The 57,671-nt window shown below is 48.7% G+C and carries 44 protein-coding genes and 2 tRNA genes (1 of these 46 running past the window's edge); 33 read left to right on the top strand and 13 right to left on the bottom strand.

What is annotated here, in order from left to right; translation table 11 throughout:
* Positions 1-1,508 carry the 3' portion of a SurA N-terminal domain-containing protein gene (locus HXZ99_RS10915; RefSeq protein ID WP_194757320.1) on the top strand. It extends 361 nt beyond the left edge of the window, so the window shows 1,508 of its 1,869 coding nt (coding positions 362-1,869); the start codon falls outside the window, past its left edge; its stop codon occupies positions 1,506-1,508.
* 81 nt (positions 1,509-1,589) lie between these two features.
* Here HXZ99_RS10915 and HXZ99_RS10910 read toward each other — a convergent pair whose 3' ends face one another.
* From HXZ99_RS10910 to HXZ99_RS10880, 7 genes are all read right to left on the bottom strand, one after another.
* Positions 1,590-3,770, bottom strand: a complete 2,181-nt coding sequence (locus HXZ99_RS10910) for an OsmC domain/YcaO domain-containing protein (RefSeq protein WP_194757319.1) — start codon at positions 3,768-3,770, stop codon at positions 1,590-1,592.
* Positions 3,771-3,845: 75 nt separating this feature from the next.
* On the bottom strand, positions 3,846-5,588 hold the full coding sequence (locus HXZ99_RS10905) for a BatD family protein (protein WP_194757318.1): 1,743 nt from the start codon (positions 5,586-5,588) through the stop codon (positions 3,846-3,848).
* Positions 5,589-7,418, bottom strand: a complete 1,830-nt coding sequence (locus HXZ99_RS10900; RefSeq protein ID WP_194757317.1) for a VWA domain-containing protein — start codon at positions 7,416-7,418, stop codon at positions 5,589-5,591. It abuts the gene before it with no gap.
* Positions 7,406-8,401: a VWA domain-containing protein gene (locus HXZ99_RS10895; protein ID WP_194757316.1), complete on the bottom strand. Its 996-nt coding sequence runs from the start codon at positions 8,399-8,401 to the stop codon at positions 7,406-7,408. The genes HXZ99_RS10900 and HXZ99_RS10895 overlap by 13 nt, the downstream gene beginning before the upstream one ends.
* Complete coding sequence (locus tag HXZ99_RS10890) at positions 8,394-8,861, bottom strand: DUF4381 domain-containing protein (protein ID WP_194757315.1); 468 nt, start codon at positions 8,859-8,861, stop codon at positions 8,394-8,396. The genes HXZ99_RS10895 and HXZ99_RS10890 overlap by 8 nt, the downstream gene beginning before the upstream one ends.
* Complete coding sequence (locus HXZ99_RS10885) at positions 8,858-9,826, bottom strand: DUF58 domain-containing protein (protein ID WP_194757314.1); 969 nt, start codon at positions 9,824-9,826, stop codon at positions 8,858-8,860. Before HXZ99_RS10885 ends, HXZ99_RS10890 begins: the two co-directional genes overlap by 4 nt.
* 25 nt (positions 9,827-9,851) lie before the next feature.
* Positions 9,852-10,811, bottom strand: coding sequence for an AAA family ATPase (locus HXZ99_RS10880; protein WP_194757313.1), 960 nt, complete (start codon positions 10,809-10,811; stop codon positions 9,852-9,854).
* A 332-nt stretch (positions 10,812-11,143) separates the two neighbouring features.
* Between HXZ99_RS10880 and fadI the strand changes: the two genes are divergently transcribed.
* Together fadI and fadJ are read left to right on the top strand one after the other, a co-directional pair.
* Positions 11,144-12,457, top strand: coding sequence for an acetyl-CoA C-acyltransferase FadI (gene fadI, locus HXZ99_RS10875; protein WP_194757312.1), 1,314 nt, complete (start codon positions 11,144-11,146; stop codon positions 12,455-12,457).
* Positions 12,457-14,583, top strand: coding sequence for a fatty acid oxidation complex subunit alpha FadJ (fadJ, locus tag HXZ99_RS10870; protein ID WP_194757311.1), 2,127 nt, complete (start codon positions 12,457-12,459; stop codon positions 14,581-14,583). Before fadI ends, fadJ begins: the two co-directional genes overlap by 1 nt.
* A 151-nt stretch (positions 14,584-14,734) precedes the next feature.
* Here the strand turns inward: fadJ and HXZ99_RS10865 are convergent, their stop codons facing one another.
* The 4 genes from HXZ99_RS10865 to nadK all read right to left on the bottom strand — a co-directional run bounded on the left by HXZ99_RS10865 (position 14,735) and on the right by nadK (position 20,734).
* Positions 14,735-17,476: an insulinase family protein gene (locus tag HXZ99_RS10865; protein WP_194757310.1), complete on the bottom strand. Its 2,742-nt coding sequence runs from the start codon at positions 17,474-17,476 to the stop codon at positions 14,735-14,737.
* 97 nt (positions 17,477-17,573) lie between these two features.
* Entirely contained in the window at positions 17,574-17,921 is a 348-nt protein-coding gene (locus HXZ99_RS10860) for an outer membrane protein assembly factor BamE (protein WP_194757309.1), read from the bottom strand.
* A 109-nt stretch (positions 17,922-18,030) separates the two neighbouring features.
* Positions 18,031-19,713 carry a DNA repair protein RecN gene (recN, locus tag HXZ99_RS10855; protein WP_194757308.1) on the bottom strand — a complete coding sequence of 561 codons (1,683 nt, stop codon included), beginning with the start codon at positions 19,711-19,713 and terminating at the stop codon, positions 18,031-18,033.
* A gap of 100 nt (positions 19,714-19,813) precedes the next feature.
* On the bottom strand, positions 19,814-20,734 hold the full coding sequence (gene nadK, locus HXZ99_RS10850; RefSeq protein WP_228517951.1) for an NAD(+) kinase: 921 nt from the start codon (positions 20,732-20,734) through the stop codon (positions 19,814-19,816).
* Positions 20,735-20,910: 176 nt separating this feature from the next.
* Here nadK and grpE point away from each other — a divergent pair, with 176 nt between their 5' ends.
* From grpE to greA, 9 genes are all read left to right on the top strand, one after another.
* Positions 20,911-21,543, top strand: coding sequence for a nucleotide exchange factor GrpE (gene grpE / locus HXZ99_RS10845; protein WP_407928523.1), 633 nt, complete (start codon positions 20,911-20,913; stop codon positions 21,541-21,543).
* 94 nt (positions 21,544-21,637) lie between these two features.
* Complete coding sequence (gene dnaK, locus HXZ99_RS10840) at positions 21,638-23,560, top strand: molecular chaperone DnaK (RefSeq protein WP_194757307.1); 1,923 nt, start codon at positions 21,638-21,640, stop codon at positions 23,558-23,560.
* Positions 23,561-23,651: 91 nt separating this feature from the next.
* Complete coding sequence (dnaJ, locus tag HXZ99_RS10835) at positions 23,652-24,806, top strand: molecular chaperone DnaJ (protein ID WP_194757306.1); 1,155 nt, start codon at positions 23,652-23,654, stop codon at positions 24,804-24,806.
* 216 nt (positions 24,807-25,022) lie between these two features.
* Positions 25,023-25,850 carry a M48 family metallopeptidase gene (locus HXZ99_RS10830; protein WP_228517949.1) on the top strand — a complete coding sequence of 276 codons (828 nt, stop codon included), beginning with the start codon at positions 25,023-25,025 and terminating at the stop codon, positions 25,848-25,850.
* A gap of 163 nt (positions 25,851-26,013) precedes the next feature.
* Entirely contained in the window at positions 26,014-27,288 is a 1,275-nt protein-coding gene (locus HXZ99_RS10825; RefSeq protein ID WP_194757361.1) for a dicarboxylate/amino acid:cation symporter, read from the top strand.
* 21 nt (positions 27,289-27,309) lie between these two features.
* A complete protein-coding gene (dapB, locus tag HXZ99_RS10820; protein ID WP_194757305.1) occupies positions 27,310-28,131 on the top strand; it encodes a 4-hydroxy-tetrahydrodipicolinate reductase in 822 nt (273 codons plus the stop codon).
* 135 nt (positions 28,132-28,266) lie between these two features.
* Positions 28,267-29,430, top strand: a complete 1,164-nt coding sequence (carA, locus tag HXZ99_RS10815; RefSeq protein ID WP_194757304.1) for a glutamine-hydrolyzing carbamoyl-phosphate synthase small subunit — start codon at positions 28,267-28,269, stop codon at positions 29,428-29,430.
* Between the two features lie 19 nt (positions 29,431-29,449).
* Positions 29,450-32,677, top strand: a complete 3,228-nt coding sequence (gene carB, locus HXZ99_RS10810; protein WP_194757303.1) for a carbamoyl-phosphate synthase large subunit — start codon at positions 29,450-29,452, stop codon at positions 32,675-32,677.
* Positions 32,674-33,150, top strand: coding sequence for a transcription elongation factor GreA (greA, locus tag HXZ99_RS10805; protein ID WP_194757302.1), 477 nt, complete (start codon positions 32,674-32,676; stop codon positions 33,148-33,150). Before carB ends, greA begins: the two co-directional genes overlap by 4 nt.
* Before the next feature lie 70 nt (positions 33,151-33,220).
* Here greA and HXZ99_RS10800 read toward each other — a convergent pair whose 3' ends face one another.
* The gene (locus HXZ99_RS10800; protein WP_194757301.1) at positions 33,221-33,493 is read right to left on the bottom strand and encodes a hypothetical protein; all 273 of its coding nucleotides are present in this window, start codon (positions 33,491-33,493) and stop codon (positions 33,221-33,223) included.
* A 153-nt stretch (positions 33,494-33,646) separates the two neighbouring features.
* Here HXZ99_RS10800 and HXZ99_RS10795 point away from each other — a divergent pair, with 153 nt between their 5' ends.
* Positions 33,647-34,072, top strand: coding sequence for a helix-turn-helix domain-containing protein (locus HXZ99_RS10795; protein ID WP_194757300.1), 426 nt, complete (start codon positions 33,647-33,649; stop codon positions 34,070-34,072).
* Between the two features lie 247 nt (positions 34,073-34,319).
* On the opposite strand, the gene yhbY is transcribed toward HXZ99_RS10795, so the two are convergent.
* On the bottom strand, positions 34,320-34,613 hold the full coding sequence (gene yhbY, locus HXZ99_RS10790; protein ID WP_194757360.1) for a ribosome assembly RNA-binding protein YhbY: 294 nt from the start codon (positions 34,611-34,613) through the stop codon (positions 34,320-34,322).
* Between the two features lie 149 nt (positions 34,614-34,762).
* Here yhbY and rlmE point away from each other — a divergent pair, with 149 nt between their 5' ends.
* The 20 genes from rlmE to HXZ99_RS10690 all read left to right on the top strand — a co-directional run bounded on the left by rlmE (position 34,763) and on the right by HXZ99_RS10690 (position 57,442).
* Positions 34,763-35,392 carry a 23S rRNA (uridine(2552)-2'-O)-methyltransferase RlmE gene (rlmE, locus tag HXZ99_RS10785; RefSeq protein ID WP_194757299.1) on the top strand — a complete coding sequence of 210 codons (630 nt, stop codon included), beginning with the start codon at positions 34,763-34,765 and terminating at the stop codon, positions 35,390-35,392.
* A 58-nt stretch (positions 35,393-35,450) separates the two neighbouring features.
* Positions 35,451-37,406: an ATP-dependent zinc metalloprotease FtsH gene (gene ftsH, locus HXZ99_RS10780; protein ID WP_194757298.1), complete on the top strand. Its 1,956-nt coding sequence runs from the start codon at positions 35,451-35,453 to the stop codon at positions 37,404-37,406.
* Positions 37,407-37,522: 116 nt separating this feature from the next.
* Positions 37,523-38,347 carry a dihydropteroate synthase gene (gene folP / locus HXZ99_RS10775; protein WP_194757297.1) on the top strand — a complete coding sequence of 275 codons (825 nt, stop codon included), beginning with the start codon at positions 37,523-37,525 and terminating at the stop codon, positions 38,345-38,347.
* Between the two features lie 5 nt (positions 38,348-38,352).
* Positions 38,353-39,684: a phosphoglucosamine mutase gene (gene glmM / locus HXZ99_RS10770; protein WP_194757296.1), complete on the top strand. Its 1,332-nt coding sequence runs from the start codon at positions 38,353-38,355 to the stop codon at positions 39,682-39,684.
* 151 nt (positions 39,685-39,835) lie between these two features.
* Entirely contained in the window at positions 39,836-40,582 is a 747-nt protein-coding gene (tpiA, locus tag HXZ99_RS10765; protein ID WP_194757295.1) for a triose-phosphate isomerase, read from the top strand.
* A 3-nt stretch (positions 40,583-40,585) separates the two neighbouring features.
* Positions 40,586-40,900: a preprotein translocase subunit SecG gene (gene secG / locus HXZ99_RS10760; RefSeq protein WP_194757294.1), complete on the top strand. Its 315-nt coding sequence runs from the start codon at positions 40,586-40,588 to the stop codon at positions 40,898-40,900.
* 25 nt (positions 40,901-40,925) lie between these two features.
* A tRNA-Leu gene (locus tag HXZ99_RS10755) sits at positions 40,926-41,012 on the top strand.
* A gap of 126 nt (positions 41,013-41,138) precedes the next feature.
* A tRNA-Met gene (locus HXZ99_RS10750) sits at positions 41,139-41,215 on the top strand.
* A 186-nt stretch (positions 41,216-41,401) separates the two neighbouring features.
* Complete coding sequence (gene rimP / locus HXZ99_RS10745) at positions 41,402-41,857, top strand: ribosome maturation factor RimP (RefSeq protein WP_194757293.1); 456 nt, start codon at positions 41,402-41,404, stop codon at positions 41,855-41,857.
* 23 nt (positions 41,858-41,880) lie between these two features.
* A complete protein-coding gene (nusA, locus tag HXZ99_RS10740; protein WP_194757292.1) occupies positions 41,881-43,380 on the top strand; it encodes a transcription termination factor NusA in 1,500 nt (499 codons plus the stop codon).
* 23 nt (positions 43,381-43,403) lie between these two features.
* Positions 43,404-46,073 (top strand): translation initiation factor IF-2, encoded by a 2,670-nt coding sequence (infB, locus tag HXZ99_RS10735; RefSeq protein ID WP_194757291.1) that lies wholly within the window; start codon positions 43,404-43,406, stop codon positions 46,071-46,073.
* Positions 46,074-46,144: 71 nt separating this feature from the next.
* Entirely contained in the window at positions 46,145-46,519 is a 375-nt protein-coding gene (gene rbfA / locus HXZ99_RS10730) for a 30S ribosome-binding factor RbfA (protein WP_194757290.1), read from the top strand.
* A gap of 59 nt (positions 46,520-46,578) precedes the next feature.
* Positions 46,579-47,508 carry a tRNA pseudouridine(55) synthase TruB gene (gene truB / locus HXZ99_RS10725; protein WP_194757289.1) on the top strand — a complete coding sequence of 310 codons (930 nt, stop codon included), beginning with the start codon at positions 46,579-46,581 and terminating at the stop codon, positions 47,506-47,508.
* A gap of 95 nt (positions 47,509-47,603) precedes the next feature.
* On the top strand, positions 47,604-47,873 hold the full coding sequence (rpsO, locus tag HXZ99_RS10720) for a 30S ribosomal protein S15 (protein ID WP_143233823.1): 270 nt from the start codon (positions 47,604-47,606) through the stop codon (positions 47,871-47,873).
* A gap of 245 nt (positions 47,874-48,118) precedes the next feature.
* Positions 48,119-50,227, top strand: coding sequence for a polyribonucleotide nucleotidyltransferase (gene pnp, locus HXZ99_RS10715; RefSeq protein WP_194757288.1), 2,109 nt, complete (start codon positions 48,119-48,121; stop codon positions 50,225-50,227).
* 119 nt (positions 50,228-50,346) lie between these two features.
* A complete protein-coding gene (gene nlpI, locus HXZ99_RS10710; protein WP_194757287.1) occupies positions 50,347-51,270 on the top strand; it encodes a lipoprotein NlpI in 924 nt (307 codons plus the stop codon).
* A complete protein-coding gene (locus HXZ99_RS10705) occupies positions 51,248-52,135 on the top strand; it encodes a hypothetical protein (RefSeq protein ID WP_194757286.1) in 888 nt (295 codons plus the stop codon). Before nlpI ends, HXZ99_RS10705 begins: the two co-directional genes overlap by 23 nt.
* 204 nt (positions 52,136-52,339) lie before the next feature.
* The gene (locus HXZ99_RS10700; RefSeq protein ID WP_194757285.1) at positions 52,340-56,491 is read left to right on the top strand and encodes an RHS repeat-associated core domain-containing protein; all 4,152 of its coding nucleotides are present in this window, start codon (positions 52,340-52,342) and stop codon (positions 56,489-56,491) included.
* 31 nt (positions 56,492-56,522) lie between these two features.
* On the top strand, positions 56,523-57,137 hold the full coding sequence (locus HXZ99_RS10695; RefSeq protein WP_194757284.1) for a hypothetical protein: 615 nt from the start codon (positions 56,523-56,525) through the stop codon (positions 57,135-57,137).
* An 8-nt stretch (positions 57,138-57,145) separates the two neighbouring features.
* Positions 57,146-57,442 carry a hypothetical protein gene (locus tag HXZ99_RS10690; protein WP_194757283.1) on the top strand — a complete coding sequence of 99 codons (297 nt, stop codon included), beginning with the start codon at positions 57,146-57,148 and terminating at the stop codon, positions 57,440-57,442.
* Positions 57,443-57,671 lie beyond the last annotated feature (229 nt).

The following is a 57,671-nucleotide window of genomic DNA, read 5'->3' as shown; positions in this document are numbered from 1 at the left end:
TCAGACAAATGCCTGAATTTCAGGACGGCGGACAATTCGATAACAATCGTTATTTACGCATTTTAAATAACGCGGGCTTCACGCCAGAAATGTTCCGGGATTATCTGCAAGCGGAAATGAGCCGCATTATGATGCTGCAAGGCACCTTAGGCTCAGAATTCGCACTGCCTCATGAAATTGAGCGTTTGCAACGATTACAAAACGAACGCCGTTCTGGTCGCTTTGCGACAATTTCGGTGGAGCGTTTTGCTGATCAAGTTGATGTCACAGACGAGGCCGTCGAGAACTTCTATTTTGATAATCAAGAACAGTTTCGCCAAGAAGAGCGTATACGCTTGGCTTATGTGGTTCTAGATTACAATGATGTCGTTGCCTCAATTGAGGTGAGCGAAGACGAAGTTCGCGCTTACTACGAGCAAAATCCAGCGGCATTCTCTTCTGAAGAAATCCGTTCGATTGCGCACATTCTTGTTGAATTCGGTGAGAATGAAGATGCCGCCTACGAGCGCATTCAAGAGATTCAAGCACGGCTCGAGGCAGGTGAAGATTTCGCCGATCTCGCAGCAGCTGAATCAGACGACATCTTTAGTGGTGAGGATGGCGGTGAACTCGGTCGGTTAGAGCGTGACAGCTTTGATCCTGATCTTGAAGATGCCGGCTTTGCGCTTACCGAAGTAGGTGAAGTGTCGGATATCGTGCGTTCTGAGTTTGGTTTTCACTTGGTTAAACTCACGGAACTTGTTCCGGCTGAGACATCGTCATTTGCCGATGTGGCTGACGATATCCGCCGTAATATTGCCCAAGTTGAAGCAGAGCGTCGTTACTTTGAAATGCAGCAGCAACTTGCGCGCGTTACTTTCGAAGTTCCCGATACACTCGATGTGGCCGCTGAGGAACTTGGCTTAACAGTACAAACATCACCTTGGATTCGTCGCAACGATGCGCCGGAAGGATATGATGATCCACGTTTGCTTGCCGAGGCGTTCTCAGACGACGTTCGGGAAATGGATATGAACAGCGAACTCATCGAACTGGACCGTCGCTCACTTGTAGTGCGGGCAGATGACTATGAGCCAGCACGTATTCGCGACTTAGCAGAAGTGCGTCAAGATATTGAGGCCTACCTTGCAGAGCAACAAGCAGAGCGATTGGCGGCAGAATACGCCGCGACATTGCTCGCACAGTTGCAAGCGGGTGAACGCTTAGATTCAGAAACCATTGAGTTTCGTGTAATCGACGCCGCCCCTCGTTTTGGTGGTGAATTGCCAGGCGCTGTGCGTCAGCAGTTGTTCCGCATGCCTCACTCGGATGAGGCGTCATTTGCAACGGTCACCTTGGCAAATGGCGATGCTGCTATTATCGAGCTAACCGATATTATGCCTGGCGTTCCTGATGCAGCAGAGCAGCAACGTTTTGGTCGTCAGATTGAAGGCCAACGTTCAGAGCTTGCCTATCAAGCGCTGATGGATGGTTTAAAATCGAAAGCGAAGATAGAGCGTCGCTTGTAATTTAAGCGAGAGCGCATAAAAAACCGAGCATGGGTTCATCCTATGCTCGGTTTTTTTTATTATGAAGCGGGGTAATTCGGGTTAACTTCTTGCTGCACGGACTGCATGGAGCTTCTTATAGCTCTCAATAAGACGCAGGTGCTTGTCTAAGCCCTCTAGCTGCATGTTGGTAGGTGTCAGGCCATGGAATCGAATACTGCCGTCTACAGAGCCCACAGCGGCATCCGTGACTGAGGTACCGTACATGCGTTGGAAGCTAAGCAAATAGTCTTCAAGGTGCAGATCATCGTCTAAGGCGATTTCAAGCACACCATGCACGGCCCGATAGAACAGAACGCGCTCTACCGTATTGTCGTTGTATTGCAAGAATGTTTCCACATACTCGTATGCCGCTTCATGGTCTTGCAATGCTAAACAGATTAAAAGTTTTAACTCTAGAATGGTGAGCTGACCCCACACCGTATTTTCATCAAACTCCACACCAATGAAGGTAATAATATCGGTGTAGTTGTCTAACTGACTCTCTTCTAAACGATTCACCAAATCAGTGAGCTCGTCGTCACTTAAACGATGAAGATTCAAAATGTCGGCACGATAATCTAAGGCGACGTTGGTATTATCCCAGATAAGATCCTCAACGGGATACACCTCGGAATAATTGGGAACCAATATACGGCATACAGGAGCGCCTAAATCGGTGTGCACTGCCATATACACTTCTTTGTTCATGGCGCTCAAGATAGCAAATAGGGTATCTGCTTCTTCTTGGTTGCTGCCAGAAAAATCCCACTCGTGAAATGGGTAATCCGCTTTAGCGCTAAAGAAACGCCAAGAAATCACGCCGGTGGAGTCGATAAAGTGTTCAACGAAATTATTCGGCTCAGTCACTGCCATGGAATTGAAGGTTGGCAATGGAATATCGTTCAACCCTTCGAAACTCCGCCCCTGCAGTAGCTCGGTTAAACTACGTTCAAGTGCGATATAGAAACTTGGATGGGCGCCGAACGATGCGAATACGCCACCGGTACGAGGATTCATAATGGTGACGCAGGCGACCGGAAATTGCCCACCTAAAGACGCATCTTTGACATAGACAGGAAAGCCTTGTGCTTCTAAAGCTTGGATTGCTTCAACAAGATCAGGGTACTTTGCAAGTACATCCGCAGGCACGTCTGGCAGACAAATCTCTTCTTCAATAATTCGTTTTTTAACGGCGCGTTCAAATATTTCGGATAAGCACTGCACTTGCGCTTCTGCGAGCGTATTGCCAGCGCTCATGCCATTACTTAAGAATAAATTTTCGACTAAATTTGACGGGAAATAAACGGTTTTACCGTCCGACTGACGTACGTAAGGAAGGGCGCAGATCCCGCGGTCTTTATTGCCTGAATTTGTATCAATAAGGTGGGAGCCGCGCAGTTCCCCCTCCGGATCATAAATGGCGGTGCAATAATCGTCTAAAATGCCTTCCGGCACGCGATCGTCATCTTCTAAAGGGAACCATTTCTCATTCGGATAATGAACGAAATCACGACTCGCAATTTCCTCACCGAAGAATTGATCATTGTAAAAGAAGTTACAGCTCAGGCGTTCGATAAACTCCCCAAGCGCAGAGCAAAGGGCGCTCTCTTTAGTTGCGCCTTTGCCATTGGTAAAGCACATAGGGGAGGCAGCATCACGAATATGCAGTGACCAGACATGAGGCACGATATTTCGCCATGAGGCGATCTCAATCTTCATGCCTAAATCTGCGAGAATGCCCGTCATGTTTGCAATCGTTTGCTCGAGGGGCAGATCTTTGCCAGGAATATAAGTTGCGGCGTTCTCAGGAGGGTTTGCCAGAAGGAGCGCTTGGGCATCCTCATCGAGGTTGGCCACGGTTTCAATTTGAAAATCAGGCCCCGTTTGCACCACTTTTTTTACGGTACAGCGATCAATGGAGCGTAAAATCCCTTCCCGATCACGATCTGAAATATGCTCAGGCAGCTCGACTTGAATTTTGAATATCTGATTGTAGCGATTTTCAGGATCAACAATATTGTTTTGTGATAAACGAATATTGTCGGTCGGAATATCCCGAGATAGACAGTAGACCTTCACAAAATAGGCAGCACACAGGGCAGACGACGCGAGAAAATAGTCGAATGGACTAGGTGCTGAGCCATCACCTTTGTAGCGAATAGGCTGGTCAGTGATCACGGTGAAATCGTCAAACTTAGCTTCTAAGCGAAGATTGTCGAGAAAATTTACTTTAATTTCCATGCACAGGGTACCGAGGTTAGGCAATCGGATGATATGGCCTATTGTACCCTGTTTTCGTGGATTAATCTGCCGCTTCTAATGGGATGGATACAGAGGCGGCAAGGTCTGGTTACCTGTGTTGCTTTGATGTCGGCGATGAATGGCCGAGAGCTCAGCCCATAACACTTTTCCGCCTGTCCACTCAGGTTTTTGAGCGCTGTAGAGACTCGCTTCTAAGGCTTCAAATGCAGTGACGAGGGCGCTTGACCCGAGGCTGTTGGCGATCTCGCTCAAGTCACTCGCAGGACGCCCAGTACGCGCATGATGCCAAGCATAGAGCGCGGTTCTGCACGCCGGTGCGTCATTTTTCTGACAGGCGTTTTTAATGTCCTGCAGCGCATGTCGAGCACTACTTGGAACCGTCGTTGAGGCGCGTTGTTGAGGTTTCTGTTTACGTGCCCACAGCAGCGCCCACACTAAGGTGATAATCCACAATATAAAAAATAGTCCTGTGAGTAACCACCATAGGGCGGAGACGGTACGCTGATCTGAGGATTCAGCGGAAACATAGGTTTGAACTCTATCTGTAGGTTCCGGCGGTCTTTCAGGTTGCTCCGAAAGATCAAGGTTTCCAGGTGGCAAAATCCCGCCGGGAGGGCTGATAACTCGGATAGTTCGTTCTGGCAATTCGGCGTATTCCAATTGGTCGGTTTGCGTGTTCCACCAAGGCACACGCACGGCTGGCAGTGTGAACTCGCCAGCTTGTGCTGGGATGATAGCCGTGTTGTATTGCGCGCGAGCAACAGGAGTGCCTCGCAGCACGCGCATTTCACTTTGACCCCGATCAGGATAGACGCGCATGGCTTGAGGGTAATCCTGCTCTAGTTCCGGTAATTGTTCTGGGCGCACGCCTGCTGCAGTAAACGTAATAGTTCGCGTAATGGGTTCGCCCAGCGTCCATAGGCTTTCGCTTGGGTCCCATTGTTCTTCCAGCATCACGTGCTCACTGGGCAGCCAGTGGCCGTTAAAGTCACGTGGGCGTGGACGCACTTCGAGGGTTAATGCATCAGAACGCGCAGAAATTGATTCAAGTCGACCAAAGGCACTAAATCCGCCACTGGGTGTCGTGCGGACTTGACCGTCGAAGCGAATCGGGCGAATAGAAAAGTCGCCACTGCGGCGGGGGGTTAAGATGTAGGTGCGTGTGAGAACTTGGTAACGGCGACCTTCAATAATGTCTTGGGATTGCCGATCTTGACCCAGTTGCTCCACGTGAAAGTGCTCTAAGTCGGGCAACTGAATGCTGCCGCTCTCCAGCTGCATGGCTAGATATAAACGCACCGTGAGCCGCACCTGTTGCTGCACATAAGGTTGATGGGTATCGAGCTCTGCCTGCAAGAAGTAATCGTCATCTTGGGCGTCACTACTACGGCTTTCCACCACTTGAAATGGAATTGCGGGCGCTTGCACGCCTTCAATGGTGATCGCTGGAATTTCATAATCACCGGCACGCGGAGCGATCAAGGTTACCCGCCATTCTGTGGTGCGTACGGTTTGATTATTAATTGTGGAGGACGCAGAACTAACTGCGGTGCCGCGAACATCGAACCCGCGCAATACCTGTTCAGGTTGAAATGCGTTACGAGGAAGCGCCCTATTTGCCGTAACGGTTAGGGTAAAAGCCTCAAACTCCAACACAGGATTTTTATTTAAACTGGCAGATATCTGAAGGTCTTGGGCTTGCGCTGGAACAGCCAAGCAGGTCGCCAGCAAAAGGATGACGCTAGCAAGCCATTGCATACCGTTACGCCGAAGCAGAGTAAATCCTGTCTGTCCCATTTAAAATCCTCGAGGTGGTCGTTGCATCTGACGTCGCTGCGCTTCACGTTGCAGTCGATTTCGCAGAATTAAAGCGGGGTCTTCTTCTACGCGACGAAGTAATTGCTCCAACTCGGCGCGCTCTTCGTCAGACAAATCATCATAATCCCGCACTGATGGTATTGGCTCTTCATCTGGGCGGGCGCCATCGCCCTCCGCATCAGCATCAGCTTGCGTTTGTTCGTCGGTGTCCGTGGTCTCGTCGTCGCGTTCGCCATTTTCTGTGGAATCATCGCCATCCGTGCGGTCATCTGAGTCTGTTGGCTCCTGGGGGCCGGTATCCGACGATTGCTGATCAGTGCTTTGCGAATCCCCGTTCTCGTCCTGTTGTTCAGCATCGGGATCACCATTGCCGTTTCCATCTTGTTGTTGTTCAAGCAAGGATTTGACTAACTCGTAGTTATCTATAGCTTCTTGCCAATCGGGGCGCTTAGATAGGGCTTCTTGATAGGCCGCTAGCGCTTCTTCAAGTGCCCCTATGTGGGCAAGAGCATTTCCTAGGTTATAGCGATAGTGGGGGCCATCGAGTTGTGCATAGAGTTCTGCAGCTTGGTCAAAGTCACCTGCTCGGTAATACGCTTGGGCTCGATGCGCGAGTGATTGGTAAATCTCCGCCGCCTGCGCATAGTCGCCATGTTCTAATAAACGCTCACCGCGTTGATCCGCATTAAGAAAACTTTGCTCAATAAGCGATAGCTGGACCTGTGCTGGACGTTCGCTGGTCTGGTCTTCGGTACTCATGGCATAGCCAGGGCGCGGCACCAAAAGGGTCGGTATGAGCAACAAGGGAAGCATATACAGCACCCCACGGCGCGCCGCAAATAGTGCAAAAGGAAGGATGAGTAGCACAATATAGGGACCTAGGTCACGCCATTGGTCGCCTTGTTCCAAGGTTTCGACAAAGTCGTGCCTATCGGCTTCAGAAACCGCTAAAAGCGCGTCGATATCGCGGTTGTCTTGGCGATACTCGACATAAACACCACCGGACATTTGCGTAATACGTTGTAGGTAGGCCGGTTCAAGGCGAGGCAAAAGGATGCGCCCACGCTCATCGCGAACCAGTTCACCGTCGGCGCCTCGCACCGGAGCACCTTCGCTTGTTCCAACGGCTAGCACGTTCACGCGCCAGTTTTGATTACGCATAAAGCGACGAACATCTTCCATATCGCGATTGCTGATGCCGCCCGTAATCCAATAAATATCACCGCTGCGATAGCCAGCATCGGTTAACAAGCGCGCAGCTTCTTCGAAACCTAGCAGGGGATCATTACCCGGCGTCGGCATGACTTCGGGTTCGAGCACAGTCAAGCTTTGCAATATATTACGACTGTCTCGGGTGAGCGGCGTTACTGTAAAGGCATCACCGGCATAGGCGATGAGTCCTAATTGACCATCGCCAAATCGATTCACTAGATCAATCGCCTTGAAACGCATACGGGTGTGGCGATCAGGAGCGACATCTTGGGCGCGTGTTTGGATACTGGCGTCAAATAGCAGCACGGCGCCGCGCTCAGTATTAAAGACCGGTACCTGTATTTTCTCAACGGCAGGGCCAGCGAGGGCAATAACTCCCAAGAACAGGCTCAAGCATAAGCTCACGGGTGCGAGCCAGCTGCGTTTTTGATGACTGGCTTTATACAAATGAGCGGCCAAATGACCCGCAATAAGTGGATGCCTTTCATGCTGTCGTCGTGCCCGCCGCCACAGGTAGGGCGTGAGTAACACGAGCGGGATTAGAAGCAATAGCCACGCCGGACGTAACCAGAATACGCCAAAGGTTATGATTTCCATGTGCGGCCCCCGAATTGACGTGGTGACGGCAATAACATAAGCACAAGGGCGAGCAGTGCTACGCTCACTGGGTAATGCACTAAACTGCGCTGAGGACGAAGATATTGTTCGTCATTGGCGATAGGTTCAAGTCGGTCAATGAGCTCATAGATGCGCTCCATTTCCGAACTGCTGCGGGCCCGAAAGTATTCGCCGCCAGTGGCGCGAGCGAGTTCATTGAGGAATATTTCATCCAGATCTGCGCTAGGATTCAAACGGCGTTCACCAAAGATGCCCTGCACTGTGACTTCATCGGAGCCAATGCCAATGGTATGAATTCTGACATCATGATTTCGCGCTAGTTGTAGGGCTTGTTCGGCATTAATTTGACCCGTATTGATCATACCATCGGTGAGCATCAGCACGACACGCTCTTGGCTCTCACGTTCGAGGAAATAGCGAATCGATAGGGCGATCGCATCGCCAAGTGCGGTGCGTTGTCCAGCGAGGCCAATAAAAGCTTCTTCCGCCATGGTTGCTACGGTTTCTAAATCAGAAGTAATGGGCACGTAAACGTGTGCCGAATCGGCGTAGACAATGAGGCCTATGCGATCACCGGTACGCCGGCGAATGAAGTCGGCTAAGATGGAATGGGCGGCTTCTAACCGTGTGACTGCGCGGCCGTTTCGTTCCATGTCGTCCATTTGCATACTGCCAGACAGATCAAGGGCAATCATGATTTCGCGAGCTTCGGGGTTCAGCGCAATAGGGTCGCCTACCCAACGGGGCTGAGCAGCGGCGGATACAAGCGCAATCCAAATTAGACTGGGTAAAATCCAGCGCGCCCAATGCCCGCCGGCTTTCGCTTCATACTCAGGTGCAAGATAGCGGGCCTGAGGCATCCAAATTGCCGCGGCGGTGCGTTGAATGCGGGGCAGCAAGAAGCGCACTAACAGTGGCAATGGCAATAACCAGAATAGCAAAGGCCAAGCAAACTCAAGCATGACCACCCCCTTTTTCAAGGCGGGATGACCGTTGCGCCCACTGTCGAATTAATGCCTGATAGCGAGTCACATCGTCAGCTTGATGTGCTTGATATAGACGATCTCGGAAGGGAGCAAGTTGCGCTTGGAAATCGGCCTGATGGCGACTCGGTAAAGAAGTTACCAAGTAGTCAAACCAATCATCACCGTGTAAATGAGCACAAGGCGTATTCCCATTGGCCATAAGCAAGCCGCGTTTAAGGGTAATATTTACTTGGGTTAGGCTACTATGAGGTTGCTGTAATTGCGCCAACACTAAACGCTGTGGTCGCAATTTAGAATACCGGCTTAGTGTACGCCAAAGAACAATGCTTCCTGCCACAAGCAGGATCACGATGAGAACCCACCAGCCCCAGGCTAGCGGCCACCAGCCCACGGGTTCGGGCGGAACAATATCGTGCAATTGATCAAGCGGATTCATGCACGCACCTCATGCCACTGCTGTTCGGCAGGTAAGGCAGCACTGACCGTATACACAGGAATTCCGACCTGACGCAACAACTGCAGGCGTTGTGCACGCCAATTCTCCGCACGATGTTGCCACTCAGTGCGATAACCAGGATCGTTTAGTAGTGCTTGTCGCTGCTGTTCGCCATCATAAAATTGGCATTCGCTTCTCAGTGCCGTTGGCAACGAATGTTCTAAAGGGTCGTCCACTAAGATAGCGGTTACTGCGTGATGGCGGCGTAAGCCGCGTAAGAGGCTAAGGCTTTCATCGTTGAGCTCAGAGAAATCACTGATAATCACTACGTCAGCACCGGGACGGCAAAGGGTGTGCAATCGCTGAATCTGTTTAACTAAGCGTTGCGGCTCTGGATGTTTAGCAAATGTTTGAGGGCGCTCCGGATGCATGGCGATAAGCTGTTTCAGCAGCATCAATGCCCCATGCTGGCGGCTTTGCGGACGTACTTCCATGTGTGCTGATGCATTAAAAATCAACCCGCCAATCCGATCACCCCGTTGAATGGCATGCCAACACACACCGGCGGCAATGTGAGCCGCTTGCACTGATTTATACAGAAGCTCGGAACCAAATAACATGCTTTGACCATAGTCGACACAGACAAACACCGGCCGTTCAGTTTCTTCGCGAAATAACTTGGTGTGGGTTTTACCCGTACGTGCAGTAACGCGCCAATCGATGGCTCGAATGTCATCTCCCGCCTGATAATGCCGAACTTCATCAAACTCCATCCCGCGACCGCGAAAGCGGCTCAGTTTATTGCCGCTTTGGCGAACGGTACCTTGTCGTTTTGGCATCGGTAAGCGCAGCGGGCAGGCGCGATAGGCAAGCAATTCCGGCATACTCAACGAAAACCCGTTGGCATGATGCGCCGCCAGCCAATCCTGAGATGAAAATGGGGTCGATTTTACCGAATTCGACATAGCCTATGAGCCCTCATCCGCACCATTAAGGCGCAGGTACGCATTGCAATATGCGATCGATAACCTGATCTTTCTGAATGCCATCAGCCTCTGCTTCATAACTGAGGATTAACCGATGGCGAAGGACGTTATGCAACAGCGCACTGACGTCACCCGGCGTCACAAAATCACGTGTAGCTAGCCAAGCTTTAGCCCGCGCACATCGATCGAGAGCAATGGTCGCCCGAGGGCTTGCACCAATTGCTATCCATTGTGCGAGCTCTTCATCGTAATCTGCGGGGTGGCGTGTTGCCATGATTAAAGCGACCAAATAGGCTTCTACATCGGGTTCCATGTGCAACGTAAGCAGTTCTTTACGTGCTGCAAAAATAGCATCTTGCGAAACCGGTGCTGTCATCTCCATTTCGCCTTCAAGGCGCTCACTGCGCGTGAGTGTAAGAATTTGCTGCTCGGTAACCGCATCTGGGTAGTCGAGCGACAAGTGCAGTAGAAAACGGTCGAGTTGCGCTTCTGGTAACGGGTAGGTGCCTTCCTGCTCTATCGGGTTTTGCGTGGCCATCACGGTATACAAAGCGGGTAATGGGTAGGTACTGCGTCCGACAGTGATTTGTCGTTCAGCCATAGCTTCAAGCAGTGCCGATTGCACTTTGGCCGGCGCCCGGTTGATTTCATCTGCCAGTACCAAGTTATGAAAGAGGGGACCTTGCTGAAATACGAACTCGCCAGTTTCAGGACGATAGATATCGGTTCCAGTGAGATCCGCAGGGAGTAAATCGGGAGTAAACTGGATACGGTGAAAATTCCCTTCGACCCCTTTAGATAGCGCCTGTACCGCGCGGGTTTTCGCCAGGCCAGGAGGCCCTTCAACAAGCAGGTGCCCATCGGCGAGAATGGCAATTAACAGGTGTTCAACCAAGCTTGGCTGACCTAGTACCTGAGTATTTAAGTAGTCCTGAAGTTGCCTAAATGCGACCGCTGCGGCCATAACTACCTCTTTTTGTTGTTGATAGGTTCGGCGTAATGGTATCGAATCAAACCTATGTGCGCACGATTGAAATAATTGCGATTTCATTGACCGCTAGCGCAATCCTGAGTTCCTTGCCCATGTCTGATTTACGATAACCAACATCATATTGCGATATATGGGGATTGTACGGCCCTAACACAAGATATCATGAGTACGGATTCCATGTGGGTTCGCATCAATCATCTATACTAGAAATCACTTATGATAAAGCGAAGGTTTTATTTTTCTATAAATCTCAGTAGAATCGAGAGTGATTCGTGGTCAGACCACTAAACGAGTAGGGGATATATATGTCAGCTCCGGGACAAAGTTTGCGAACCCCCCAAGGTGATCGCATAGCGATTGTAGCAGGCTTAAGAACACCATTTGCGAAGCAAGCAAGTTTTTTCCATGGCGTACCTGCATTGGATATGGGCGCTATGGTGGTGCAAGAATTGATTCAGAAAACGGGCTTGGATCCGAACATCGTGGATCAATTGGTATTTGGTCAAGTGGTACAAATGCCCGAGGCGCCCAACATTGCACGAGAAATTGTGTTGGCGACTAGTTTACCGGTCACTACCGATGGGTACAGCGTCAGTAGAGCTTGTGCCACCAGTTTCCAATCGGCAGTGAGTGTTGCTGAGGCGATGTTGGCAGGTACTATTTCGGTCGGTATCGCGGGTGGCTCGGATTCTTCCTCGGTGCTACCTATTGGTGTGTCAAAAACTTTAGCGCGGGCGTTAGTTGATTTAAACAAGGCGCGCAGTCTTGGCCAGCGTTTAAGCATTCTAAAGCGGTTGCGGTTTAAAGACTTAATGCCAGTTCCGCCGGCGGTTGCCGAATATTCCACAGGCTTAACCATGGGCCAAACCGCTGAGCAAATGGCGAAGTCACATGGTATTTCTCGGGAAGACCAAGATAAGTTAGCCCATCGGTCGCACCAACGAGCGCATGAGGCTTGGGAAAAAGGCCTGTTGAGCGATGAAGTAATGGTGGCGCATGTGTCGCCATTTAAGGAGTACCTTGAGCGCGATAATAATATTCGCGAAAACTCCGATTTAGCCGGTTATGCCAAGTTGCGTCCGGCATTTGATAAAAAACACGGAAGCGTAACCGCAGCTAATGCGACACCACTCACGGATGGTGCAGCAGCAGTACTGATGATGACTGAAAGCCGTGCGAAAGAATTGGGCTACACCCCCCTCGGCTACATTCGCAGCTATGCATTTTCTGCCATCGATGTGTACGAAGATATGCTCATGGGCCCGTCTTATGCGACGCCATTGGCTCTCGAACGCGCGGGAATGAAGCTGAGTGATCTTGATCTTATTGATATGCATGAAGCCTTTGCAGCGCAAACCTTAGCGAACGTTAAAATGTTTGCCAGTCAGAAATTTGCCAAAGATAAGCTCAATCGTTCCGAAGCTATCGGTGAGATTGATGAATCGAAATTCAACGTGTTGGGTGGTTCGATTGCTTACGGTCATCCGTTTGCGGCAACCGGGGCGCGTATGCTGACGCAAACCCTGCGCGAGCTTCAACGCCGCGGCGGTGGCACCGCACTCACCACTGCCTGCGCAGCAGGTGGCTTAGGTGCTGCAGTGATATTGGAGACGGAATAATGACGAATAACGCGAAGAAAGCTTTTACCCTCGAAGTCCGCGATGATCGTATTGGTGTGGTAACCATTGATGTTCCGGGCGAATCCATGAACACCTTAAAATCGACCTTTGCCGACGAAGTCGCTGACTTAATGGAACAGGTTGAATCGGATAGTCAATTGAAAGGGTTGGTATTCATCAGCGGAAAGCCTAGCTCGTTTGTGGCTGGCGCTGATATTCGCATGATCAGTGAATGCGAAACAGCCGCTGATGCGGAAAGCTTGGCACGTCAAGGCCAAGCTCTATTTGACCGCCTCGAATCGTTAAAAATACCAGTTGTTGCCGCGATTCATGGACCGGCGCTAGGAGGCGGGCTGGAATTAGCCCTCGCCTGCCACGCACGCGTGATCAGTGATTCGTCGAAAACTGTGTTGGGTTTACCTGAAGTTCAACTTGGATTATTACCCGGTTCAGGCGGTACTCAACGTTTGCCGCGCTTAGTGGGAGTTCAAGAAGCGTTAACCTTGATGCTGACGGGAAAACAGTTACGCCCGAAACAAGCATTAAAAATGGGTTTGGCGGATGAAATTGTTCCGCAAAGCATTCTACTTGAAGCCGCAGTGGAGAAAGCACTGAAAGGGAAGCCGAAAAAGCGTAAGCCCAAGTTGAATTTGATGGGCAAAGTGCTTGAAGGGCCTCTCAGTGGTGTTCTTTTCAGTAAAGCGCGCGAGAAGGCGCAGAAGAAAGCCCATGGCAATTATCCAGCAATAGATAAAATTATTGAGACAGTGAAATATGGCATGAGCAAGGGTATGCAAGCGGGATTAGAGTATGAGGCGCGCTGCTTTGGTGAATTAGCCATGTCTTCCGAATCCTATCAGTTGCGTAATATTTTCTTCGCGACCACTGAAATTAAGAAAGAAACCGGCGCTGATGGCGTGCAGCCTGAGAAAGTAAAAAAGGCGGGCGTGCTTGGAGGTGGCTTGATGGGTGGCGGTATTGCGCATGTCACGATCAGTAAAGCAAAAGTGCCGGTGCGATTGAAAGACATCAATCATGACGGCATTAAGAATGCGCTGTCCTATCATTCGAAATTGCTTGAGCCTAAATTGAAGCGCAAAATTATGCGTAAAACCGAAGTGCAGCGAGATCTTCTCATGCTCACCGGTACCCTCGATTATAGCGGCTTTAAAGATGCAGATATCGTTGTCGAAGCGGTGTTTGAAGATTTAGAACTAAAGCAGAATATGGTGGCGGATATTGAAAACAATGCCGGCAAACACACAATTTTTGCAACCAATACTAGCTCACTCCCAATCACTAAAATTGCGGCAAAGGCAGAGCGCCCTGAGCAGGTGATTGGTCTGCATTATTTCTCGCCAGTAGAAAAAATGCCATTGGCTGAAATCATTACGCACTCAGGTACGTCGAATGAAACGATTGCGACGACGGTTGAGTTTGCGAAAAAGCAGGGTAAAACACCTATTGTCGTGAAAGACGGTGCTGGCTTTTACGTGAACCGCATACTTGCGCCGTACATGAATGAAGCCGCACGCTTGTTATTGGCCGGGGAACCGATTGAGACCTTAGATAAAAACCTGGTGAAATTTGGCTTCCCGGTTGGGCCAATAACCTTATTAGATGAAGTTGGAATTGATGTTGCAGCAAAAGTGGCACCTATTCTTGCGGATGAGCTAGGGGATCGATTCCGAGCACCGGATGCGTTTAGTAAGTTGCTTGATGATGGCCGTAAAGGGCGAAAAACCAAGAAAGGCTTCTATCGATACGACAAGAAAACTAAGGATAAGCAGGTAGATACGAGCGTGTATAGCTTGTTTGATATTACCCCACAGAGCAAACTGGATAGCGCAGAAATGTCAGAACGTTGCGTGTTACCGATGCTCAATGAGGCCGCGTGGTGTTTGCAGGATGACATTATTCGCTCACCTCGTGATGGCGATATTGGTGCTATCTATGGCATCGGCTTTCCACCGTTCCGAGGCGGCCCATTCCGTTATATGGACAGCCTGGGTGTGGCGCATGTGGTTGAACGTTTGCAGCATTATGCTAAGACGGAAGGGGATCGCTTTAAGCCGTGTAAATTACTCCTCGATATGGCGGCAGAGGGACGTAAATTTTACGACTAGATAATGTTTAAAGGGTCAGGATAGGCGCTGGAACGTCAACAGGATGTTCCAGCGCTTTTTTTATAACGTGAGCAAAACATGAAGTAGTCACAAAAGTTGCCGCACATCGCGCTGCAAGCAACCCGTAGGCGGTAACTTGCAGCTAGCGCAATTAGCTTTGATCGCGGGTTGAACGCATAACCATGGCATTGGGGGAGTGCACCAAACGCTCTGCGGCAAAGCGTACAAAGTCACCTTTCTCTAACGTATGTACCTGTTCCATGATGCGCTCGGCAAGGCCAAACTCACCCTGGTTATTAATAATAGAACTCCACATGCGTTGTGCTCTGGAGCGCAATCCAACCGACTTTTCTCCTAAATGGGTGAGAATTGCATGTTTAGCCTTTTCCCAAGCGTCATCATCGAGGGCCTGCAACTCCTGCACAAACTGTCCCGCGAAGGCTGTCATCTCATCGCTCAATTGCTCGGCGTTATGACTCGGACTTTGAATGTAGCAGAGGAGGCCGGGCAAACCGTGCATTGGCACATAACTTGATCCAACCAAGTAACCTAGCTGACGTTCGGTGCGTAATGCATTAAAAAAGCGCGGCGATAGCAGCTGATTGAGCATTAAAAAACTGGCCTTTTCAGCCATATCCGTTGTTCGCCCTTGATAAAACCAAGCACACGCATGGTCGGTGTGAGCACTGTAAAAAGAGGCCTCAACCACGCCTTCTTCTAATCTGCTTACATGCCGCGCAATAGGGGTTTTTGGTTTTGCAACCACAGGGAAATTTTCGCTAACCCAGTGGGCTAAGTGGCGTGCTGTCGTTGCTTCGCTATCCCCATAAATCAATAGAATTGCCTGGGCATCCCGCAACATTCCAGGCAAAAGGTTGAGGTAATGCTCATAATCCAAATCAGCGATGCTATCGGCTAACTGCTGTGCCGTAAACGCACCATACTGTAGCTTGTGATGCAGTATCGAAAAGAGATAGTTGATGGGTTTGTGCTGATGCATAGCCTCCCAATTGCGTCGCATCTGATCACGCGCCGTATAAAACTGTTCGGCATTCGGACGTAACGCCGCCAATGTGGTAACTAAATCTTTAAATAGGTCTGGTTGACGATCCGAAAAGCCTGCAATATGCAGTGTGATACCTGAACTTTGCGTGTACAAGTTAAAGTGAATTCCAGCAACTTCTGCATCATAAAATTGCTCGTTGAGTGCATCTTGACCCAGCTCACACCACATGCGACTAATGGCATGATTACGGGCGCTGGCATTAGAAAGAGGTAATTGCAACGAAAGATAGATATGTGCATGGGGTACAGCGAGCTCGGTTTCTTGTAGATGCCAGAGTTTCACGCCAGGCGCTTTTGCATAGAGCCTAGGGTTGGTATCGTCTTGTTGGCTGTTAGGCACCGCTTCAAGTGCCAATGGATCAAGCCGCTCTGGAATATATGGATTGGTTTTGGGCACCTGAAAACGAATATCGGTTAAGTCGCGCTGATACTGCTCAAGCTGGTCAGAGCGTATCGGGATAGTCGAATACTCTGCATGATAATATTTGGAGCGTTGGCTAACCGGTACACTTTGGTGAATCACGGTCACTCTGCAGCGCTCTGGGCGCATGAGCGCAAGCAGCTGCTCGGCAAATTCGAGATTGAGTCCGTCCATTCGGTAGTCGCCGCTGATAACGTGATCAGGATGATAGTGCAACATATTAATAGAAAGCTGAGATGCCAGATCTACCGGGCGAACACTTTCCGGGAATCGGTAGGCAAGGCCAATCATCTTTTGCCGCTCAGCATAAAGCTCAGGCTCTAAGCCTTGCTTTGCCACCGTGCGGATAAACTGGAAACACGCCTGCAAAATAGTATCGATGCGCAGCATACCCGCATCGGTTAACTGTAAGTTAAGGGTGAAATCCTTAAAGTTATATCCACTCATGCCTCCACCGGCAGACAACTCGGTAATCCACAGTTGTTCTCGCAGCCAATGACATAGGCTTCCCGGGCCTTCATAACCGAGTAAATGGGCTATAAAGGATGTGGTTTTGTGCAAGTAGTCGTGATTAATATCAGGTAAGGGAAAGGTAATAATTAATCGACTTGCTTGTTTAATTGGGCGCACATAGATAAAACTGCCGAGCTGCTCCGGCAGGTACATGGGTTCATCGGGAAGATCACACCGCGTTGACTCAGTTTGTCGATTAGCAAAGGGATCAAACGTGTCTCTAGCAAGTTGCGCCAGATGATCTAAGGATTGCGGGCCTACTAAAACGAGCGTGCTATGCTGAGGCTGATAATGGGTTTGATAATACTCGATGAGACGTTCCCGTATGCTTAAATCCGGTTGGTCTGCGAGCGTTTGTGCATTTCCAACAGAGAACTTGGCAAATGGGTGTTTTTTATTCGCAGTTACCTTATGTACTTCATACAATCTGCGCAGCTCATCTTTGCGCTTGAGTCGATACTCAGCTTCTATGGACTGCCGTTCCTTTTCGACCCAAGCGGGATCAAAGCAGGGTTCGTGCAATAACGAATGAAAGCGCTCTAGCCCTTCAGCAAACGCATCCGCCTGTACCGAAAAATAGAAATTACTGTGTTCAGTGCCGGTCCACGCATTGTAGTGGCCACCTTGCTGTTGCACGAACTGTCCAAATGCGTCTGGATCAGGCCAACGTTCGGAACCAAGAAAGAGAATATGTTCTAGGAAATGGGCGATGCCAGGGGCATTGTCAGGATCATGAAAATGCCCAGCGTTTACCGCAAAAGAGGCGGCACTGTGCTGAGCTTCCGGCATATGAACGAGCAATACAGGAAAGTTGTTGGGTAACCAGATCCAACGATAGCCTTGATGGTCATGGAGGCTAGAATCTGGAACAAAGGTGCTGCGCGATTGGCTCATGCTTGTTGCCTATTGCCTCTTAGTTTCGCTGTCTGCGAAATTGCGTCGCAGCACGTTTCGTGTGCCCGAGGTAGCTCCCTCATCTTCCTCTAAACGATTAGTCGTCTAACGGCGTGTAGAAATCCTCTGGCGTCTCATAATCGCCACTTAAGCTCGCAACCAACTCATTATCAAAGTGGACGGTTAAATGACGTGTCGTTACAGACCCACGGCCCGGCTTCAGCCGATACACGTAATGCCACTCGCCAGAGCGATAAGCGTTTTCTGCAACCGGTGAACCAAGGACAAAGCGAACTTGTTCTTTGGTCATGCCAACGCGCAGCTGATCAATGTCTTGTTGCTCTACATAATTGCCTTGAGGAATGTCGATCTTATAAACCAATGGATCGAAAACTGCGCAATTTGTAAGAGCGAATGCGAGTGCTAAAGCCGTAATAATTCTCATAGATAAACCGGGTATCCAAAATTCAGAGTTAAATCTTAGCGTAAAAGGGGCCTCGGACACCAGACGTCCGAGGCTTTTATTGGTCTTTTATGTGGATAAAAAGTTCCGACTAACCGGCGAGAAGTTCCCGTGCGTTCGCTATAGCGTGCTCTGTGACGGTATCTCCGCCGAGTAAACGGGCCAATTCGTGCACTCGGTGGGAATCGCTTAGAGATTCCATCGTGGTGAGTGTTTTGCCATCTTGCTTTAGCTTTCTTACGAATAATTGCTGATGGGCGCGTGCAGCAACTTGCGGAAGATGGGTAACACATAGGACTTGGTTGTTTTCGCCTAAAGACCGCAATAGCTTGCCGACTGTTGCCGCCGTTGGACCACTTACCCCCACATCAACTTCGTCAAATACCAGTGTTGGTAAATTGCCATTTCCTGCAGTGAGCACTTGAATAGCTAAGCTAATGCGCGACAACTCGCCCCCCGAGGCGACTTTCTGAATGGGTTGCAGCGGTTGCCCAGCATTGGCGCTTACCAAAAACTGAATGATATCTTGGCCGTGGGCGCTGTGATGTTGTTCGATGTCAGAGTCAATGTTGACGACAAACTCGCCATCAGGAATATTCAATTCATGGAGGCTGCGAGTAACTTGTGCCGCCAGTTTTTCAGCCGCTTTGCGACGACTTTGTGACAAAGCATCAGCGGCCTTTGCGTAACTCTGCCATGCTTTGTCGATGTCTGGTTGCAGATTTGCCAGACGCGATTCTGACGCTGTAATTTCTGACAGCTCTTGTTTTAATTGGGCATGAATTTGCGCCAAATCAGAAGGGGCTGCCTGATGCTTCTTCGCCAGTTGAAGCGTTTGCGACAAGCGATCTTCACAAGTGCGCAAGGCTTCTGGATCAAGTTCGATAGCATCTTGATAGTGGCGCAGCTCATGGACTGCTTCTTCCACCTGAACCGATGCCGACTCTAGCAGATCAACAATTGGGGCTAAGCGATCATCAAGGCTTAAGCTATGCTCTAGCCGTTGTTTCACCGCTTGAATAAGATGATAAGCATTGTTGTGCTCACCATCGTATAGGGTGCCCAAACTAAATTGCGCATCATCCACCAGTGTCGAGGCATTCGCTAACCGCTTATGGTCGCTTTCTAGCTGTTCATATTCTTCTGCCGAAGGGGCAAAGTCGTCGAGCTCCCCAACTTGATATTCAAGCAATTGTCGGCGCGCATTTTCGTGTTCAACTCGCTGCTGCAACTCACGCTGTTCACGGATAAGTTGACGCCACTGCTGGAACGATGAACGCGTGGCGGCCAATAACGATGCATGGTTAGAAAATTGATCGAGCAACTGCATTTGGTAATCAGTTTTCATGAGCAGGTGATGCTCATTTTGGCCATGTAAACTGATGAGCATACGGCCTAACTCTTTAAGTGTCCCCACTGGAACAAGAGCCCCATTGACAAAGGCTTTTGAGCGACCTTCTGCAGAAATAGTACGGCGGATAATACAGCTATCTTCGTTATCCTGAACGTCATCAAGTGATAAGTCGTGCTCTTCTAGCCACTCTAGAACGTGGGGTAATTGACGCACGCAAAAGCTTGCAGTGATTTCCGCTTTATTGGCCCCAGGACGCACCATGTGGCTTTCCGAACGCGCCCCTAAACACAAACTGAGTGCATCCAGTGCAATCGATTTCCCTGCACCCGTTTCCCCAGTAATTGCGGTCATACCTTTTTGAAAATCAATATCAAGATGATCGACGATAGCAAACTGACGAATATTTAGTTGAGTCAGCATAGTGCCTCCAGCCTCTCCATAAACGAATTGCGATACTGTTTATCTATACAGTAAATATACAGTGTTTATCCAGTAGCGCAATATGTTGTATGAAAAAAAATCAGAAGAGGCGACTGCCCCAATTCAGCTTATTTCGTAACACGTGGTAATAATTGTAGGTAAGCGGATGAATAAGACGAAGGCGATCGGATTGGCGGCGAATATGAATCGTGCTACCTGGCGACACGGATAGCTTAATGTGTCCATCACAACTGATATGTAATGGCTCTTCATCGGGAGCGACTTTGATGCTTATTTTGCTATCGCCAGGAACTACAATAGGTCGGCTGCTTAACGAGTGAGGGAACATGGGAACCAAGGTAATGGCATCAAGCTCAGGCGTTAAAATGGGGCCGCCGGCAGACAAGGAATAAGCAGTAGAACCAGTGGGGGTGGCGATAATTAAGCCATCGGAGCGTTGGCTGAATACAAATTGTTCATCCACACTCACTTCAAACTCGAGCATGTGAGCCACTTGGTCTGAGTGTAATACCACCTCATTCATGGCATTGCCGCGGGTTTGGTTGCCCTGTGCATCAGTAACTATCGCATCTAAAAGAAAGCGGTATTCAGTGCGGTAGTGGCCGTATAGCACCTCTAAAATTTGTTGTACCGCCTCATCGGGCGCCACATCAGTAAGAAATCCTAAGTTGCCGCGGTTCACGCCAATCACGGCGATATCGTGTTGGCTAAGCGTGCGCGCTGCACCGAGCATGCGACCGTCACCCCCGATCACAATCGCCACCTCAGCACGCTCACCTATTTGCTTAAGACTGCAGCGTTCAAGGGCGCTGCCCTCGATGCAATCGGGCGCATCTTCACCGAGCAATAGGGAGAATCCATGTTCTTTCAAGGCCAAGATGAGGGCGTGTAATGTCTCAGAGGCTGAGTCGGATTCATTGCGACACAACAGGCCAACAACGGAAAATGCTGGGGTCGACATATCTCGTTTCTCGGGTGGCGAATGAGGCTGCGTAGCCATGAGCGGCTCCATTTAAGATCAATGCCTTAAAGCTACGGAGTTTCCTGGTAGAGATCAATAAGTCAAAAGCTGAAAATTTTTTCTTGAATTCAGCTAGAACGCCCCCATATCCCTTCGCAACGGTTAATCATTGTATCCGAACTACGAAAGATCGGACAGAAACGATGGAGCATGGCATGACAAAGCAAAGCCAATCAGACGAATCGATGGCGCCAAACGAGCAGGACCAGCAAGCGGCGCCGGTTAATGAAGAAGAGCAACACGCTGAGTCTGCAGAGCAGCTAGACGACGGTGTTGAAGCGGTTACTGAAGACGCAGAGGGCGATGACCGTGTCGCTGAACTTGAGCGTAAGGTGTCGATACTCGCTAACGAGCTTGCGCAAGAGAAAGAAAGAGCATTGCGCGTTGCCGCTGATGCCGAGAATGCGAAACGCAGAGCCGCACTCGAAGTTGAGAAGGCCCGTAACTTTGCGCTGGAAAAATTTGCCGGCGAATTACTCTCAGTCATTGATAACCTCGAACGGGCACTGCAAACCATCGACAAGGATGACGAAGCCCAAGCGAAAATTGCTGAGGGAATTGAAATGACTCACAAAGGGTTTCTCAGCACCATTGAAAAGTTTGGTATGGAAGTGCTCGACCCTCAAGGACAACCGTTTAATCCGCAGCTGCATGAAGCGATGGGCATGCAGGAGCATGCTGAACTACCACCGAACTCGGTGCTTTATGTAATGCAAAAGGGTTATTTGCTGAATGGACGTTTGTTGCGCCCGGCGATGGTAATGGTTACCAAAGCAGCGAGTGCGTAAACAAAAAAGACCACAAAGTTTCTATTGAAATCAGATTGGGGTGTCCCCATATCCATGACATCCCGGCAACAAATTGAAAGGTTTGGAGAAAGACATGGGCAAAATTATTGGTATCGATTTAGGCACAACAAATTCTTGTGTCGCTATTATGGACGGTGATAAGCCACGCGTGATTGAAAACGCAGAAGGCGATCGCACCACCCCATCCGTTGTTGCATTTGCGGATGACGGTGAAGTTCTTGTTGGTGCGCCGGCGAAACGTCAGGCGGTCACAAACCCGCAAAATACGTTGTATGCGATTAAGCGCTTAATTGGTCGTCGTTTCGAAGACGAAGAAGTGCAGCGCGACATCGGTATCATGCCATTTGGTATCAAAAAGGCAGATAACGGCGATGCTTGGGTAGAAGTGAAGGGTGAAAGGAAAGCGCCACCGCAAATTTCTGCTGAAGTATTGAAGAAAATGAAGAAAACTGCAGAAGATTACCTTGGTGAGAAAGTAACCGAGGCGGTCATTACTGTTCCTGCATACTTTAATGATGCGCAGCGTCAGGCAACCAAAGATGCAGGCCGCATCGCGGGTCTTGATGTTAAGCGTATTATCAATGAGCCAACAGCTGCCGCGCTTGCTTACGGTATGGATCGTAAGAAAGGCGATAATGTTATTGCGGTTTATGACTTAGGTGGCGGTACTTTCGATATTTCAATTATTGAAATTGATGAAGTGGATGGCGAGCACACCTTTGAAGTGTTGGCGACCAACGGTGACACCCACTTGGGTGGTGAAGATTTCGATAACCGCGTGATTAACTACTTGGTTGAGCAGTTTAATAAAGACCAAGGCATTGATTTACGTAAAGATCCTTTGGCAATGCAGCGCTTAAAAGAAGCGGGCGAAAAGGCCAAGATCGAATTGTCATCGGCGCAACAAACAGAAGTGAACTTACCGTATATCACTGCTGATGCGTCAGGTCCGAAGCACATGGCCATCAAACTCACGCGCTCAAAACTAGAGTCGCTAGTTGAAGATATGGTGAAGAAAACGCTTGAGCCCGTAAAACAGGCTCTCGCCGATGCCGGATTAAAAGTAAACGATGTAAACGACATTATTTTGGTGGGCGGTCAAACCCGTATGCCAAAAGTGCAACAAATAGTTGCGGACTTCTTCGGTAAAGAAGCGCGTAAAGATGTAAACCCAGATGAAGCGGTCGCGGTGGGTGCAGCGGTTCAAGCCGGTGTATTGCAAGGCGACGTGAAAGACGTATTGCTGCTGGATGTTTGCCCATTATCCCTAGGTATTGAAACCATGGGTGGTGTGATGACATCGCTGATTGAGAAAAACACCACGATTCCGACCAAGAAATCGCAAACGTTCTCAACGGCCGATGATAATCAATCTGCGGTAACGATTCATGTGTTGCAAGGTGAGCGTAAGCGCTCTTCGGACAACAAATCCTTGGGGCAGTTTAACCTTGAGGGAATTCGTCCAGCACCACGTGGCGTGCCACAAATCGAAGTAACCTTCGATATCGATGCAGACGGTATTTTGCATGTGTCGGCGAAAGATAAAGACACAGGCAAAGAACAGAAGATTACGATTAAGGCATCTTCTGGTTTAACCGACGATGAAGTCGAGAACATGGTGCGCGATGCGGAAGCACACGCTGAAGAAGATAAGAAATTCGAAGAAATGGTACAGGCGCGTAACCAAGCCGATGCGTTGATTCATGCGACTAAAAAGCAAATTGACGAAGCGGGTGATGCACTGCCAGAAGAAGACAAAGCAGCCATTGAGCAAGCAGTTAGTGATTTAGAAGATGCAATCAAAGCAAGCGATAAAGAAGCGATTGAAGCGAAATCGCAAGCGTTGATGGAAAAATCACAGAAGCTGATGGAAATTGCGCAGCAGCAAGCTCAGCAACAGCAACAAGCAGGTGGCGATGACAGTGCCGCAAGTGATGCCGCAGATGATGTGGTAGACGCTGAGTTTGAAGAAGTGAAGGACGACGAGAAGAAGTAATTCTTGCGCGTGTAACTCCTTCCGCAACACGGGCGTTACCGAGAGGAACGCCCGTGTATGCGTATAACGCAGAGAAAGAGATTAGGAACCTATGGCGAAAACTGATTACTACGAAGTCCTTGGGGTAAGCAAGGGTGCCGATGAGCGCGAAATCAAGAAAGCCTACAAAAAGTTGGCGATGAAGTTTCATCCCGACCGGACGAAAGGCGATAAAGATCTTGAAATCAAGTTCAAAGAGGTAAAAGAAGCCTACGAAGTACTGAGCGATCCACAAAAGCGCCAAGTGTATGATCAGTATGGTCATGATGCATTCGACCAAGCACGTGGCGGCCACGGCGGTGGCGGCGGATTTGGTGGCGCCGACTTCTCTGATATTTTCGGCGACGTATTCGGTGACATCTTTGGTGGCGGCCGTCGCGGTGGTGGTGGGCGTCGTGCGCAACGCGGTGCCGATTTGCGCTACGATCTTGATATGACCCTCGAGGACGCAGTTCGTGGCAAAGACGTGGAATTAAAAATCCCTCGTCTGAGCACTTGTGATGACTGCGATGGTACAGGCTCAGCGGATAATACGCCGCCGAAAACCTGTGATTACTGTCATGGTGCAGGGCAAGTGCAAATGCGCCAAGGCTTCTTTGCAGTGAACCAAACCTGTCCGAAGTGTAATGGTCGTGGGACTATCGTTACTAACCCGTGTCGCAGCTGTCATGGCCATGGTCGTGTTGAGAAAACCAGAACTCTGAATGTCAAAATTCCAGCGGGTGTTGATACCGGCGATCGGGTGCGCTTGAGTGGTGAAGGTGAAGCGGGTGAACACGGTGCCCCGAGCGGCGATTTATACGTGCAAGTTCGGGTTCGTGAACATCAGATTTTTAAACGCGATGGGAATAACTTGTATTGCGAAGTGCCGGTGAGCTTCACTCATGCTGCATTAGGTGGCGAAGTTGAAGTACCGACATTGGATGGTCGCGTAAAACTGAAAATCCCGGCAGAAACCCAAACTGGGCGTATGTTCCGATTGCGCGGGAAAGGTGTGAAATCTGTGCGTTCAGGAGCGGTGGGTGATTTGGTGTGTAAAGCCGTCATCGAAACCCCGGTGAACCTCTCAGCGAAACAAAAAGCCTTACTTAAGGAATTCGAAGATTCCATGGGTAGCGGCGATGAAGCGGCGAGGTATCGCCCGAAAGAACGTGGCTTTTTCGACGGTGTAAAAAAGTTTTTTGACGACCTCACCGGCAGTAACTAAACGTATTTAACCGTTAGATTGATATAGTTAAGCCAGTCAGCACTCCTGACTGGCTTATTTTTTGGCCCAACTTTTGTATAGAGTTGGTTAATCACCTTTGTGTTCCTCTCGTCCTACCCTATACTTTTAACTAAGATTCAATGAAATATGAACCTGTAGCACAGTAAGTTGCTCTGACTGCGGGTCAACGTAAGCAAGCAGGGAGTTGAAGGCGTTATGAAATTTCTAGTGAAAGTGAGTTTAATGCTTTTCGTTGCTGGCTCTATTATTGCCTGCACCACATCGCCGACAGGGCGTTCACAATTAAATTTATTCTCTGGTAGCGCGTTAAATAGTCTGGGCGCGCAGTCGTTCGCAGAAATAAAACAGCAGGAAACCGTTTCTACCGACCCTGAGCTGAATGCGTATGCTCAATGCTTGGCCGATGCGATTATCGATGTACTTCCTGACCAGTACCGTGGTCGGGAGTGGGAAGTGGCGGTATTTGAATCAGAAACTATTAACGCTTTTGCGTTACCCGGCGGTTATATGGGTTTCTACACGGGCATTATGCGCTTGGCGGAAAACCAACATCAGCTGGCGGCCGTAATGGGCCATGAGATTGGACACGTGTTAGCCGATCATAGTAGTGAGCGTTTATCGACCAACCTGTTATTGACGGGGATTTTAGTCGGTGCTGATTTTGCACTGGCAGACCGCCCGCCGGAGCAACGGGGAATGATTATGGCGGGGCTTGGGCTTGGCGCTCAAGTAGGCGTGATGCTGCCTTACAGTCGCACCCATGAGTCAGAAGCCGACGAAATCGGCCTAGATTTAATGGCGCGTGCCGGCTTTGACCCACGCCAAGCGCCGAAGCTTTGGGAGAATATGGCAAAGGAAAGTAGCGGCGCGCCGCCCGAGTTGTTGTCAACGCATCCATCACCACAAACTCGGATACGTCACCTAACGCGACAAATTCCGGAAGTTATGCCCCATTATGAAGCACGATTAGCGTCTGCGGGACCGGCGAATTGCCCACGTCCACGTTCACTCGATCGCAAGTAATGTGGCACGGGATATAACCTATCGCCGATGAGTTAGGCGAATTCGTTCTAAGCCAGAACAAACCATTCTTGATGATAAGCCGTTCATTTGTTTAAGTGCGACAAATGAACGGCTGTTTCGTTTTTACACGGTAGCAGCTCACAGCGACATACAAGGTGTAATGATGTTACAGGCGTGGTTTCGTATTCCCTTCTGGCAGCGGGTCCTCGGTGCTTTTATTCTCGGTGGTTTATTAGGTGTTGTTGCAGCGGATGTCGCTGTTGCCATGCAACCTTTAGGACAGCTGTTTATTCGTGCCATCCAAATGTTAGTAGCACCGCTCATTTTGTTTGCCATTGTGAGCAGTATTACGAGCATGCAAAGCCATCAACGATTAGGCAAGCTTGCCGGCAAGACCGTGGGATTATTTTTAATTACCGCCTTTATTGCCAGTGCCATTGGTTTAACCGTGGCTACCTTACTCGATTTGGCCCCGGCGGTAGAACTCACTGCTGGTGAAGTGCGTGAGCGGGATATTCCGCCGGTGTCGCAAGTGTTGTTATCGGTCATTCCTACCAACCCATTTGCAGCGCTAGTGGAAGGCAATGTGTTGCAGATTATCACCTTCTCCGTGGTGTTAGCCTTAGCCCTGAATGCCTTAAAAGAAAAAGCGGCGCCAGTACGCGAATTTTTTAAATCAGGCGCTGAAGTTATGTATCAAATTACCCGCTACGTGCTGGAACTAACGCCTATCGGTGTGTTTGGTCTAATGGCCTGGGTTGTCGGTACGCACGGTCTAGAGATGTTGCTACCCCTAGCGAAATTTGTGGGCGCGATTTACTTGGCCTGTATTATTCACATTGTCTTTGTCTACGGTAGCTTAGTGCGCTTTGGTGCAAAAGTAAGTCCGTGGCAATTCTTTCGTGCCATTCTACCCACCCAGATTATTGCTTTTTCTACCTCAAGCAGTTTTGGCACCTTGCCTTCAACGTTAAAAACCACAACGGAAAAACTCGGTGTTAAAAAAGAATACGCAAGCTTTTCGTTACCTTTAGGGGCCACCATAAATATGGATGGCTGTGGTGGTATTTATCCGGCCATTGCAGCGATTTTTATTGCACATCTATACGGTATTCCGCTCGGTTTTACCGAGTACGCTATTATAATGGTTACGGCCACCTTGGCATCCATTGGCACCGCTGGTGTGCCTGGTTCAGCGATGGTTATGTTGACAGTGACCTTGTCGGCGGTCGGCTTGCCATTAGAGGGCATTGCATTTATTGCCGCAATTGATCGAATTGTTGATATGATGCGCACAGCAACGAATGTGACGGGAGACATGACGGTGTCTTTAGTTGTCGCCAAATCGGAAGATATGGTGGATGAATCCGTACTGACGGCTGGGCTGCAGGGTGAGAAAACCCCAGAGCAGGAGATGCACGCCCAGAAGCAACAATAGCAACCGATAAAGTAGAACAAAATGATAAAGCCTTTGAATATTGCATTAGTCGGTGCGAGCGGCCGAATGGGAAAAGCGGTAGTGCAGGCGGTAACGCAAACAGATGCGACGCGTTTAGTGGCGGCATTAACGCACGCCAACTCACGCCATATTGGTGAAGATAGTGGTCAGCTCGCTGGTTCTGACAAGAATCATGTCACTATCAGTGCAGATTACTCGGCACTCGCGCAGGCGCAGGTGGTGATTGATTTTGGATTGCAAGAAGGGCTAGATGAACGGTTACAGGCCTATGTAAAACACAATGTAGCTGCTGTTGTTTGTGTTACTGGGCTTAGTGAGAACGATCAGCAACTACTCCGTCAGAGTGCAGAATCAATTCCTTTAATCCATGCGGCTAATACGAGCGTGGGTATTCATCTGCTAGCATCGCTTACCGCGCAAGCAAGTCGCGTATTCGGTACCGATGCGGATATCGAAATATTGGAAGCGCATCATACTCGTAAACTTGACGCACCGTCAGGCACGGCACTTGTGCTTGGCGAAGCCGCGGCTCAAGGGCGCGGGCAAAACCTCCAGGATGTGGCTGAGTGGAATCGCAATGATCCATCCCATCGCTACGAAAAGGGGAGTATTGGATTTGCCACAATACGCGCTGGTGACATCGTAGGTGAGCACACCGTATACCTTGTCGTGAATGGTGAACGTTTGGAGCTCACGCATCGAGTGTCGAAGCGCAGCACCTTTGCAGACGGGGCTTTACGTGCGGCTCAGTGGTTAAGCCAACAAACAACACCGCGTTTATATACCATGAAAGACGTACTTGGTCTGGACGCTGAGGGCTAATTTCAGTAGAATACGCCCAATTTGCCGAACGCCGGCAAGCACAGGTGCAGCCTCGTTTGGAGAGCTGTGCATGATTCGGTGTAAAGCGGGGAAGTGACAGCAGACTTGCCCGTTTTTTTATGTTCGGAGGTACCCTTGAGTATTTCGGCGAGAAAAACCGCGTTAAAGGCGGTCCTGGTCCTCGCAGACGGCACTGTGTTTTATGGCACCGCAATTGGTGCAGAAGGACAAGCCGTCGGTGAAGTTGTTTTCAATACAGCAATGACCGGTTATCAGGAAATTTTGACAGACCCCTCTTACGCAGAACAGATCGTTACTCTCACTTATCCCCATATTGGTAATTACGGCACAAACTCTGAAGACTCCGAGTCGTCGAAGATTTGGGCGAAAGGTCTGGTTATTCGTGATCTATCCCCCCTTGCCAGTAATTTTCGTAATACCCAGTCGTTAAGTGACTTCCTGAAAAGCCAAAACATTCTTGGTATTGCCGATATCGATACACGTCGGTTGACCAATCGGTTGCGGGAAACAGGTGCACAAAACGGCAGTATCATGACCTATGCCCATGACCAGGAAGCTCCGATAGAAGCCGCTCTTGAGGCCGCGAAAGGGTTTCCAGGATTGGCGGGAATGGATTTGGCGAAGGTCGCAACGTGTCGCGCAAGCTACCCGTGGACGGAAGGGACATGGACCTTAGGTGAAGGACATTCCTCACCGGAAGCGAATCGCTTTCATGTAGTTGCGTACGATTTTGGCGTTAAACAAAACATTCTCCGTATGTTAGTCGACCGAGGCTGCAAGGTCACAGTGGTGCCCGCTGAAACATCTGCTGCAGATGCGTTAGCGTTGAATCCAGACGGTGTGTTCTTGTCCAATGGACCGGGTGACCCGGCTCCCTGCGACTATGCCATTGAAGCGATTAAAACGTTCCTCGATAAAAAATTGCCTGTTTTCGGTATTTGTTTGGGGCATCAACTGCTTGCACTGGCTGCCGGTGCGAAAACCGCAAAGATGAAGTTTGGCCATCACGGCGCTAACCATCCGGTGCAGGTTCTGGATACCGGTGTTGTGATGATTACCAGCCAAAACCACGGTTTTGCGGTAGAAGAAGCAACATTGCCAGCCCATTTAAAAGCAACGCATAAATCGCTGTTTGACGGCTCGTTACAAGGCATTCATCACACAGAATTACCTGCGTTTAGTTTCCAGGGACATCCGGAAGCTAGTCCTGGCCCGCATGATGCGGCCCCGTTGTTCGATCATTTTATCGAATTAATGGAAACCCACACGGCTCAGTAATAAAGGACTCGGTGCAATCATGCCAAAACGTACAGACATACAAAGCATTCTCATTATCGGTGCTGGTCCTATTGTTATCGGCCAGGCCTGTGAATTCGACTACTCCGGTGCGCAAGCGTGTAAAGCGCTGCGTGAAGAGGGCTACCGGGTTATTTTGGTAAATTCAAATCCGGCAACGATTATGACGGATCCGGAAATGGCCGATGCCACTTATATCGAGCCCATTCACTGGGAAGTGGTTGAAAAAATCATCGAGCGCGAAAAACCAGATGCTATCTTGCCAACCATGGGTGGGCAGACAGCGTTGAATTGTGCCCTTGAGCTTGACGCCCGTGGAATTTTAGAGAAACACAATGTTGAAATGATCGGTGCGACTGCTGACGCGATTGATAAAGCAGAGGATCGGGATCGTTTTGACAAGGCGATGAAAGCGATTGGCCTAGAAACGCCCCGTGCAGAGATTGCTCATAGTATGGAAGAAGCCTTTGATGTGCTTGAGCGTATTGGCTATCCATGTATTATCCGCCCTTCGTTTACCATGGGTGGTAGCGGTGGTGGTATCGCCTACAACCGTGATGAATTCGAAGAAATTTGCCGCCGAGGCCTCGCACTTTCGCGTACCAATGAACTCCTGATCGACGAGTCGTTGATTGGATGGAAAGAGTACGAAATGGAAGTGGTTCGGGACAAAAACGATAATTGTATTATCGTATGTTCCATCGAGAACTTTGACCCTATGGGTGTGCATACTGGCGACTCTATTACCGTAGCTCCAGCGCAAACGCTTTCCGATAAAGAATACCAAATCATGCGCGATGCATCGATGGCGGTTTTGCGTGAAATCGGGGTCGAAACCGGTGGTTCTAACGTTCAGTTTGGTATCTGTCCTGACACGGGTCGCATGGTCATTATTGAAATGAATCCACGGGTGAGCCGTTCATCTGCGTTGGCATCAAAAGCAACTGGTTTTCCGATTGCAAAAGTGGCGGCGAAACTCGCTGTGGGTTATACCCTCGATGAGCTGAGCAACGAAATTACGGGTGGTATTACGCCCGCGTCGTTCGAGCCTGCAATCGATTACGTCGTGACAAAAATTCCACGCTTTAACTTTGAGAAATTCCCAGGCGCGAACGATCGCCTCACCACGCAAATGAAATCTGTGGGTGAAGTGATGGCGATTGGCCGTAATCAGCAGGAATCGCTTCAAAAAGCGCTGCGTGGCCTCGAATTAGGTATGAATGGCCTCGACCCCATCGTTGACCTAGCCGATGCCGAAGAAGCCCGTACACGCATTATTCGAGAGCTGAAAGAGCCCGGTGCGGAACGCATTTGGTACATTGGTGATGCTTTCCGTATGGGCATGAGCGTGGATGAGGTGTTTACCCTTACCAATATTGATCGCTGGTACTTAATCCAATTGCACGAAATTGTTGAGCTCGAAGCGGAAGTTGCGCAGAGCGGCCTAGCCGGTCTCGATGCGGATAGCTTGCGCTACTTGAAACGCAAAGGTTTCTCCGATGCGCGTTTAGCGGACATTCTTGATGTCAACGAAAGCGAAGTACGCAAGCGTCGCGAAGAGTTTAAGATTTTTCCGGTGTATAAGCGTGTCGATACCTGTGCTGCTGAGTTCGCTTCAGAAACAGCGTATATGTACTCCACATACGACGAAGAATGTGAAGCGCGGCCTTCGGATCGCGAGAAGATCATGGTCATCGGTGGCGGTCCAAACCGGATCGGTCAGGGCATCGAGTTTGACTACTGCTGTGTGCATGCTGCGTTAGCTATGCGTGAAGATGGTTACGAGACCATTATGGTCAACTGTAATCCAGAAACAGTTTCTACCGATTACGATACCTCCGATCGCCTATATTTTGAGCCTATTACTCTAGAAGATGTGCTCGAAATCGTGCGTATCGAGAAGCCTAAAGGTGTGATCGTGCAGTATGGTGGGCAAACCCCATTGAAGCTAGCACGCGCCCTCGAAGCCAATGGTGTGCCTATTATCGGTACGTCACCAGACGCTATTGACCGAGCTGAAGACCGCGAGCGTTTCCAAACCGCGGTTGAGCGCTTGGGCTTGAAACAGCCTGAGAACGCCACTGTCACCACCATTGAACAGGCCATGACGGAATCTCAGCGCATCGGCTTCCCATTGGTTGTACGGCCATCGTATGTATTGGGCGGCCGGGCTATGGAAATCGTGTATGACGAAGCCGATTTGCGTCGTTACTTAACCGAGGCGGTGAAGGTATCGAATTCGGCACCGGTACTTCTGGACCGTTTCTTAGACAACGCCATTGAAGTAGATATCGATGCCATCTGTGATGGTGAGAATGTATTTATTGGCGGCATTATGCAGCACATTGAGCAAGCGGGTGTTCACTCCGGTGATTCCGCATGTTCACTACCACCGTACTCGCTCAGCGATATGGTGCAAGCTGAATTGCGCGACCAAGTGGCGAAGTTGGCGTTTGAATTAAATGTACGCGGTTTGATGAACACGCAGTTTGCCATTCAGAACAATGAAATTTACCTCATTGAGGTAAACCCGCGTGCGGCCCGTACGGTGCCATTTGTGTCGAAAGCCACTGGTATCCAACTGGCGAAAGTTGCGGCTCGTGTTATGGCAGGTACCAGCCTGAAAGCTCAAAACTGCTTGCATGAGGTAATCCCACCTTATTATTCAGTGAAAGAAGTGGTGGTTCCCTTTGCGAAGTTCCAAGGGGTGGATCCGATTCGTGGTCCTGAAATGCGCTCCACGGGTGAAGTGATGGGCGTAGGTGAAAGTTTCGAAGAAGCCTATGCCAAAGCCAATCTGGGTGCCGGCCAAGCATTGCCGCTGAAAGGCAAAGCGCTGTTATCAGTGCGCGAAGGCGACAAAAAACGTGTTATCGACCTTGCTCGTGGACTCACTGCGCTTGGATTTACCGTCGAAGCCACCGGTGGAACCGCAAAAGCTTTACAGGAGCAAGGAATTCAATGTAGCGTAGTAAATAAGTTGCAAGAAGGGCGTCCAAATATTGTGGATGCTGTTAAAAACGGTGAATATAGCTACATTATTAATACGGTGGAAGGACGACAAGCAATTGAGGACTCAGTTTATATTAGACGCGAAGCCCTCTTGAATAATGTCAGTTACACCACCACATTAAATGCAGGGTTTGCAGCTGTGAAGGCGCATACGGTAAATGATCGCGCCCGAGTCAGTTCAGTGCAGGAATTGCATAAGAGGATTTTAAATCAATGACTAACATCCCAATGACGGTTGCGGGTGCTGACGCACTGCGTTCCGAATTGAAACGTTTAAAAAGCGAAGATCGACCTCGCATCATTCAAGCGATTGCAGATGCGCGCGAGCACGGCGACTTGAAAGAAAACGCCGAGTACCATGCTGCGCGTGAGCAGCAAAGCTTTTGCGAAGGTCGAATTCAGGAAATTGAAGCGAAGTTGGCCAACGCCCAAGTTATTGATGTCACCAAGTTACCGAATAGTGGCAAGGTGGTGTTTGGTTCAACCGTTACCTTATTCAACACCAAAACCGATGAAGAGGTGGTGTATCGGATTGTAGGTGACGATGAGGCCGACATTAAGAAAAATCTCATCTCTGTGAACTCGCCGTTATCGCGAGCACTGATTGGTAAGGCTGTCGATGAGGCGGCCGTTGTGGTGACACCGAGCGGTGAAGTTGAGTACGAAATTGTAAAAGTTGATTATCTGTAGTGCTTTAATGCATGGCGTGATTCAACGCACACGCAAAAGAACCGGCGCGATGCCGGTTTTTTTGTGGCTGCTATTTCTCAAGTATTCGCTTCATTTGCTCTGCGCGGGCCTCACGTGACGCGCGAGTAGTAGGAACATCAGTGCAATATTCCGGAACATCCGGAAATATTTCAGCGACGGGCCGATCCAATAATTTTGCAAAGGCTTCCGCAACTAACCGTGACTTTGCTTGGCGTCCAGCCACTTTTGAGATCAACGAAGGACTCCTTCCCAGCGCTTGAGCAAGCATGCTGAAGTCGTAACCTAAGTGAGCAAGTTCCTTTTTTAATTGATTTTTGTCCATTTTTATCATTTCATACGGGTTCAATTGTAATTCACATTTAACTCAAATGAGGATAAATTATTCCTCAAATGAGGAATCATGATAAAAACATAGCCCATGGCAAATATCAAGAAGTTCTCATTGACCCTCGACGAAGTTTTGCTACGAGCCTCCATGTTGTCTGGCAAAACACAAGATGCTGATTTGGTCCGTTGGTTGGGTGTGAGCAAGTCAAGTTTGAATAATTGGAAGTCGCGCGGAACCATCCCATTTAAAACGCTCGTGCCTGTATTAATTGAGAAAGGTGTATCTCTTGATTGGTTTTTTGCACCGGATCAGGCCCTGCGTCGACCCGACATTGATCAACAAGCGTTGGCTGAGCAGATAACGCGCTATGGCGGGGCGGAAAGTAAAGATTTCGTGCGTTTGCCGGGTATTATTCAGGAGCTCACCGAGATATTGCAGACTGCCGGTGCGCCGGTGGAACAGCGTCAGCTGAATGAGATGATAGCCCTGCATCGGGTTTTAGAGGATGAACCTAAGACTCGTAACAAGGTGTTGCGAGTGCTCGCGCAGGTATTTGCGGATGAAGCGCCGTAGGTTACGGCCCCAATTCGGTGCGCTGGTTACGAGGGCTAACGCAGAGGATTGGTTAGGGCCAACGCGGTGCGTTGGCTACGAGGGCTAACGCAGAGGATTGGTTAGGGCCAACCCCGTGCGTTGGCTACGAGGGCTAACGCAGAGGATTGGTTAGGGCCAACGCGGTGCGTTGGCTACGAGGGCTAACGCAGAGGACTGGTTAGGGCCAACCCCGTGCGTTGGCTACGGGTACCAACCGATGCGTTGGTTATTTAGGAAGCTTTAGCTTGGGTTCGCGAGCAGGGCGGTACAACACCAGCGTTTTACCAATCACTTGCACTTGGCTTGCCGCAGTTTCGCGCGCGATGGCCTCGTAAATGGCAGTGCGAAGCTCACGGTCTTCGTCAGGTACCTTCACTTTTATGAGTTCGTGGTGTTCAAGTGCACCATCAATTTCCGCAATAACACCTTCGGTTAACCCGTTTGCACCCAGCAACACCACAGGTTTAAGAGGGTGCGCTAAGCCTTTAAGAAATTGTTTTTGCTTGTTGTTCAATTGCATATCATGTTGTCCGCAGTCGGGAATAGCCGTGTGATGAACACCGCAATCGGTTAAATCGTTCCGACGAGGCGAGCGTATCACTTGAATTTCCTGTATTCTAACGCCATCTAGGAATTGGGGCTAGCCTGAATAGCGTAAGTTGAGGATTCATGGCCAAGAAAAAACGTTCAGCGAGCAGTTCTCGCTGGCTCAAAGAGCATTTTGACGATCAGTACGTTCAAAAAGCGCAGAAGCAAGGTTTGCGTTCGCGCGCCGTATTTAAATTGGAAGAAATTCAAAAACGTGATCGCATTTTGCGTCCAGGCCAAACCGTCGTCGATCTTGGCGCAGCACCGGGCGGTTGGTCACAATATGTGGCGGAAGTGCAAAATGGAGATGGCGAAATCATCGCCTGTGATATTTTGGACATGGATCCTATCGCAGGAGTCGATTTTCTCCAGGGCGATTTTCGTGAAGCTGCAGTGTTGAATGCATTATTGAATCGCATTGGCGGCAAAAACGTCGATGTATTGCTTTCAGATATGGCGCCAAACTTCAGTGGAACCGATGCTGTTGATCAGCCGCGGTCTATGTATTTAGTTGAGCTGGCACTCGATATGTGTCAGCACGTTTTGAAACCTGGCGGCGCTTTTGTCGTCAAAGTATTTCAGGGGGAAGGTTCGGATCAGTTTTTAAAAGACGTCCGAACTGCGTTTTCTTCCGTAAAGGTAAGAAAGCCAGACTCATCTCGAGCGCGTTCTCGAGAGGTCTATCTGGTAGCGACAGGCTACAAAGTGTAGTACCCTGAAAGGGTAGCTTTAGCAGGGGAACCTGCCAACATGTTGAGAGGTAAGAACGTTGAGCGACATGGCAAAAAATCTCATTCTTTGGTTAGTCATCGCGATAGTATTAGCGAGCGTGTTCCAAGGGATGAATCCAGGTAGCAATGACCAGCGTGTATACACGTACTCAGAATTCGTGCGCGATGTAAATCGGGGCGATGTACGTGAAGTCACAATTAATGAATCGAATCGAACCATTGAAGGGGTGCGGCGCAGCGGTGAGCAATTCCGTACCGTCAAGCCTGCGCAAGATCCCGATCTGCTCAACGAACTATTGAGCCAAGGGAACGTGCAGGTTCGATATACAGAGCCAGAATCACGTAGCTTACTCGGCACCATCTTTATTTCATGGTTCCCGATGTTACTGCTTATTGCCGTGTGGATTTTCTTCATGCGTCAAATGCAAGGCGGTGGCGGACGTGGTGCGATGTCATTTGGTAAAAGCAAAGCCCGCCTTATGGGCGAAGATCAAGTGAAAACTACGCTTGCGGATGTTGCTGGGTGTGAAGAAGCCAAAGAAGAAGTGGCTGAATTGGTCGACTTCCTGCGGGATCCATCGAAGTTCCAACGCTTGGGTGGACGGATTCCGAAGGGTGTATTGATGGTCGGCCCTCCAGGAACAGGTAAAACCTTGCTTGCAAAAGCTGTGGCAGGTGAAGCGAAAGTACCTTTCTACACTATTTCCGGTTCAGATTTCGTTGAAATGTTCGTGGGTGTGGGTGCATCACGCGTACGTGACATGTTCGAACAAGCGAAAAAAGCTGCACCGTGCATCATCTTTATCGATGAGATCGATGCGGTGGGTCGCCAGCGTGGCGCTGGCTTAGGTGGTGGTCACGATGAGCGTGAACAAACCCTAAACCAAATGCTCGTGGAAATGGATGGCTTTGAGGGCAACGAAGGTATTATCGTGATTGCCGCAACGAACCGCCCAGATGTTCTGGATCCAGCGTTATTACGTCCCGGTCGTTTCGATCGTCAGGTAACTGTTGGCTTGCCGGATGTACGTGGCCGTGAACAGATTCTGAAAGTGCACATGCGCAAGGTGCCGATTGCTGATGACGTTGAACCTGCATTAATTGCTCGTGGTACGCCTGGCTTCTCGGGTGCAGATCTCGCCAACTTAGTGAATGAGGCAGCGCTGTTTGCCGCTCGCGAAAACCGGCGCATGGTATCAATGGCGGAGTTTGAAAAAGCCAAAGATAAGATCTTGATGGGTTCTGAGCGTAAATCCATGGTGATGACGGAATCGGAAAAAGAGATGACCGCTTATCACGAAGCAGGACACGCCATTGTTGGACGTTTGGTCCCGGATCACGATCCTGTCTACAAGGTGTCGATTATTCCGCGTGGACGTGCGCTGGGTGTCACTATGTACTTACCAGAGCAAGATCGGGTGAGTCATAGCAAGCAACATCTCGAGAGCATGTTATCGAGCTTGTACGGTGGTCGAATTGCTGAGCAACTTATTTACGGTGATGAACATGTCACCACTGGGGCCTCAAACGATATCGAACGCGCCACTGCGATTGCCCGCAAGATGGTTACCCAATGGGGTCTGTCATCGAAGATGGGGCCGTTGTTATACGCAGAAGATGAAGGACAAGTGTTCTTGGGTCGCTCAGTGGCACAGAACAAACAAATGTCTGACGACACCATGCGTGCGATTGATGCCGAGATTCGTCAAGTTATCGATCGTAACTACGACCGCGCTTACAAAATCCTTGAGGAAAATATTGATATTTTACACGCCATGAAAGATGCGCTGATGAAATACGAAACCTTGGATGCAGGTCAAATCGACGACTTAATGTCGCGTCGCGATGTGCGTGAGCCGGTAAGTTGGCATGACAAAGACGATGGCAAGCCATCTTCGGGTGATGCTGCTAGCGCCAAGCCAAAAGCGAAGAAGCCGAAGAAAGATGATGATCGGTTAGACATCGATGAGCCAGATGGCTCCCCGGCAAAATAAGTAATAGAATTGAAGTGCCCCGTCTTGCGGGGCATTTTTTTGACTTCATTTAAACCGCATTGTCGATCATAATGCGCCTCAGCCTTTATGATTGTGAGTCACAGGGATAGAACACCATGAATGACTTTAAGCCCCGTTTTGAAGTAATGGGAATTCTTAATGTCACACCAGATTCTTTTTCCGATGGCGGTCAGTATAACGATACTGAGCGGGCGCTAGAACGTGCCAGAGTGATGGTAGAGAACGGCGCGGACTGGCTTGATGTGGGCGGGGAATCGACCCGGCCAGGCGCCGATGCGGTATCCGAACAAGAAGAACTTGAGCGGGTCGTGCCCGTGATTGAAGCGATTGCGCGGGAACTGCCGGTTAAGATTTCGGTGGATACTAGCAAAGCGAATGTGATGCGTGCAGCAGTAGCCGCGGGTGCTCACATGATTAACGACGTCCGGGCTTTGCGCGAACCGGATGCTCTGACAGCTGCCGCAGAGGCCTTTAAAGCACGTCAGGTGCGGGTCTGCCTTATGCATATGCAAGGTCAGCCGCGTACCATGCAGGAACATCCTGAGTACGATGATTTAGTGGGCGATATTAAAGATTTTTTTAATGAACGGATGCGTGCTTGTGAAGCAGCGGGTATAGCGCGCTCGCATATTTATTTAGACCCTGGATTTGGTTTTGGTAAAACCGTACGGCACAATTATGAGCTACTGCAACGGCTTCCAGCGTTTCGTGATCTCGACCGACCTTTGCTGATCGGCATCTCACGAAAATCGATGCTTGGCCATGTTACCGGACGTGCGGTTACAGAGCGCATGCCTGCCAGTATTGCGGCAGCAACCATTGCCATGCTCAAAGGCGCTGCTATTTTGCGAGTGCATGATGTTGCTGAAACTAGGGATGCAGTACAGGTTGTGACGACCATGTTAAACGGAGAGTATTAAGGGATATGGGTAAATATTTTGGAACTGATGGAATTCGTGGTCGTGTCGGCGAAAGACCAATTACGCCAGATTTCGTGCTGAAGTTGGGCTGGGCGGCAGGTAAAGCCCTTGCTGCATCGGGCAATACGCGGGTGCTTATCGGCAAGGACACACGTATTTCCGGTTACATGCTGGAATCAGCGTTGGAAGCAGGCTTTTCGAGTGCCGGTGTCAATGTTGAATTTTTAGGCCCCATGCCGACCCCTGCCGTTGCCTACTTAACCCGAACGTTTCGTGCTGCTGCTGGGGTGGTCATCAGTGCCTCACACAATCCGTATTATGATAATGGTATTAAGTTTTTCTCAGAGTCGGGCCACAAGTTATCCGACAAGGTCGAGCAAGAAGTTGAAACCTACCTTGATCAGGAGCTTGATTGTGTGGCCAGTGAACACTTAGGTCGCGCTTTTCGTGCCCACGATGCGGCAGGTCGTTATATTGAGTTTTGTAAGAGCGTTTTTCCTTCTGAATTGTCGCTGGCCGGTGTAACCATCGTGGTGGATTGCGCCCACGGTGCCACATATCACATTGCACCAAATGTATTCCGAGAGCTCGGCGCTAAGGTTATTGAAATTGGCTGTGAGCCTGATGGTCTCAATATTAATGCCGGCTACGGCGCCACCGACTTGGATAATCTGATTAAAGCGGTGAAGAAAGAATCGGCGGATATCGGTATTGCCCTTGATGGCGATGGCGATCGGCTGATGATTGTTGATAGCTCAGGCGCTGTTATTGATGGTGATGAAATTGTATATGCTTTGGTGCGACAGGCCATTAAAGATGGCACCTTCGAAGGAGGGGTAGTTGGTACCGTAATGAGCAATATGGGTATGGAGCTCGCCCTAGAAAAGCTCAATGTTCCATTTGTACGCGCTAAGGTAGGTGACCGCTATGTGATGGAAGCCTTGCGTGAAAAGCGTTGGTACGTCGGCGGTGAAAGCTCAGGCCATGTGATCAATTTGAAACACCATAGTACCGGCGACGGTATTCTCGCAGCCATCCAGTTTTTATCCGGAATGGTCAGAGAGAACCAAAGCCCACGTGATATGGTGGAAGGCATGCGCAAATTGCCACAGGTGCTGATTAACGTGTCTTACAAAGTGGGTACAGATCCGTTAAACGAAAACAATGTGACATCGGCCGTGCGCGAAGTTGAGCGGGCTTTGGCGGGTAATGGCCGCGTATTATTGCGCAAGTCGGGTACTGAACCTTTAATTCGCGTCATGGTTGAAGGCAAAGATGCAGCAGATGTGCGCGCTTTTGCGAAACAAATCGCGAACGAAGTAGGTGCGGTAGAATAATGGCGCTAATGCGCCTTTCGATGGTGTTCGCGTTTGCGGATGGCAATTGATTAACATCTGAGCGAACGGTAAATTTTTGTTGGGCGGTGCTTGTATCCGATGATGATGTCGGGTACTATCTGCGCCGCTTACAGAAGGACAGGAGAGTCATGTGAGAACATCACTGGTCATCGCCAACTGGAAGTTAAACGGAGACCTTGCGCTCGTTAAACGTATGGCGCAGCAATTTGCAGGGTCGCTCGAAAAAACCACAACCACTGTGGTTGTGTGTCCTCCGGCAGTGTATTTGAAGGCCGCTGAGATTGCTTTAGCACCGGCCCATATCAAAGTTGGTGCGCAAAATTGCGCAGCTCACACTGACGGCGCCTTTACCGGCGAGATTAGCGCCCAAATGATGCGCGAATGTGGGGCCACTTACGTGATTGTGGGACACTCTGAGCGTCGCGCTATTTTTGGCGAAACCGATGATGTACTCGCAGAAAAAATAGTGCGTGTACAGGAATGTGAGTTAACGCCTGTATTTTGTGTCGGTGAAACGCTGGAAGAGCGGGAAGCAGATGCGGTAGAATCAGTGATTGAAAGACAGCTTGATGCTGGATTGGCGGATGCAGATTTTTCACGCTTAGTGATTGCATACGAACCAGTGTGGGCCATCGGGACAGGCAAAACAGCCTCACCCGAGCAAGCGCAAGAAGTTCATGCAATGATTCGCCGGTGGGTGCGCAGTAAGGCACCAGAGCAAGCAGACACACTACAAATTCTTTACGGTGGCAGTGTGAAGGCGGATAACGCAAGCACATTGTTTAACCAACCGGATATCGATGGCGGCCTTGTTGGCGGTGCAAGTTTGAATCCGGAACAGTTTGATGCCATTTGCAAGGCAGCAAAGGATACCTAGTTTATGTATGAAGTTTTATTGGTTTTGTATCTTCTCGTCGCAATCGCACTGATTGCGCTCATCATGGTACAGAAGGGTAAAGGCGCTGAAATGGGTGCTTCCTTCGGTGCAGGTGCGTCTAATACGGTATTTGGTGCAGGCGGTTCAGGAAACTTCCTTACCCGCATGACAGCGATTATCGCGGTGACATTCTTTTTGTTGAGCTTAATGCTGGGCAACATGGTGGCATCGGATCGTGCACCTGCTGATGACTTCACTGATTTATCAGTGCCAGCATCTGAACAGCCACGAAATAACGATTTGCCGCCAGGAAATTAATCCGGCGCCAAAACGTACAAAATTTGCCGAAGTGGTGGAATTGGTAGACACGCCATCTTGAGGGGGTGGTGCTCTTCTGAGCGTACGAGTTCAAGTCTCGTCTTCGGCACCAATTTTGAGTTTATATCCGCGTATTTAACCATTTGTTGAACCAACGGTTTTTTTCAGCGAAATCCCTAATAAACAGGCGCTTTCGGTTGAAAACAAAAGGGAAGCGAGTATAATACTCAGCATCGGACGCGGGGTGGAGCAGTCTGGTAGCTCGTCGGGCTCATAACCCGAAGGTCGTAGGTTCAAATCCTGCCCCCGCAACCAGTTCGAGTTTAACGAGACGTAGCGTTTCACAGGAAACGTTCCAAGTTCGGTAAGCTCAGGTCGAAAGGCTCGATTGTATATTAGCCCCGACGGTGTTTGGGGCTTTTTGCTATCTAGGCTTTGTGGCATTCTTTTGGGTACCTGAGAACTGGGCTTTATGCCCTTTTTTTGTTTCTGGAGGTTACGTTGGCAACTCTGGTTGAGCGACTAACACAAATGCTAGAGCCTGCGGTTTCTGCGGCAGGTTATGAACTCGTAGGGATTGAATTCGTACGTGCGAAAACGTCGATCTTGCGCGTTTATATTGATCATGAAAATGGGATTTCCGTCGATGACTGCGCTGATGTAAGCCATCAAGTGAGCGCGGTATTGGACGTTGAAGATCCGATAAGCACTGAGTACAACCTTGAGGTGTCTTCTCCAGGTATGGACCGGCCCTTATTTAACATTCACCATTTTGAGCGATTCATTGGTGAAGAAGCGTCTGTGCAATTAACAGCCGCGATAGAGAACAAACGAAACTTTAAAGCCGTAATCTCCGCTGTAGAAGGCGACAAGATTACATTTACCCTAGGTGACGAATCATTGAATGTACCGGTCAGCGCAGTGAAAAAGGCGAACCTGGTACCGAAGTTTGATTAAGAATAAGCGTTGACGAGGCAGAAATGAGTAAAGAGATTTTGCTGGTTGCAGAAGCGGTATCGAACGAAAAAGCGGTACCTCGTGAAAAGATTTTTGAAGCCTTAGAAGTTGCGATTGCAACGGCGACCCGGAAGAAATACGACGGGGACATCGATGTGCGCGTTGCGATAGATCGCAACACCGGCAACTTTGATACCTACCGCCGTTGGCGCGTGGTTGAAGATCCAGATGGGGCATTGGAAAATCCGTATGCGGAAATTTCGTTGTCTGCAGCTCAAATCGATGAGCCAGAGATTCAAGTAGGTGATTACGTTGAAGATCAAATTGAATCGATTAAGTTTGATCGCATCACCACGCAAACAGCGAAGCAAGTAATCGTACAGAAAGTACGTGAAGCTGAGCGTGCGCAAGTGGTTGAGCAGTACGAAGATCAGGTAGGCACCTTGATTAGCGGTATCGTGAAAAAAGCGACCCGTGACAACATCATTTTGGATTTAGGAAATAACGCGGAAGCGGTTATTTTCCGTGACGAAATGCTGCCTCGTGAAAGCGTACGTCCAGGCGACCGTATTCGTGGCTTGTTATTTGCAGTGCGCCCTGAAGCGCGTGGCGCCCAGTTATTCGTAAGTCGTACTCACCCAGATTTCCTTGTGGAGTTGTTCCGCATTGAAGTACCGGAAATCGGTGAAGAGATGATCGAAGTTAAAGGTGCCGCACGGGATCCAGGTTCACGGGCTAAAATTGCTGTGAAGAGTAATGACCGTCGCATTGACCCAGTGGGTGCATGTGTAGGTATGCGTGGTGCACGTGTACAAGCCGTTTCTGGTGAGCTTGGTGGTGAGCGTGTGGATATCGTGCTGTGGGACGATAATCCTGCACAGTTCGTGATTAACGCCATGTCACCTGCAGAAGTCGTATCTATCGTGATGGACGAAGAAACCCACACTATGGATATCGCCGTTGAAGAAGGCAATTTAGCGCAAGCTATCGGCCGTAATGGTCAAAACGTTCGATTAGCAAGCCAATTAACTGGCTGGGAATTGAATGTCATGACCGTCGACGATTTCAATGCCCGCAATGAAGCGGAATCTGAGCGTTTGCTTGGCCTCTTCACTGAAGGCCTTGAGATCGACGAAGATTTTGCAACGGTATTGATTGATGAAGGCTTCTCTTCATTAGAAGAGATTGCCTATGTTCCAGTTGCGGAACTGTTGTCGATTGAGGGAATGGACGAAGATATCGTTGAAGAATTGCGTACTCGTGCGCGAGATTACCTGACGACCAAAGCCCTGAAAACAGAAGAATCCTTAGAAGGAGCAGAACCCGATTCGACACTGCTCGATCTTGAGGGAATGGATCGTCACTTGGCGTATGAACTCGCCGCGATGGGTGTGAAAACCCTGGAAGACCTTGCTGAGCAAGGCACTGATGATTTGGAAGGAATTGAGTCACTCACTCCAGAACAGGCGGGCGAATTGATTATGAAAGCCCGTAATATCTGCTGGTTTAGTGACGAAGCATAATTTGAAAGTGAGGTATGAATTAGATGGCAGAAGTCAAAATCGAAAAACTTGCCAGTGATATCGGAACCTCCGTTGATCGCTTGCTGCAACAGTTAAGTGATGCCGGTATTTCTAAGTCGGCCGGTGAAACTGTGTCAGAAGACGAAAAAGCGGCGCTATTAGCGCATCTGAATAAAGCTCATGGTGGCGACGGTAGCGCAGCTCCGAGCCGCATGACCTTAAAGCGGAAAACACGCAGTACCTTGAGTATTAATGCGGGGCCGGGTAAGGCAAAAGCTGTTCAGGTTGAAGTACGGAAGAAACGCACTTATGTGAAGCGCTCTCCAGAAGAGGAAGCGCGGAAGCAAGAAGAAGAGCGGCTAGCGGCAGAAGCAGCAGAGCAAGAGCGCTTAGCTGCAGAAGAGAAAGCGCGTGCAGAGGCAAAAGCGAAAGCAGAAGCTGAAGCGAAACGTCGTGAAGAAGAACGCAAAATCGCGGAAGAAAAGCGTAAAGCTGCGGAAGCGAAGGCGGCGAAATCACAACCTGAGAAAACGCCAGAAGAAAAAGCGAAAGCAGAAGCTGCGAAAGCGGAAGCTGATAAATTGCGTAAAGCGCAGGAAGCTGAAGCGGCTAAGAAAGCGGAAGAAGAAGCCAAGCGTCAAGCAGAAGAAGCACGTCGCTTAGCGGAAGAGAATCAAGCGCGTTGGGAAGAAGAAGAAGCCCGACGCAAGAAAATGGAAGAAGAAGACGTTCACTTCACTACATCGGTTACCGCGAAATTTGCTGAAGAACAACAAGACAGCGAAGAAGAGCGTCGTGGCCGCCGTACTGCGAAGAAAACCAAACGCCGTGGCAAAGACGATGAAAAGGATGACTCTCCTCGTCGTGAGCGCCGCCGTAAAGGAAGTAAGCGCAGCCCAAGCTCGATGCAGCATGGCTTTAACAAGCCAGCGTCGCCAGTAGAGCGTGAAGTGCGTATTCCAGAAACCATTACAGTGGCCGACTTAGCCAACCGTATGGCGGTGAAAGCCTCTGAAGTTATCAAAACGATGATGAAGATGGGCGAGATGGTTACCATCAACCAAGTTCTTGACCAAGAAACGGCATCGCTTGTCGTTGAAGAAATGGGTCATAAGTTTGTGTTGGTGAGCGATAACGAACTCGAGCAAGCGGTACTACTCGACCGTGGTGATACCGGTGAGTTAACGCCGCGTGCCCCTGTCGTCACCGTTATGGGTCACGTCGACCACGGTAAAACATCGTTACTCGATTACATTCGAAAAGCGAAGGTTGCCGCCGGTGAAGCCGGTGGTATTACCCAGCACATTGGTGCGTACCACGTTGATACCGGTCATGGCATGATCACATTCCTTGATACCCCGGGTCACGCAGCGTTTACTTCAATGCGGGCACGTGGTGCCAGTGCTACCGACGTGGTTATTCTTGTGGTCGCAGCGGACGATGGCGTTATGCCACAAACCGTGGAAGCTATCCAGCATGCGAAAGCAGCGGGTGTGCCACTTGTGGTTGCAGTGAATAAGATTGATAAGCCAGAAGCGGATCCAGACCGAGTCAAGTCTGAGCTGTCACAGCACGACGTCCTCTCAGAAGAGTGGGGCGGCGATGTTCAGTTTGTTCACGTATCGGCGAAATCCGGTGAGAACATTGATGGCCTGCTCGAAGCGATTCTTCTGCAGTCTGAGCTGCTTGACCTGAAGGCTGCTCACGATGGTATGGCACATGGTCTAGTTATCGAATCACGCCTTGATAAAGGTCGCGGTCCTATTGCTACCATCTTGGTACAAAGCGGTACCTTAAACCGTGGCGATATCGTGCTCTGTGGTTTGGAATATGGTCGTGTTCGCGCTATGCGCAACGAATTAGGCAAAGAAGTGGAGAGCGCAGGCCCTTCAATTCCTGTCGAGATCTTAGGTCTTTCGGGTGTGCCGCAAGCAGGCGACGAAGTAACCGTGGTAAAAGACGAGCGTAAAGCACGCGAAGTGTCGAACTATCGTCAAGGTAAATACCGCGAAGTGAAGCTTGCACGCCAACAGAAAGCGAAACTTGAAAACATGTTTACGAGCATGGAAGAAGGTGTTGTTTCTGAACTTAACTTGGTTGTGAAGGCCGATGTTCAAGGTTCACTTGAGGCGATTATTGAGTCGTTGACGAAACTATCGACCTCCGAAGTAAAAGTGAACATCATCGGTTCTGGTGTAGGTGGAATTACTGAAACCGACATTAGCTTAGCCGGCGCGTCGAACGCGATTGTTATCGGCTTTAACGTACGTGCAGATGCAACAGCACGTCGCATTACCGAGAACGAGAGTATTGAACTGCGTTACTACAGCGTTATCTACGATTTGATTGATGAAATCAAACAAGCGATGACCGGTATGTTAGCGCCAGAGTTCAAGCAACAAATTATCGGCCTAGCCGAAGTGCGGGATGTCTTTAAATCACCGAAAATCGGCGCTATCGCAGGTTGTATGGTGACGGAAGGTATCGTCAAACGTTCAGCGCCAATCCGTGTCTTACGTGATAACGTGGTTATCTACGAAGGTGAACTTGAGTCGTTACGTCGCTTTAAAGATGACGTGCAGGAAGTTCGCAACGGCATGGAGTGTGGTATTGGTGTGAAAAACTACAATGATGTTCGCGTTGGCGACCACATTGAGGTTTTCGAAACCGTCCAGGTTGAACGTACGCTTTAATCCAAACACGGGTCGCTGCCATTAGTGGCGACCCACTTTGGTTTATTCCCGATGCGAAAAAGGAGTGTTATATGAAGAAAGAATTTAGTCGTACCGATCGTTTTTCGCAGCAGATGCAACGTGAGATCGCGATGATCTTACAGCGGGAAATTAAAGATCCGCGGGTCGTGATGCCAACGGTGTCCGATGTTGAAGTATCTCGAGATCTGGCTTACGCAAAAGTATTTGTAACCTTCTTGCAAGACGATGAAGAACAAGTAAAAATTGCGTTGAAAGTGCTGAATGAAGCCTCAGGTTTTATTCGCTCCCTGTTGGGGAAACGCATTAAATCTCGAATTACCCCTGATTTGCGCTTTGTTCATGACGAGTCCCTAAATGAGGGGATTCGGATGGCAAAACTTGTACGTGAAGCGCGCGAACGAGACGACGCAAAAAATAAAGACTAACCCAAACAACGCCGGATACCCATCCGGCGTTTTTCTATATTTCGCATGAGGATGTAAGGGTGGCACGAAAAACTCGGGGTCGAGTCATTAACGGTGTTGTTTTAGTCGATAAACCGACCGGGGCATCATCAAACCGAATCTTACAGCAAGTAAAACGCATTTATTATGCACAAAAAGCAGGGCACACCGGCGCGCTTGATCCTTTGGCCACAGGTATGCTGCCCATTTGTTTAGGTGAGGCTACGAAGTTTGCACAGTTCTTGCTGGATGCAGATAAATCTTATCGCGTGGTTGCGGAGTTCGGTATACGTACCAATACCAGTGACGCCGATGGTGAGGTTGTGGCGACCGCGCCCGTTACTTTTTCTCGTGAAGATTTCGAACGTGTCCAAGCCCAATTTACCGGCAATATTCAGCAAGTGCCGTCGATGTTTTCGGCCCTGAAGTATCAAGGTAGGCCCCTTTACGATTATGCGCGCAAAGGCATTGAAGTGCCGCGCGAAGCGCGTTCAATACATATCTATCAGATGCATATTGTGTCTTACGATTTGCCGTATATCACCTTGGATGTCACCTGCAGCAAAGGTACCTATATTCGTTCATTAGTGGATGATATGGGACAAGCATTGGGCTCTGGTGCGTACGTTAAAGAACTGCGCCGTACCGGTGTGGCAGATTATGCATACGAAGATATGTATAGTTTAGAAGAACTGGATGCCTTGGTGGCAGAGCGAGATGCCCCCGATAACTTTGACTATCAATCATTAGATGCGCTACTACTGCCCACCGATTCACCGGTATCGCGATTGCCGAAGATTACCGTTTCAGCGGCTGAAGGCCATGGCTTTTTGCACGGACAACCAGTGACAGCCCCGGCACCAGCGACCGACGCAATAGTGCGTGTCTGGGATGCGCAGCGATTTCTTGGTGTGGCTTGCTTACGCGATGACGGATTGTACTGGCCTAAGCGTGTTTTGAGCTTGGCTTAATCTTGTATTCATCGTCTAGTCAACGTATAATGCGCGCTCTTCCGCTGGGGCTGAATTAGTGATTGGCTCCGGCACTAACTAGATGGAGTCCCAATATGTCACTAACAGCAGCTCATAAAGCACAAATCGTTTCTGATTTTGCACGCGGTGAAGGCGATACCGGTTCACCTGAAGTTCAGGTCGCACTGTTAACTGCCCAAATTAACCACCTGCAAGGTCACTTCAAAGAACACAAGCACGACCACCACTCACGTCGTGGTCTACTTCGCATGGTTAGCCAGCGTCGTAAATTGCTGGACTATCTGAAGCGTAAAGACGAAGCGCGCTACGTTGATTTGATTCAGCGTCTAGAACTGCGCCGCTAAGCGGTGTTAATAAAGGGGCCTCTGGGCCCCTTTATTTTTATTCATTCTTTTATGAGTAGGGCTCCAGCCTATATGAAATGGGTTTGAAGCGACCTGTGTACAGTTATTACACAAGAGAATGCAGGAAATGGTTCTCGCACAGGTCAATGATTAGGTATACTAATCGGATAAATTAAAGTAAGTCGTAAAAAGATGGCCCAGAGAATCAAAGGGCAAAATGTAAGTAAGTTGAAGGAAAAGAAAACGTGAATCCTATTATTAAACAATTTAAGTATGGTCAGCACACAGTTACATTAGAAACCGGAGCAATTGCACGTCAAGCTTCAGGTGCTGTCATGGTAAGCATGGACGACACCACAGTTTTAGTTACCGTGGTTGGTAAAAAAGAAGCGCGGGCCGACCAAGATTTCTTCCCGCTCACCGTTAATTATCAAGAACGTACCTACGCGGCCGGTAAAATCCCTGGCGGTTTCTTCAAGCGTGAAGGACGTCCTTCTGAAAATGAAACACTCACCAGTCGTCTGATTGATCGTCCAATCCGTCCATTGTTCCCAGAAGGTTTCTACAACGAAGTACAAGTGGTTGCCACCGTTGTATCACTGAACCCAGAAGTGAATCCAGATATTGTGGCCCTAATCGGTACCTCTGCGGCATTGGCTGTTTCAGGCTTGCCATTTAACGGCCCTATCGGTGCAGCGCGGGTTGGCTTTAGCAATGATGAATACGTGCTAAACCCAACAAAAACTGAACTAGAAACTTCAAATCTTGATCTCGTTGTTGCCGGAACTGAATCTGCGGTATTGATGGTTGAGTCAGAAGCGAACTTGTTAAGTGAAGAAGTGATGCTAGGTGCCGTAATGTACGGTCACGAGCAATTGCAATCGGTCATTAATGCAGTAAATGATTTTGCTGCAGAAGTAAACGCGCCGAAGTGGGACTGGCAGCCAGCTGCTAAGAACGAGCCTCTTATTGCAGCAGTAAAAGCAGCTGCAGAAAGCAAAATCGGCGAAGCATACATGATCACTGACAAGAGCGAGCGCCGTGATGCGTTGAAAGCAGCTCTTAAAGATGTGATCGAACAGCTCAAAGCCGATCATGACGATCTTGATGAGAAAGAAGTGGGCGATATTTTCCATGATTTCGAATCACAGGTTGTACGTGGTCGTATTATTGCTGGTGAGCCGCGCATCGATGGACGTGAACCAGATATGGTTCGTGGCCTGAACGTTGCTACTGGCGTATTACCGCGTGTTCACGGTTCTTCTGTGTTTACCCGTGGTGAAACCCAAGCATTAGTTGCTGCAACCCTCGGTACAGAGCGTGATGCGCAGAATATTGACGAGATTATGGGTCACCGTACTGATCGCTTTATGCTGCACTACAACTTCCCTCCGTACTGTGTCGGCGAAACCGGCATGGTTGGCTCTCCGAAGCGTCGGGAAATCGGCCACGGTCGTCTTGCTAAGCGCGGTGTTATGGCAGTGATGCCTAACCCAGAAGAATTCCCGTACACCATCCGTGTAGTATCTGAAATCACTGAATCGAATGGTTCGAGCTCAATGGCTTCTGTATGTGGTACGTCACTGGCATTGATGGATGCAGGTGTTCCGATTAAAGCATCGGTTGCCGGTATTGCCATGGGCTTGGTGAAGGAAGGTGATAAGTTTGTAGTTCTATCAGATATCTTGGGTGACGAAGATCACCTTGGCGATATGGACTTTAAAGTAGCCGGAAGCGCAACAGGCGTGACTGCACTGCAAATGGATATCAAAATCGAGGGTATTACCAAAGACATCATGCAACAAGCGTTGGCACAAGCTAAAGCCGCTCGTTTGCATATTCTGTCGGTAATGGACCAGGCGATCAGCTCAGCTCGTGACGATGTGTCTGATTTCGCGCCACGCTTCCACATCATGAAGATCAACCCAGAGAAGATTCGTGATGTTATCGGTAAAGGCGGCGCAGTTATCCGTGAACTGACGGAATCTACGGGTACCACGATTGAAATTGATGACGATGGTACGATTAAGATTGCTGCAACTGACGATGCCTCAGCTCAAAATGCGGTGAAACGCATCGAAGCGCTGACTGCAGAAGTTGAAGTAGGTCGCATCTATGAAGGTAAAGTTGCACGTATCGTTGATTTCGGTGCCTTTGTAACTGTACTTCCAGGCAAAGATGGTTTGGTTCATATTTCGCAAATTAGCGATAAGCGTGTGGAAGATGTGAACGATTACTTGTCGGTTGGTCAAACTGTGAACGTAAAAGTTCTGGAAATTGATCGTCAAGGCCGTGTACGTCTGAGTATGAAAGAAGCGCAAGAAGCTCCAGAAGAAACCACTTCTGAAGAATAAGCGTTAATTTGTACGCAAAAATAGGAATGGCTGTCTACGGACAGCCATTTTTTTTGCCTCTTTGCCAGAGGCCGTGGATGTGGTGTAATAACCCCTATCATAGACAGTAGGAGTCGCAAGTGAACCGATTAATTCGTACGTTAAGTTTAGGCTGGGTTACGGTGTTTTTACTGTCCGCATGTACGGTAACGCCTGAAGCGCCAAGTGACGCCGATGTCGTGGAGTCGGTGCAGGAATTTCACGGGAGTGAACCGCAACTTTTCCTTGTTGAGCCTTTACCTGTCGATCAAAACATTGAAATTGAGCTGTTGCAGCTTACCGAACTGCTTTATAAAGCTGATTTAAACGATGAGCAGCGCGCTCAAATATTACACGTTCGCGCAATGACCTATGATTATCTTGGCTTAAGAACCTTGGCGTTGGTGGATGTAAACCAAGCCCTTGAGTTGCAACCGGCGATGGCCGACGCTTACCATTCTCTCGGTATTTACTATGCGGAGGCTGGTGAGTTCCAGGCCGCATTTGAAGCCTTTGATAGTGTGATTGAGCTTCAACCTGATCACGAATACGTGTATTTAAATCGTGGATTAGCTGCTTATTACAACGGCCAGTTTGAGCTTGCGCTGAGCGATTTTGCTGATTATTACTTTCAGGACCCGAGCGACCCATTCCGGGTGATGTGGTATTACTTTGCCGCATGGGAAATGAACCCAGGCCGCGCATTTGAGCAATTGAATGAGCAGTGGGAAGCCGCCAATTTAGATGTTTGGGGCCAGAAGATTTTGGAATTTCTGGTGGGCGAGATCGACGGCGAGAGTTTGATTATGTATGCCTACGAGAACGCGGAAGATCGCCGCAAGCTGAATTACCAGTTATGTGAAGCCTACTTCTATATGGGCAAAGTGGCCGCCATGAATGGCCAATACCATCAAGCGATGAATTTCTTTAAGCTCACGCTTGCCACCAACGTGTACCCGTATTTGGAGCATCGTCACGCACGCACGGAGCTAAATAATATCCGTGAACTTTTACGAGCGCCCTGATCACGCGAAGATGTCACCGAAGCGCATTCCCTTCTTTAAACTGAGTGCATTGACTATCGTCGGTGCCGCTCTTTTGTTGCCTTGGTGGCAGCATGGTGAAGAGCCTCTCTTGGATGAAGGAGTTGAGACTCAAGCATACAGTCGAGTCTTGATTCATGCTCACGAAGCTTGTCTATTTGATGTGCATGTCTTGGGGGCCGAGTCTCTCGAGGAGAGATTGTCGACCCGCCTGCAGTTCGTTCAGGAGAACTTCAATCCCGAGATTTTACCATTTTGTGCGACACTGGATCCGCAGCGCTATGAAAGCCAATGCTTTGAAGTGAACGGCCATGTGCATTGCGAGAATGTGAGCAGTGAACCACCTGAAGCCATAGCGATGGTGGTCACTGGGGATGGCTTAGCCCAGACTCGAAATGGAGTTGTGTATGCGCCTCAGGCTGCAACGGGCTTGCTGCTACAGCATGAACTCGGACATGCTTTGGGTTTAGCGGATGAATATGGCATGCGCCCCGAATTAGCACGTGCCTTTTGTAGCGGTGATTACCAGTTCGATGCATTAAATATCGTGTTTACGGCATCCCGTGAACTCAATGACGAAAGCTATCAGGCTTTCAAGGCAAGCTTGCCTTGGAGAACCTACCTAACCACCCCAATTGCACGAAAAACAGAAAAAGGACAGTGGGTGTTAGGTTCAGATGCAGATAGCGACGATGCGGTAGGTTTGTATCCAGCAGATACTTGTACGCATGGTCCAGGTTATGCGTGGAAGCCCGTCGCAGAAAAAACCTTTATGGAACAGCATGAGATTGGTAGCGTGCCTACACTGTATTTAAAGTTAATTAGGGATAGATTAAACAGCCAATAAGCAAAAAGCGCCTCAGTTCACTTTAGGGGTACTTCACTTCACACTTTAGGACAGTCCTTTTTAATTAGTTCGGCCGTGGCTAAAGCAATTTTATTAACATTTTATAGACGGGCATATAATATTCGTAATAGACTCTATCAGGATGACTTAATTAACAGCCTACTCTGATGGGCCATAAATGCACGGAACGCAGGATGACCCATAATGAAACAACTCTTCAATTCAAATTTTATTCTAATTCTTTTATTTTGCGCATTGTTGATAGGCCTTTGGCCCATAAGCTCAAGCGCCTCCGGCTCTCAAAACATCGAACGAATAGAAACAAAAGGGACCCGCTGGTCAAGAAATGACAAAGAAAGAGAAATAGAGGATATTCTGTCGCGCCTGCGAATTTTTCTTCAGGAGGATGGGTATTCAGGAAGTGATTTTAATTTTGGAGCTGAAAACGAAAGCCCAGCTGATGAGAGTTGTGAAGAAGGTAATCCGGTCATTGTCTCCTCGGGCACGAAAATTGAACGAGTTATCGACTTTATCGGAAATGGTCAGTACCCACTATCATTAGAAAGAAATTACGCGAGCACGAAAGTAGATGTTGGATCTTTTGGTCAAGGATGGTCTTCAGTGTTTGACTGGCGACTTGAATTGACCACATCTCCAGATGGTCACCCTTGGCCCGTCTTTGTGGTAAACGAAATGGGAAAGAAGCTTTACTTTGAAGCCCCCCGTACAGTCCCTCCCGGAGAACTTCCGGAAGTTTCATTTCTGTCAGTATCAGGTGCGAATGTTCTTGACAGTACCCCTGATTATTCCGTTTGGACTTTGCACCATGAAAGAGGCACGGTTACTGTTTTTAACAACGAGGGGCGCCTTATTGAAGTGCGTGATGTTTCAAGCGGAAGGTCCATTACATTTGGTTATCAAGGCAATAACTTGGCATCAATAACAGATGCTGCCGGGCGACAATTACACGTATCTTGGGCGGATGGTCGGATTTCACAAGTCGAAGATCCTGCCGGAAACCATTTTAGTTATACTTATGATAGCCACAATATGCTTTCGAGTGTTCTCTATCCAAACGGCGATAGACATACCTACCATTACGAGGGAACCACCCCCTATTATCTCACCGGCATAAGTTACAACGGGATACGTTACTCATGGTTCGAATATGATATCCAAGGTCGGGTTACTGTCAGTAGACATGCTAATAATATCAATAAAAATACTTTTACATACGGTGAAACCTTTACAAAGGTAACAAACGCAATTGGTCATGATACTACTTATCGATATTCTGACAATTCAAAAAGCAAACTAGTCTCGGTTGAGGTAGAAGGCACCCCATACTGCAGCAGTGGTGTGCAGAGCCAGATTCATAATGGATTAGGTGAGGTCATATCGAGAACAGATATGTCCGGCACAGTAACAAGTTTCACGTATGATAAACGGCTCTTGCAGTCTCGTACGCGAGCAGTTGGTAGTTCCTCTGAATATACTGAGCTTTATAGTTGGCACCCGACAACAAGAAAGTTACTTAGCGTAACACGAGGAGATGGTGTTAATGAGTCCTTTCAATACAATTATGCCGGCGACCTGATACGCTATGAGCAAAAAGGTGACAACGAAAGCCGTATATGGCAATACGCCTACACTTATCATCAGGGTCTAATCCCAGCCACTTTAATTGTAACAAATCCGAAAGGCAACTCAAAAACCTATACTTACGATAATCTTGGGCAATTAATCGAATCTGCCACATCAAATGGCTTGAAAACAACCTATACGGGTTATGATGCGTTAGGTAATGTTGGTCTGATTACACATCCAGACGGAACTCAAACCGCCTACGAATATGATAGCCGGAGTCGTTTGAGGGCAATCGAAAAAAGGTCTGCCAGCGGATCAGTTTACCGCATAACGTACACGCGTAATAGATTTGGTCACATCGCAACCGAAACCCGTTCTGACCAAATAACTTATAGGTATCTCTACGACATTGCGGGAAGACTGGTGAATGTGAAAGTTTCACAAGGCGATTTGCAGCACGAGGAATTACTTACTAGAAATTTATTGGGAAATATTGTTCAGCAGCGTTTTTCAGAGCGTGTTTACATTGATTATGTTCCTTGTGAAGGTTCAGAGCCTATGGGGATCATGGTTACATCTGCAGAAGTCTCTGAAATTGGAATTGAGCCCGAAGAACCTGATCCGATTATTATACAGCCACCACCTGAAGAATGTGGGCATGTTTATGCAATCAATCAATCATACGAGCGAACCTTCGAATATTCTAAAAGGGGAATGTTAACGGCAGTTTATGATCATGAAGGTGTTGCTCTTTCTCGGTATAATTATGACGCTGCGGGTAACCTCGTAAGCGTTCAGGATGGCGCAAACCAAGTAACTTACTATGAATACGATGAGTTAAACCGACTGACACTTCAGCGTGAGCCTAATGGAATTGAAACACGGTTTGAGCATAATGAACGGGGCTTGACGCGCGTACAAGATGCTCGGGATATTGATACTCACTACTCACTTAATAAATTCAGAGAACGCACTCAGCTAGATAGTCAAGATGCGGGCACCTCGACATTTTTGTACTCGTTAATAGGTCAAGTATTGAGCAAAACCGATGCTCGTGGCATATCAACTAGTTTCGAATATGATTCGCTCGGTCGAATAACAAAGAGAGTCAATAATCAGGTGGTTGAGTTTAACTACGACCAATCGCTGAGCGGGCATGGAAAACTAACTTCTATATCCGATGGTTCGGGGCACACGACTTACAGTTATAACCAGTGGGGTAAACTGGCCACACAGCACAACAACATACTTGGCGAAGATTACGCAGTAAACTGGGAGTATGATCAACATGGGCGTTTAATATCCTTAATTTATCCTGGAGGGAATAGTGTCAACTATATCTATAGCGATTTAGGCTTCATTGACCATATGACAGTTACGATTAACGGCTCTACGCACGATATATTAGGAAACGCACAGTATTTACCATTTGGTCCAGTTCGGAGTTTCACGTTTGGAAATCAGCTCCAGAGAAATTTAGAATATAACGCTTCCTACCATATAACGAAAATCTCCACACCAAACATCCAAAGTTTAAGCTATGGGTATGACACTCGTGGATTTATTAACGCAATCACAAACCAGATTCGGCCTTCGGACAGTCAGAACTTCACGTACGATAATTTAGGAAGATTAACGTCCGTTTCCAGCGTGGGGTTGGGTAACACGGATTTCACTTACGATAGTATAGGGAACCGATTGAGCCGCAGTGGAACCTTGAGTGAAACCTATCAGATGGATGCTAACTCGAACCGCTTGTTATCGGTCACCAGAGGAAGTAATCAGCGTAGTCTGACTTACGATGCAAATGGCAATGTGGTCAGTGAGATTTTGTTCAACGGACAAACACGGAACTATACCTACAATCAAGACAACCGTATGGTGAGTGCTGGCAGCACCACCTATGGGTATAATGCATTGGGGCAACGGGTGCGTAAAACCACAGGAAGTACCTCCACGCACTATATATACAGCCCGACGGGGCAATTACTTGCCGAGGGTACGGCGAAGCAATATATTTATTTTGCGGGTCAGGTGGTAGGCTATATTGCCAACAACCAGTTGTACTATGTGCATAATGATCACCTCGGCCGCCCTGAAGTAATCACCGACCAGTCGCAGAACGTGGTGTGGCGGGCACAGCTCGAAGCCTTCGAACGCACCGTGTTAACGAGCTCAATAGGTGATTTTAATATTGGTTTTCCGGGCCAGTACTGGGATGCAGAGAAAAACAGCTGGTATAACTATTTTCGGGATTACGATGCCACCACAGGCCGTTACCTGCAAAGCGACCCGATAGGGCTTGCCGGCGGGATGAATACCTATGGGTATGTGGGGGCAAATCCGGTTAATTATTTTGACTTTTTCGGATTAGAGGCATGTGGATGCCACGCAAATAGCACAAACCATATGAGAATCGAAACAGTCGTAGTGGATTTTGCAAATGTAAGTCGAGCCGACGCAGAAATACAAAGAAAACGTGCGAATAAGCTTAGTGACGATTTCAAAATAGCCAGTCAAGCTGTTGCTTTCTCGACACTTTTTGCTCCAAACCCTTTTTATGTTATCCCAGCAACCGGAACGGTCTTTTTATTACACTCAGCAGGCGAGGCGTTGCGGATTGATATTCAGCAGGGTGATACGCAAGTAACAACTTTTTATGAACACAACGGACACAGGTTGAGGGTTGAGAGAAGGTTTGATTCAGACGGAAATGAAATAAGTGTAACTCGTAGACTAGATTGCTCGAATACGAAGTCTGGATTCTAAAATATTTAGATATTGTTCGTTGGGGGGGTATATGGCGGAGAGAAAAAGAAATGACTTATTAGGGCGCTTGACCATGGCGCTTCCCTTGAGTCTGCTTGGATTTTTTGTGTTTAATAACTTTCGTGAACATAGATTGATAGACTCTTGGTCAGAGGCACTTGATCAGTTACTTCCGTTAATATTTACAAGCTTCCTCATAGTTTTGATCATTGCCGGATTGCTCGTTTATTTTGGTAGAGAGCGCATGGCTTTCCCCAAAAGCTATGCAATCGCATGCATGTTGTTATTAATTGTTCAGCACTTTTTGGTTAGTTATAGATATGATTCAGAGTCGTTTGGCGCACTCGATAACACATCTTTTGTGGTTCATGTACATGGAGATACAAACTCTGCGCGAAGGGATATTGAAAGAATTAAGCGAAAAGGAATGGATATAAATGCTAGAAATGGTGAGCTCTTCCGCTCAATGATTACAGCAATGCGGGCAGACCTTATTTCCGAGTTTGGTCACTATATGAGCATAGAAACCTTGACAGAGTTAGAAGAACTCGTTTGTGAAGTAAATAACTATGATATCCAACTTTCCTTCAGCCAATTATATAATACATTAACCGATACATCGGATTTGGAGTGTAAGAAGTTATGAGTTTTGGTATGTCTCTAGTTAAGATTACTCTTTCAGCGTTGTGCTTCTTGGTTATTACTTATTGGGTTAGCTTCTACCTTTTATATGTACCTGCATTTTTAAATGGACTCCCGCAATCTACCTTTTATTTAATTGCTGACAGCGGGAAAGTAAATGAGCCAGTGCGAAGACTAAGAATCAACATTGCTGTTTATATGGGCGCTACGGCGGATACCGAATACGGAGGAGCGACACTGATGGAGACCGCAATGCGGTTTAACGATGAATATGCAATCGATAAGTTATCGGTTTCATCCGTAAACTAAAGATAAAGCAAGAGGGTGTTCAATATTCTGTGTCAGCCAAGTTTTCATAGGTCTATATGATCATCCAGTCGACTTGTAAACATCCCTTAAAATAGGACCCATGATTTTTTCATAGTCGTCTCCTGCTATTACTATCGCAGAAAACTCTAATTAAATCTGTCTCAGTTTCCCCCTCTGGCAGGATAGTTGTCACCCTTTAAGATTTAACCAGTTGGGGCGTTAAGGCTTT

Source organism: Aliidiomarina indica, assembly GCF_015354615.1.
GTDB classification, from domain to species: Bacteria; Pseudomonadota; Gammaproteobacteria; order Enterobacterales; family Alteromonadaceae; genus Aliidiomarina; species Aliidiomarina indica.
The sequence above is the reverse complement of the archived record's forward strand: the minus strand, read 5'-3'. Positions and strand labels throughout refer to the sequence as shown.

What these genes read in the sequence shown, in the direction of transcription:
- HXZ99_RS10700 (WP_194757285.1), top strand. Translation starts at nt 52,340, where the DNA reads ATGAAACAACTCTTCAATTCAAATTTTATTCTAATTCTTTTATTTTGC.
- infB (WP_194757291.1), top strand. Translation starts at nt 43,404, where the DNA reads ATGGCAGAAGTCAAAATCGAAAAACTTGCCAGTGATATCGGAACCTCC.
- HXZ99_RS10860 (WP_194757309.1), bottom strand. Translation starts at nt 17,921, where the DNA reads ATGAGAATTATTACGGCTTTAGCACTCGCATTCGCTCTTACAAATTGC.
- HXZ99_RS10830 (WP_228517949.1), top strand. Translation starts at nt 25,023, where the DNA reads ATGAAATTTCTAGTGAAAGTGAGTTTAATGCTTTTCGTTGCTGGCTCT.
- HXZ99_RS10885 (WP_194757314.1), bottom strand. Translation starts at nt 9,826, where the DNA reads ATGTCGAATTCGGTAAAATCGACCCCATTTTCATCTCAGGATTGGCTG.
- HXZ99_RS10690 (WP_194757283.1), top strand. Translation starts at nt 57,146, where the DNA reads ATGTCTCTAGTTAAGATTACTCTTTCAGCGTTGTGCTTCTTGGTTATT.
- HXZ99_RS10880 (WP_194757313.1), bottom strand. Translation starts at nt 10,811, where the DNA reads ATGGCCGCAGCGGTCGCATTTAGGCAACTTCAGGACTACTTAAATACT.
- rpsO (WP_143233823.1), top strand. Translation starts at nt 47,604, where the DNA reads ATGTCACTAACAGCAGCTCATAAAGCACAAATCGTTTCTGATTTTGCA.
- HXZ99_RS10895 (WP_194757316.1), bottom strand. Translation starts at nt 8,401, where the DNA reads ATGCTTGAGTTTGCTTGGCCTTTGCTATTCTGGTTATTGCCATTGCCA.
- HXZ99_RS10695 (WP_194757284.1), top strand. Translation starts at nt 56,523, where the DNA reads ATGGCGGAGAGAAAAAGAAATGACTTATTAGGGCGCTTGACCATGGCG.
- HXZ99_RS10910 (WP_194757319.1), bottom strand. Translation starts at nt 3,770, where the DNA reads ATGGAAATTAAAGTAAATTTTCTCGACAATCTTCGCTTAGAAGCTAAG.
- greA (WP_194757302.1), top strand. Translation starts at nt 32,674, where the DNA reads ATGACTAACATCCCAATGACGGTTGCGGGTGCTGACGCACTGCGTTCC.
- yhbY (WP_194757360.1), bottom strand. Translation starts at nt 34,613, where the DNA reads ATGCAATTGAACAACAAGCAAAAACAATTTCTTAAAGGCTTAGCGCAC.
- rlmE (WP_194757299.1), top strand. Translation starts at nt 34,763, where the DNA reads ATGGCCAAGAAAAAACGTTCAGCGAGCAGTTCTCGCTGGCTCAAAGAG.
- nusA (WP_194757292.1), top strand. Translation starts at nt 41,881, where the DNA reads ATGAGTAAAGAGATTTTGCTGGTTGCAGAAGCGGTATCGAACGAAAAA.
- nadK (WP_228517951.1), bottom strand. Translation starts at nt 20,734, where the DNA reads ATGGCTACGCAGCCTCATTCGCCACCCGAGAAACGAGATATGTCGACC.
- HXZ99_RS10865 (WP_194757310.1), bottom strand. Translation starts at nt 17,476, where the DNA reads ATGAGCCAATCGCGCAGCACCTTTGTTCCAGATTCTAGCCTCCATGAC.
- HXZ99_RS10900 (WP_194757317.1), bottom strand. Translation starts at nt 7,418, where the DNA reads ATGGAAATCATAACCTTTGGCGTATTCTGGTTACGTCCGGCGTGGCTA.
- carB (WP_194757303.1), top strand. Translation starts at nt 29,450, where the DNA reads ATGCCAAAACGTACAGACATACAAAGCATTCTCATTATCGGTGCTGGT.
- grpE (WP_407928523.1), top strand. Translation starts at nt 20,911, where the DNA reads ATGACAAAGCAAAGCCAATCAGACGAATCGATGGCGCCAAACGAGCAG.
- rbfA (WP_194757290.1), top strand. Translation starts at nt 46,145, where the DNA reads ATGAAGAAAGAATTTAGTCGTACCGATCGTTTTTCGCAGCAGATGCAA.
- HXZ99_RS10905 (WP_194757318.1), bottom strand. Translation starts at nt 5,588, where the DNA reads ATGGGACAGACAGGATTTACTCTGCTTCGGCGTAACGGTATGCAATGG.
- fadJ (WP_194757311.1), top strand. Translation starts at nt 12,457, where the DNA reads ATGACGAATAACGCGAAGAAAGCTTTTACCCTCGAAGTCCGCGATGAT.
- fadI (WP_194757312.1), top strand. Translation starts at nt 11,144, where the DNA reads ATGTCAGCTCCGGGACAAAGTTTGCGAACCCCCCAAGGTGATCGCATA.
- HXZ99_RS10825 (WP_194757361.1), top strand. Translation starts at nt 26,014, where the DNA reads ATGTTACAGGCGTGGTTTCGTATTCCCTTCTGGCAGCGGGTCCTCGGT.
- HXZ99_RS10800 (WP_194757301.1), bottom strand. Translation starts at nt 33,493, where the DNA reads ATGGACAAAAATCAATTAAAAAAGGAACTTGCTCACTTAGGTTACGAC.
- dapB (WP_194757305.1), top strand. Translation starts at nt 27,310, where the DNA reads ATGATAAAGCCTTTGAATATTGCATTAGTCGGTGCGAGCGGCCGAATG.
- recN (WP_194757308.1), bottom strand. Translation starts at nt 19,713, where the DNA reads ATGCTGACTCAACTAAATATTCGTCAGTTTGCTATCGTCGATCATCTT.
- dnaJ (WP_194757306.1), top strand. Translation starts at nt 23,652, where the DNA reads ATGGCGAAAACTGATTACTACGAAGTCCTTGGGGTAAGCAAGGGTGCC.
- folP (WP_194757297.1), top strand. Translation starts at nt 37,523, where the DNA reads ATGAATGACTTTAAGCCCCGTTTTGAAGTAATGGGAATTCTTAATGTC.
- HXZ99_RS10795 (WP_194757300.1), top strand. Translation starts at nt 33,647, where the DNA reads ATGTTGTCTGGCAAAACACAAGATGCTGATTTGGTCCGTTGGTTGGGT.
- glmM (WP_194757296.1), top strand. Translation starts at nt 38,353, where the DNA reads ATGGGTAAATATTTTGGAACTGATGGAATTCGTGGTCGTGTCGGCGAA.
- HXZ99_RS10890 (WP_194757315.1), bottom strand. Translation starts at nt 8,861, where the DNA reads ATGAATCCGCTTGATCAATTGCACGATATTGTTCCGCCCGAACCCGTG.
- secG (WP_194757294.1), top strand. Translation starts at nt 40,586, where the DNA reads ATGTATGAAGTTTTATTGGTTTTGTATCTTCTCGTCGCAATCGCACTG.
- dnaK (WP_194757307.1), top strand. Translation starts at nt 21,638, where the DNA reads ATGGGCAAAATTATTGGTATCGATTTAGGCACAACAAATTCTTGTGTC.